At 71.6% G+C, this 55,478-nt stretch carries 57 protein-coding genes (1 of these 57 running past the window's edge); 25 read left to right on the top strand and 32 right to left on the bottom strand.

The features are described 5' to 3' along the window. Window positions 1-45, top strand: the final stretch of a protein-coding gene (locus AC6CKD_RS00285) for a MarR family winged helix-turn-helix transcriptional regulator (RefSeq protein ID WP_498324458.1). 453 nt of this gene lie to the left of the window's left edge; only the last 45 of its 498 coding nucleotides appear in the window; the start codon falls outside the window, past its left edge; its stop codon occupies window positions 43-45. A gap of 109 nt (window positions 46-154) precedes the next feature. Here AC6CKD_RS00285 and ccsB read toward each other — a convergent pair whose 3' ends face one another. The 7 genes from ccsB to hemL all read right to left on the bottom strand — a co-directional run bounded on the left by ccsB (window position 155) and on the right by hemL (window position 8,036). After that, window positions 155-1,246 carry a c-type cytochrome biogenesis protein CcsB gene (gene ccsB, locus AC6CKD_RS00280; protein ID WP_498325377.1) on the bottom strand — a complete coding sequence of 364 codons (1,092 nt, stop codon included), beginning with the start codon at window positions 1,244-1,246 and terminating at the stop codon, window positions 155-157. Then, window positions 1,246-3,039 (bottom strand): cytochrome c biogenesis protein ResB, encoded by a 1,794-nt coding sequence (resB, locus tag AC6CKD_RS00275; RefSeq protein WP_498324457.1) that lies wholly within the window; start codon window positions 3,037-3,039, stop codon window positions 1,246-1,248. Before resB ends, ccsB begins: the two co-directional genes overlap by 1 nt. 13 nt (window positions 3,040-3,052) lie before the next feature. Next, window positions 3,053-3,790: a cytochrome c biogenesis CcdA family protein gene (locus tag AC6CKD_RS00270; protein WP_498325375.1), complete on the bottom strand. Its 738-nt coding sequence runs from the start codon at window positions 3,788-3,790 to the stop codon at window positions 3,053-3,055. A gap of 82 nt (window positions 3,791-3,872) precedes the next feature. After that, the gene (locus tag AC6CKD_RS00265) at window positions 3,873-4,508 is read right to left on the bottom strand and encodes a TlpA family protein disulfide reductase (RefSeq protein WP_498324456.1); all 636 of its coding nucleotides are present in this window, start codon (window positions 4,506-4,508) and stop codon (window positions 3,873-3,875) included. Window positions 4,509-4,597: 89 nt separating this feature from the next. Beyond that, window positions 4,598-5,839: a polysaccharide deacetylase family protein gene (locus AC6CKD_RS00260; RefSeq protein ID WP_498325373.1), complete on the bottom strand. Its 1,242-nt coding sequence runs from the start codon at window positions 5,837-5,839 to the stop codon at window positions 4,598-4,600. A gap of 179 nt (window positions 5,840-6,018) precedes the next feature. Then, window positions 6,019-6,717: a histidine phosphatase family protein gene (locus AC6CKD_RS00255; RefSeq protein ID WP_498324455.1), complete on the bottom strand. Its 699-nt coding sequence runs from the start codon at window positions 6,715-6,717 to the stop codon at window positions 6,019-6,021. Next, window positions 6,714-8,036 (bottom strand): glutamate-1-semialdehyde 2,1-aminomutase, encoded by a 1,323-nt coding sequence (hemL, locus tag AC6CKD_RS00250; RefSeq protein ID WP_498324454.1) that lies wholly within the window; start codon window positions 8,034-8,036, stop codon window positions 6,714-6,716. Before hemL ends, AC6CKD_RS00255 begins: the two co-directional genes overlap by 4 nt. Before the next feature lie 292 nt (window positions 8,037-8,328). Here hemL and AC6CKD_RS00245 point away from each other — a divergent pair, with 292 nt between their 5' ends. Continuing rightward, a complete protein-coding gene (locus AC6CKD_RS00245) occupies window positions 8,329-8,766 on the top strand; it encodes a hypothetical protein (protein WP_008738524.1) in 438 nt (145 codons plus the stop codon). A 128-nt stretch (window positions 8,767-8,894) separates the two neighbouring features. Here the strand turns inward: AC6CKD_RS00245 and AC6CKD_RS00240 are convergent, their stop codons facing one another. Next, on the bottom strand, window positions 8,895-10,061 hold the full coding sequence (locus AC6CKD_RS00240; RefSeq protein WP_498324453.1) for a hypothetical protein: 1,167 nt from the start codon (window positions 10,059-10,061) through the stop codon (window positions 8,895-8,897). 231 nt (window positions 10,062-10,292) lie between these two features. Continuing rightward, window positions 10,293-11,189 (bottom strand): NADP-dependent oxidoreductase, encoded by an 897-nt coding sequence (locus tag AC6CKD_RS00235; RefSeq protein WP_498325372.1) that lies wholly within the window; start codon window positions 11,187-11,189, stop codon window positions 10,293-10,295. Window positions 11,190-11,343: 154 nt separating this feature from the next. On the opposite strand from AC6CKD_RS00235, the gene AC6CKD_RS00230 reads away from it, so the two are divergent. Next, the gene (locus AC6CKD_RS00230; protein ID WP_498324452.1) at window positions 11,344-11,784 is read left to right on the top strand and encodes a winged helix-turn-helix transcriptional regulator; all 441 of its coding nucleotides are present in this window, start codon (window positions 11,344-11,346) and stop codon (window positions 11,782-11,784) included. Window positions 11,785-11,886: 102 nt separating this feature from the next. Continuing rightward, window positions 11,887-12,636, top strand: a complete 750-nt coding sequence (locus AC6CKD_RS00225; RefSeq protein ID WP_498324451.1) for a Mut7-C RNAse domain-containing protein — start codon at window positions 11,887-11,889, stop codon at window positions 12,634-12,636. Window positions 12,637-12,681: 45 nt separating this feature from the next. On the opposite strand, the gene AC6CKD_RS00220 is transcribed toward AC6CKD_RS00225, so the two are convergent. Further along, window positions 12,682-13,188 carry a hypothetical protein gene (locus tag AC6CKD_RS00220; RefSeq protein WP_498324450.1) on the bottom strand — a complete coding sequence of 169 codons (507 nt, stop codon included), beginning with the start codon at window positions 13,186-13,188 and terminating at the stop codon, window positions 12,682-12,684. A 105-nt stretch (window positions 13,189-13,293) separates the two neighbouring features. Between AC6CKD_RS00220 and AC6CKD_RS00215 the strand changes: the two genes are divergently transcribed. Continuing rightward, entirely contained in the window at window positions 13,294-13,629 is a 336-nt protein-coding gene (locus AC6CKD_RS00215; RefSeq protein ID WP_478689482.1) for a YnfA family protein, read from the top strand. Between the two features lie 62 nt (window positions 13,630-13,691). Beyond that, entirely contained in the window at window positions 13,692-14,453 is a 762-nt protein-coding gene (locus tag AC6CKD_RS00210) for an SDR family NAD(P)-dependent oxidoreductase (RefSeq protein WP_498324449.1), read from the top strand. Window positions 14,454-14,466: 13 nt separating this feature from the next. Here AC6CKD_RS00210 and AC6CKD_RS00205 read toward each other — a convergent pair whose 3' ends face one another. Further along, entirely contained in the window at window positions 14,467-15,189 is a 723-nt protein-coding gene (locus AC6CKD_RS00205) for a polysaccharide deacetylase family protein (protein ID WP_498324448.1), read from the bottom strand. A 241-nt stretch (window positions 15,190-15,430) separates the two neighbouring features. Between AC6CKD_RS00205 and AC6CKD_RS00200 the strand changes: the two genes are divergently transcribed. Continuing rightward, complete coding sequence (locus AC6CKD_RS00200) at window positions 15,431-16,264, top strand: hypothetical protein (protein ID WP_498324447.1); 834 nt, start codon at window positions 15,431-15,433, stop codon at window positions 16,262-16,264. A gap of 48 nt (window positions 16,265-16,312) precedes the next feature. Here the strand turns inward: AC6CKD_RS00200 and AC6CKD_RS00195 are convergent, their stop codons facing one another. Beyond that, on the bottom strand, window positions 16,313-17,506 hold the full coding sequence (locus AC6CKD_RS00195; RefSeq protein WP_498324446.1) for an RtcB family protein: 1,194 nt from the start codon (window positions 17,504-17,506) through the stop codon (window positions 16,313-16,315). Window positions 17,507-17,677: 171 nt separating this feature from the next. On the opposite strand from AC6CKD_RS00195, the gene AC6CKD_RS00190 reads away from it, so the two are divergent. The 3 genes from AC6CKD_RS00190 (at window position 17,678) to AC6CKD_RS00180 (ending at window position 21,010) form a co-directional block, all read left to right on the top strand. After that, complete coding sequence (locus tag AC6CKD_RS00190; protein WP_498324445.1) at window positions 17,678-18,514, top strand: DUF3558 domain-containing protein; 837 nt, start codon at window positions 17,678-17,680, stop codon at window positions 18,512-18,514. Between the two features lie 147 nt (window positions 18,515-18,661). After that, window positions 18,662-19,447, top strand: coding sequence for a DUF3558 family protein (locus AC6CKD_RS00185; RefSeq protein WP_498324444.1), 786 nt, complete (start codon window positions 18,662-18,664; stop codon window positions 19,445-19,447). A 153-nt stretch (window positions 19,448-19,600) separates the two neighbouring features. Beyond that, a complete protein-coding gene (locus AC6CKD_RS00180; protein ID WP_498324443.1) occupies window positions 19,601-21,010 on the top strand; it encodes a DUF2637 domain-containing protein in 1,410 nt (469 codons plus the stop codon). A 98-nt stretch (window positions 21,011-21,108) separates the two neighbouring features. Here AC6CKD_RS00180 and lysS read toward each other — a convergent pair whose 3' ends face one another. Beyond that, complete coding sequence (gene lysS, locus AC6CKD_RS00175) at window positions 21,109-22,848, bottom strand: lysine--tRNA ligase (RefSeq protein WP_498324442.1); 1,740 nt, start codon at window positions 22,846-22,848, stop codon at window positions 21,109-21,111. A gap of 201 nt (window positions 22,849-23,049) precedes the next feature. On the opposite strand from lysS, the gene argS reads away from it, so the two are divergent. The 8 genes from argS (at window position 23,050) to AC6CKD_RS00135 (ending at window position 30,032) form a co-directional block, all read left to right on the top strand. Then, entirely contained in the window at window positions 23,050-24,834 is a 1,785-nt protein-coding gene (gene argS, locus AC6CKD_RS00170; RefSeq protein ID WP_498324441.1) for an arginine--tRNA ligase, read from the top strand. Window positions 24,835-24,936: 102 nt separating this feature from the next. Continuing rightward, window positions 24,937-25,239, top strand: coding sequence for a hypothetical protein (locus tag AC6CKD_RS00165; protein WP_498324440.1), 303 nt, complete (start codon window positions 24,937-24,939; stop codon window positions 25,237-25,239). Beyond that, a complete protein-coding gene (locus AC6CKD_RS00160; protein WP_498324439.1) occupies window positions 25,236-25,736 on the top strand; it encodes a hypothetical protein in 501 nt (166 codons plus the stop codon). The genes AC6CKD_RS00165 and AC6CKD_RS00160 overlap by 4 nt, the downstream gene beginning before the upstream one ends. 219 nt (window positions 25,737-25,955) lie before the next feature. Then, complete coding sequence (locus AC6CKD_RS00155; protein ID WP_498325370.1) at window positions 25,956-26,750, top strand: VOC family protein; 795 nt, start codon at window positions 25,956-25,958, stop codon at window positions 26,748-26,750. A 165-nt stretch (window positions 26,751-26,915) separates the two neighbouring features. After that, complete coding sequence (locus tag AC6CKD_RS00150; protein WP_498324438.1) at window positions 26,916-28,472, top strand: hypothetical protein; 1,557 nt, start codon at window positions 26,916-26,918, stop codon at window positions 28,470-28,472. Window positions 28,473-28,591: 119 nt separating this feature from the next. Continuing rightward, the gene (locus AC6CKD_RS00145) at window positions 28,592-29,023 is read left to right on the top strand and encodes a DUF3995 domain-containing protein (protein WP_498324437.1); all 432 of its coding nucleotides are present in this window, start codon (window positions 28,592-28,594) and stop codon (window positions 29,021-29,023) included. After that, window positions 29,020-29,562 carry an RNA polymerase sigma factor gene (locus tag AC6CKD_RS00140; RefSeq protein ID WP_498324436.1) on the top strand — a complete coding sequence of 181 codons (543 nt, stop codon included), beginning with the start codon at window positions 29,020-29,022 and terminating at the stop codon, window positions 29,560-29,562. Before AC6CKD_RS00145 ends, AC6CKD_RS00140 begins: the two co-directional genes overlap by 4 nt. Next, the gene (locus AC6CKD_RS00135; protein WP_498324435.1) at window positions 29,559-30,032 is read left to right on the top strand and encodes an SRPBCC family protein; all 474 of its coding nucleotides are present in this window, start codon (window positions 29,559-29,561) and stop codon (window positions 30,030-30,032) included. The genes AC6CKD_RS00140 and AC6CKD_RS00135 overlap by 4 nt, the downstream gene beginning before the upstream one ends. On the opposite strand, the gene AC6CKD_RS00130 is transcribed toward AC6CKD_RS00135, so the two are convergent. The 3 genes from AC6CKD_RS00130 to AC6CKD_RS00120 are packed head-to-tail and all read right to left on the bottom strand — an operon-like array spanning window position 30,010 to window position 33,272. Beyond that, complete coding sequence (locus AC6CKD_RS00130) at window positions 30,010-32,472, bottom strand: AAA family ATPase (RefSeq protein ID WP_498324434.1); 2,463 nt, start codon at window positions 32,470-32,472, stop codon at window positions 30,010-30,012. The genes AC6CKD_RS00135 and AC6CKD_RS00130 overlap by 23 nt on opposite strands. Beyond that, the gene (locus tag AC6CKD_RS00125) at window positions 32,469-32,840 is read right to left on the bottom strand and encodes a hypothetical protein (RefSeq protein WP_498324433.1); all 372 of its coding nucleotides are present in this window, start codon (window positions 32,838-32,840) and stop codon (window positions 32,469-32,471) included. The genes AC6CKD_RS00130 and AC6CKD_RS00125 overlap by 4 nt, the downstream gene beginning before the upstream one ends. Window positions 32,841-32,876: 36 nt before the next feature. Beyond that, window positions 32,877-33,272: an ATP-binding protein gene (locus AC6CKD_RS00120; RefSeq protein ID WP_498324432.1), complete on the bottom strand. Its 396-nt coding sequence runs from the start codon at window positions 33,270-33,272 to the stop codon at window positions 32,877-32,879. A gap of 152 nt (window positions 33,273-33,424) precedes the next feature. On the opposite strand from AC6CKD_RS00120, the gene AC6CKD_RS00115 reads away from it, so the two are divergent. Both AC6CKD_RS00115 and AC6CKD_RS00110 read left to right on the top strand, forming a co-directional pair. Beyond that, window positions 33,425-34,210 carry a helix-turn-helix domain-containing protein gene (locus AC6CKD_RS00115; RefSeq protein WP_498324431.1) on the top strand — a complete coding sequence of 262 codons (786 nt, stop codon included), beginning with the start codon at window positions 33,425-33,427 and terminating at the stop codon, window positions 34,208-34,210. Beyond that, entirely contained in the window at window positions 34,207-34,452 is a 246-nt protein-coding gene (locus AC6CKD_RS00110) for a DUF397 domain-containing protein (protein ID WP_498324430.1), read from the top strand. Before AC6CKD_RS00115 ends, AC6CKD_RS00110 begins: the two co-directional genes overlap by 4 nt. Here the strand turns inward: AC6CKD_RS00110 and AC6CKD_RS00105 are convergent. Next, entirely contained in the window at window positions 34,430-35,197 is a 768-nt protein-coding gene (locus AC6CKD_RS00105) for a TetR/AcrR family transcriptional regulator (protein ID WP_498324429.1), read from the bottom strand. The genes AC6CKD_RS00110 and AC6CKD_RS00105 overlap by 23 nt on opposite strands. Before the next feature lie 111 nt (window positions 35,198-35,308). On the opposite strand from AC6CKD_RS00105, the gene AC6CKD_RS00100 reads away from it, so the two are divergent. After that, window positions 35,309-36,268, top strand: a complete 960-nt coding sequence (locus AC6CKD_RS00100) for an ATP-binding cassette domain-containing protein (protein WP_498324428.1) — start codon at window positions 35,309-35,311, stop codon at window positions 36,266-36,268. A 32-nt stretch (window positions 36,269-36,300) separates the two neighbouring features. After that, window positions 36,301-37,086, top strand: coding sequence for an ABC transporter permease (locus AC6CKD_RS00095; RefSeq protein ID WP_498325368.1), 786 nt, complete (start codon window positions 36,301-36,303; stop codon window positions 37,084-37,086). A 64-nt stretch (window positions 37,087-37,150) separates the two neighbouring features. On the opposite strand, the gene AC6CKD_RS00090 is transcribed toward AC6CKD_RS00095, so the two are convergent. The 7 genes from AC6CKD_RS00090 to AC6CKD_RS00060 all read right to left on the bottom strand — a co-directional run bounded on the left by AC6CKD_RS00090 (window position 37,151) and on the right by AC6CKD_RS00060 (window position 44,460). Then, window positions 37,151-37,420, bottom strand: a complete 270-nt coding sequence (locus AC6CKD_RS00090) for a DUF1876 domain-containing protein (RefSeq protein ID WP_243340114.1) — start codon at window positions 37,418-37,420, stop codon at window positions 37,151-37,153. A gap of 126 nt (window positions 37,421-37,546) precedes the next feature. Continuing rightward, window positions 37,547-38,548 (bottom strand): porphobilinogen synthase, encoded by a 1,002-nt coding sequence (hemB, locus tag AC6CKD_RS00085; protein ID WP_498324427.1) that lies wholly within the window; start codon window positions 38,546-38,548, stop codon window positions 37,547-37,549. Window positions 38,549-38,658: 110 nt separating this feature from the next. Continuing rightward, entirely contained in the window at window positions 38,659-40,326 is a 1,668-nt protein-coding gene (locus AC6CKD_RS00080) for a bifunctional uroporphyrinogen-III C-methyltransferase/uroporphyrinogen-III synthase (RefSeq protein ID WP_478691270.1), read from the bottom strand. Continuing rightward, the gene (hemC, locus tag AC6CKD_RS00075) at window positions 40,323-41,291 is read right to left on the bottom strand and encodes a hydroxymethylbilane synthase (protein WP_498324426.1); all 969 of its coding nucleotides are present in this window, start codon (window positions 41,289-41,291) and stop codon (window positions 40,323-40,325) included. The genes AC6CKD_RS00080 and hemC overlap by 4 nt, the downstream gene beginning before the upstream one ends. Beyond that, entirely contained in the window at window positions 41,288-43,093 is a 1,806-nt protein-coding gene (locus AC6CKD_RS00070) for a glutamyl-tRNA reductase (RefSeq protein ID WP_498324425.1), read from the bottom strand. Before AC6CKD_RS00070 ends, hemC begins: the two co-directional genes overlap by 4 nt. Beyond that, complete coding sequence (locus tag AC6CKD_RS00065; RefSeq protein ID WP_498324424.1) at window positions 43,090-43,908, bottom strand: redox-sensing transcriptional repressor Rex; 819 nt, start codon at window positions 43,906-43,908, stop codon at window positions 43,090-43,092. Before AC6CKD_RS00065 ends, AC6CKD_RS00070 begins: the two co-directional genes overlap by 4 nt. A 273-nt stretch (window positions 43,909-44,181) precedes the next feature. Then, entirely contained in the window at window positions 44,182-44,460 is a 279-nt protein-coding gene (locus AC6CKD_RS00060; protein ID WP_250741030.1) for a glutaredoxin family protein, read from the bottom strand. A gap of 136 nt (window positions 44,461-44,596) precedes the next feature. Here AC6CKD_RS00060 and AC6CKD_RS00055 point away from each other — a divergent pair, with 136 nt between their 5' ends. From AC6CKD_RS00055 to AC6CKD_RS00045, 3 genes are all read left to right on the top strand, one after another. After that, window positions 44,597-45,598: an HAD family hydrolase gene (locus AC6CKD_RS00055; protein ID WP_498324423.1), complete on the top strand. Its 1,002-nt coding sequence runs from the start codon at window positions 44,597-44,599 to the stop codon at window positions 45,596-45,598. A gap of 361 nt (window positions 45,599-45,959) precedes the next feature. After that, complete coding sequence (locus tag AC6CKD_RS00050) at window positions 45,960-46,778, top strand: ECF subfamily RNA polymerase sigma factor, BldN family (protein ID WP_266905839.1); 819 nt, start codon at window positions 45,960-45,962, stop codon at window positions 46,776-46,778. Window positions 46,779-47,065: 287 nt separating this feature from the next. Further along, window positions 47,066-48,268, top strand: a complete 1,203-nt coding sequence (locus AC6CKD_RS00045) for a DUF5667 domain-containing protein (protein ID WP_498324422.1) — start codon at window positions 47,066-47,068, stop codon at window positions 48,266-48,268. 111 nt (window positions 48,269-48,379) lie between these two features. On the opposite strand, the gene AC6CKD_RS00040 is transcribed toward AC6CKD_RS00045, so the two are convergent. The 8 genes from AC6CKD_RS00040 to AC6CKD_RS00005 all read right to left on the bottom strand — a co-directional run bounded on the left by AC6CKD_RS00040 (window position 48,380) and on the right by AC6CKD_RS00005 (window position 55,288). Beyond that, the gene (locus AC6CKD_RS00040) at window positions 48,380-49,387 is read right to left on the bottom strand and encodes a lysophospholipid acyltransferase family protein (protein ID WP_498324421.1); all 1,008 of its coding nucleotides are present in this window, start codon (window positions 49,385-49,387) and stop codon (window positions 48,380-48,382) included. Continuing rightward, window positions 49,387-50,487 carry an NAD-dependent epimerase/dehydratase family protein gene (locus tag AC6CKD_RS00035; protein ID WP_498324420.1) on the bottom strand — a complete coding sequence of 367 codons (1,101 nt, stop codon included), beginning with the start codon at window positions 50,485-50,487 and terminating at the stop codon, window positions 49,387-49,389. Before AC6CKD_RS00035 ends, AC6CKD_RS00040 begins: the two co-directional genes overlap by 1 nt. Window positions 50,488-50,582: 95 nt before the next feature. After that, complete coding sequence (locus AC6CKD_RS00030; protein WP_003948845.1) at window positions 50,583-50,681, bottom strand: 30S ribosomal protein bS22; 99 nt, start codon at window positions 50,679-50,681, stop codon at window positions 50,583-50,585. 143 nt (window positions 50,682-50,824) lie between these two features. Next, window positions 50,825-51,034, bottom strand: a complete 210-nt coding sequence (locus AC6CKD_RS00025) for a helix-turn-helix domain-containing protein (RefSeq protein WP_162688852.1) — start codon at window positions 51,032-51,034, stop codon at window positions 50,825-50,827. 114 nt (window positions 51,035-51,148) lie between these two features. Continuing rightward, the gene (locus AC6CKD_RS00020; protein ID WP_498324419.1) at window positions 51,149-51,979 is read right to left on the bottom strand and encodes a phosphatase; all 831 of its coding nucleotides are present in this window, start codon (window positions 51,977-51,979) and stop codon (window positions 51,149-51,151) included. Between the two features lie 201 nt (window positions 51,980-52,180). Beyond that, window positions 52,181-53,332, bottom strand: coding sequence for an acetoin utilization protein AcuC (locus AC6CKD_RS00015; protein WP_498325367.1), 1,152 nt, complete (start codon window positions 53,330-53,332; stop codon window positions 52,181-52,183). After that, window positions 53,304-54,530 (bottom strand): MFS transporter, encoded by a 1,227-nt coding sequence (locus AC6CKD_RS00010; protein ID WP_498324418.1) that lies wholly within the window; start codon window positions 54,528-54,530, stop codon window positions 53,304-53,306. Before AC6CKD_RS00010 ends, AC6CKD_RS00015 begins: the two co-directional genes overlap by 29 nt. A 59-nt stretch (window positions 54,531-54,589) precedes the next feature. Next, complete coding sequence (locus AC6CKD_RS00005) at window positions 54,590-55,288, bottom strand: HAD family hydrolase (RefSeq protein WP_498324417.1); 699 nt, start codon at window positions 55,286-55,288, stop codon at window positions 54,590-54,592. Window positions 55,289-55,478: the final 190 nt, after the last annotated feature.

The following is a 55,478-nucleotide window of genomic DNA, read 5'->3' as shown; positions in this document are numbered from 1 at the left end:
CTGAACGGGGACGGCCCCCTGCCGCCACTGCGCCCCGTCTGGTGACGGGGCGGCACCGGACCGAAAACGCCGGAGGGGCCGGGCTGCCTTTCGGCTGCCCGGCCCCTCCTGTGTTCCGTCCGACTGTCCGTCCGGCTGTTCCGTCCGACCGGGGTCAGACGCCCGCGTACGAGTGCTTGCCGCTGAGCAGGATGTTCACGCCGTAGTAGTTCCAGATCCAGCAGGCGAACGCGAAGAGCGCGAGGTACGCGGCCTTGCGGCCCTTCCAGCCGGCCGTGGCGCGGGCGTGCAGGTAGCAGGCGTACGCCACCCAGGTCACGAAGGACCAGACCTCCTTGGGGTCCCAGCCCCAGTAGCGGCCCCACGCGTCGCCGGCCCAGATCGCGCCCGCGATGATCGTGAAGGTCCACAGCGGGAAGACGGCCGCGTTGATGCGGTACGAGAACTTGTCGAGCGAGGCCGCCGACGGGAAGCGCTCCCAGACCGAGGTGGCGAACTTGCCCGGCTTTCCGCCGCGCGCGAGCTTCGCCTCGTAGCCGTCGCGGAAGAGGTACATGACCGCGCCGGCCGCGCCGATGTAGAAGACCGCACCGCAGATGATCGCGGTGGAGACGTGGATCAGCAGCCAGTACGACTTCAGCGCGGGGACCAGCTGGTCGCTGTCGGTGTAGAGCACCGTGGTGGCGATGCCCAGGTCGAGCAGGACGGTGGTGACGAGGAACAGGCCGAGCCAGCGGACGTTCTTCTTCAGCGCCAGGAGGAGCAGGTACGTGCCGACGGCCACCGTGGAGAAGGTGATCGAGAACTCGTACATGTTGCCCCAGGGGGCCCGCTCCACGGACATCGCGCGGGCGACGACGCCGGCCGCCGCGAGGAGGAAGCCGAGGGCGGTCAGCGAGATCGCGATGCGCCCGTACAGGTCGCCCTGGACGGTGCCGCCTGCCGCGCCGGGGCCGTCCGGCACGTCACGGCTGCCGGCGGCGCTGCGCGTGACCACCGCGGGCTTGTCGAGGACGGCGGTGCCGGCCTTGCCCCGCACCTGGACGGCGGGGGCGGCGGCCTTGGCTTCGGCCGCGGCCCCGGAGCGGGTGAGCGCGGCGGCCGTACGGGCCACCTTGCTGCGGCTGCCGAAGATCCACTCGGCGATGTGGGCGAAGAAGGCGAGGGTGTAGACCGCCATGGACGCGTAGATCAGGTTGTTGCTGAGGTGAGCCAGACTCTCGTTGGCTGCGGCCGCGAGCTGCATCACGCGCGCTCCCCTTCGACTTCTTCGGCTTCTTCGGCAGGTTCGGCAGGTTCGGGTTCGGTATCGGCGGCGGGCGGCGCCGGCGCCGCCGTGGGCGCCCGCTCGTGGAGCGCGCCGGCCAGGACCGCCAGCTCCTCCGGGAGCTTGGCGGACTCGCTGCGGCCGAGGCCCGCCATCTCGACGACGGTCACGCCGTCCTTGCCGCGGACCGCGCGCACCCAGATCCGGCGGCGCTGGATGAAGAGGGAGCCCGCGAGTCCCGCGATGGCGGCGACGGCGCCCGCGAGGGCGAGGCCGCTGCCGGGCTGGTGGGTGATCGAGAAGGTCGCCCAGCGCTCGATGGACTCGAACTTCACGGTGCCCTGGCCGCCGGGCAGTTCCATGGTCTCCCCGGGCAGCATCCGCTTCGCGAGCGGCCGGCCGTCCTCGGTTTTGAACTGCTCCATCTTGGAGGTGTCCAGCTGGTACACGTTCTGCGGCAGGCCCGAGTCCACCCCGAGGCTGCCGTGCCACGCGTTCAGCGCGAGCGCCGGGAAGTCCAGCTCCGGGAACTGCGAGAACATCGTGCCCTGGCCGGCGCCCGCGAAGGTCGGCACGAACATGGCCGCGAAGCCGAGCTGCGTCGCCTTCCCGTCCTTGTCCTTGTAGCCGTCGGTGACCTTGATGGCGCCGGTCGAGGTGAGGTTGCCGTCCTGCGGCAGCATCGGCACGGCGTCCTTGTAGACCACCTTGCCGGTGGAGTCGGTCACCGAGATGACCGGCGCGTAGCCGTGGCCGAGCAGGTAGACCTTGGAGCCGTCCACCTCCATCGGCTTGTTGACCTGGATCTCGCGCTTCTCCGGCTTGCCGTGCGCGCCGTTGCTGAAGGTGACGTACGCCTTGAAGTCGCGCGGGGTGCCCTTCTGCGGGCCCGTGCGCTCGAACGTCGCGTCGAACTTGTCCAGGGTGAACGAGAAGGGCGGCAGGTCCGCGGAGTCGAAGAGGCCGCCGGCCTTGAAGTCGTCGTACTGGGTGAGCGTGTTCGAGAAGCCCTTGCCGCGCAGGACGAGCTTGCCGCCCTCGGACTTGAAGTACTGGCCCCAGGCGAAGGCGATCAGCATGACGATCAGCGCCACGTGGAAGATCAGGTTCCCGGCCTCGCGCAGATAGCCCTTCTCGGCCGAGACCGATACCGCGGCGGCCTCCGTACGGAAGCGGCGGCGGCCGAGCAGGCCGCGGGCGGAGGCGAGCACCTCGTCCGGGGGGGTGTCCGTGCGCCAGGTCGCGTACGCGGGCATCCGGTCGAGCCGCTTGGGCGCGGCCGGCGGCCGGCCGGTGAGCTGGCCGACGAACTGCCAGGAGCGCGGCAGGATGCAGCCGATCAGCGAGATGAACAGGAGCAGGTAGATCGCGGAGAACCACACCGAGCTGTAGACGTCGAACAGCTGGAGCTTCTCGGCGACGCCCACCCAGGAGGCGTGCTCCTTCTTCCAGGCGGCGACCTTCATCAGGTCGACCTGGTTCTGCGGGACCAGCGAGCCCGGGATGGACGCCAGCGACAGCATGAAGAGCAGGATCAGCGCCACCCGCATCGAGGTGAGCTGCCGCCAGAACCAGCGGGCCCAGCCGAGCACCCCGATGCCCACGGGGCCGCCGGGGGCGTCTTCCAGGGGGGCGGTGGACAGCTGAGCGCCGGCGGCCGCCTCGGCCGAAGCCTCGGCGGTGGCTTCGGCGGACGCTTCGGCGGAAGCGGAATCCTCGGACTCCGGGGCATCGTGCGGCGCCTCGGTGGGCGCCTTGTCGGTCGTACTCATGTCCGTGTAGTCCTCAGATCCCCACCGTGAAGCCTTGGGTCCAGCTCTGCATGTCGCTGACGATGCTGCTCCACAATCCTGTGACGAGCAGCAGACCGGTCAGGATCAGCATGCCGCCGCCGATGCGCATCACCCACGCGTAGTGCTTCTTCACCCAGCCGAACGCGCCGAGCGCCTTGCGGAAGGCGAGGGCGGTGGCGATGAACGGCAGCCCCAGTCCCAGGCAGAAGACCACGGTCAGCAGCGCGCCGCGGCCGGCGGTGGCCTGGTCGAGGGAGAGGGTGCCGACGGCCGCGAGGGTCGGGCCCATGCAGGGGGTCCAGCCGAGGCCGAAGAGCACGCCGAGCAGGGGTGCGCCGATCAGGCCGACGGTCGGCTTCTTGTGGAAGCGGAACTCGCGCATCGTCAGACCGGGGATCGCGCCCATGAAGAACAGGCCGAGCAGGATCACCAGGCCGCCGAGGACCCGGGAGATGACTTCCTTGTTCGCGTCGAGGGTCTGCCCGAAGTAGCCGAACAGCGCGCCGGTCGAGACGAACACGGCCGTGAACCCGAGGACGAACAGGCTCGCGCCGCCCAGCATCCGGCCGCGGCGGGCCTCGGCGAGGTCGGCGCCGCCGACGCCGGTCACGTAGGAGAGGTAGCCGGGGACCAGGGGCAGCACGCAGGGCGAGAAGAAGGAGACCAGCCCGGCGAGCAGGGCGATCGGCAGGGCCAGCAGCAGGGCGCCGTTGAGGACGGTCGTGTTCACGCCGGTCGCTTCGGCGGCGAGGACGGTCTCGGAGAGCGGCGCGGAGAGCCCGGCGAGTCCGGAGAGTGCGGTGACCACGAGGTCACTTCTCCGCGAGGAGCGGGTCGATCATGGAGCGCAGCTTCTCCTCGCTGACCGCGGCCAGGGTGCGGGAGGCGATCTTCCCGTCCTTGTCGAGGACGAGCGTGGAGGGGATGGCGTTCGGGTTGAGGGTGCCCTTGGGGAACCGGAGCATCAGCTTGCCGTCCGGGTCGAAGAGGCTCGGGTAGGTGATCCCGTAGGTCTCTTCGAAGGAGGCCGCGTTCTGCTTGGTGTTGTCGCGGGTGTTGATGCCGACGAAGGCGACGGGCTGCCCGGCCGCCTCCAGTTCCTTGGCGACCTTCGCGAAGGACGGGGCCTCGGCCCGGCACGGCGGGCACCAGGAGCCCCAGACGTTGAGGACGACGACCTTGCCCTTGAGGGTGGTGGTGTCCAGCGTCTTGCCGTCCACGGTCTCCCCGTCGAGCTTGGGGGCCTCGGTGCGGTCGGCCTTGGCGACGGTGGAGATGCCGCTGGAGCCCGTCACGTAGTTGCCGCCGGCGGAACCGGAGGATTTGCTGCCGCCGTCCGCATCGCTGCACGCCGTCAGGGTCAGGGCGCTCGCGAGGGTCACCGCGGTCAGCAGGGTGGCGCGGCCGCTGGTCGAGCGGCTGCGGCGGGGGGCGCGGCTAAGGCTCATGTGAAAAGTTTCGCATGTGCGGTTCGCGGATCTTCCGCGCCCCCCGGGGGGCCTGTTAAGCCGCTGGTCAGGTGCTGACGCGGGGCGGGTCAGGCGGCCGCGAGATACGTGCCCCAACCACCGGTCGGCGCCTGGCCGGGCCCGAGCGTGCGCAGCTTGGCCAGCACCTTGGGGTCCTGGACGTCCAGCCAGTCGGTGAACTGCCGGAAGGATACGAGGCGTACGTCCCTTTTGTCCGCCATGCCCTTGAGGGACTCCTCGACGGCGTCCATGTAGATGCCGCCGTTCCACTCCTCGAAGTGGTTGCCGATGAAGAGGGGCGCGCGGTTGCCCTCGTAGGCCCGCTTGAAGCCGCCCAGGTAGGCGCCGGTGGCCTGGGTGCGCCAGGCCGGGTAGTTGGACGGGACGCCCTTGGTGGTGTTCTTGGACTGGTTCGCGAGGATGTTGTAGTCCATCGACAGCACTTCGAAGGAGTGCCCGGGGAAGGGGAGCGACTGCAGCGGCAGGTCCCACAGGCCGCCGCGCTTGACCGGCCACTGCTGGAGGCCGCCGGGCGAGCTGGAGTCGTAGCGCCAGCCCATCTCCTGGGCGGTGGGCAGCAGGTTGTCCTGGCCGAGCAGGCAGGGGGTGCGGGCGCCGACGAGCTCCTTGCGGTAGTCGAAGGGCAGCGGTTCGAGGTCGGTCCAGCCGGTGTTGGTGCGCCAGTTGGTGACGAAGGACACGGCCTGGTCTATCTCGCTGCGCCAGTCCTCCGGGGTCCACTTGCCGACCGAGCCGGAGCCGCCGCAGAAGTGCCCGTTGAAGTGGGTGCCTATCTCGTGGCCGTCGAGCCAGGCCTCGCGCACGTACCCGAGGGTGTTGCGGACGTTCTCGTCCTTGAGGTAGCCGATGTCGGAGGCGCCGACGGGGTTCTTCGGCGGGCGGTAAAGGTGCTTCTTCGACTCGGGCAGGAGGTAGATCCCGGACAGGAAGAAGGTCATCGCCGCGCCGTGGTCCTTGGCGAGCTTGAGGAAGCGCGGGAAGAGGCCGTTGCCGATCTCTCCCGCGCCGTCCCAGCTGAACACCACGAACTGGGGCGGGGTCTCGCCCGGCTGGAGGGGGACGGGGGCGGCCGGCTGGTGCGGCTGCGGCCCGGTGTCGGCGGTGGATCCGTCGCCGATGGGCTTGACCACCGGGCCGGGCGGGGCGGTGGGCGTCGTGGCGCCCGACGGGTTGACCGGTCCGGGGTTGCCCGCTCCGGACGGGCCGCCGACGCTGCAGCCGGCGATGCCGGCCGCCGCGGCGGCTCCAAGTCCGAGCCCGAGTACTCCTCTTCGGCTGAAGCCGCGCATATCGCTCATGAAATTCATACAAACGGACATTTCGGCGATGTCGAGAGGTGACACGGCCTCGTCCGGCAACTTGTATGAAATTAGGTGCAGTCTTGACCAAACGGGCACGGTCCGAGGGGTTGCGCTCCGGGCCCGTCCCCAGCGAGGGGGACGGGCCCGGTCGTCCGTACCGTCCGGCGCTAGGCGCCGAACGCCTTGGACTTGCCCTTCACCGGCTTCGCCCCCGCGAGGAGGTGCGCCGGGACCAGGTCCCGGGCCGGCTCGCTGTAGCCCACCGACACCAGCCGGTCGCCCTGGTACGTGAACGAGGTCAGCGAGGCCAGCGTGCACTGGCGGCGGCGCGGGTCGTGCCACAGCCGCCGCTTCTCCGCGAAGCTCCGTACGATCCAGATCGGGAGCTGGTGGCTGACCGCCACCGCCTCGTGGCCGCGGGCCGCGTCACGGGCGGACTCGATCGCGCTCATCATCCGCACGACCTGCTCGACGTACGGCTCGCCCCAGGACGGCTTGAACGGGTTCGTCAGGTGCTTCCAGTTCTCGGGCCTGCGCAGCGCGCCGTCGCCGACCCCGAAGGTCTTGCCCTCGAAGACGTTGCCCGCCTCCAGGAGGCGGCCGTCCGTCGCCAGGTCCAGCCCGTGCGACTTGGCGATCGGCGCCGCCGTCTCCTGGGCCCGCTCCAGCGGGGAGGCCACGACGTACGTCACGTCCCGGTTCTCCAGGTGCTCCGCGACCCGGTCCGCCATCTTGCGGCCCAGCTCGGAGAGGTGGTAGCCGGAGCGGCGGCCGTAGAGCACACCGTCCGGGTTGTGCACCTCGCCGTGGCGGACCACGTGGACGACGGTGACCTCGTTGCCCGCGACCGGGGCTCCGGCGCTCACGCGGCGGCCTCCGCGGCGGCCCGGGCGGCGGCCGGCAGGGCGGCCGCGATGCGCTCGATCGCCTGGTCGTCGTGGGAGGTGGACACGAACCACGACTCGAACGCCGACGGCGGCAGGTAGACGCCCTGCGCCAGCATCGAGTGGAAGAAGCCGTTGAAGCGGAACGCCTCCTGCTTCTTCGCGTCGTCGTAGTTGCGGACCTCGTCCTCGGTGAAGAACACCGAGAACATGTTGGAGGCGGTCTGCAGCCGGTGCGCGACGCCCTCCTTGGTGAGCGCCTCGGTGACCAGCCGCTGGATCTGGCTCGACACCGCGTCGACCTTCTCGTACGCCGCCCCGTCCAGCAGCCGCAGTTGCGCGAGACCGGCGGCCGTCGCGACCGGGTTGCCCGACAGCGTGCCCGCCTGGTAGACGGGGCCCGCGGGCGCGAGGTGGCCCATGACGTCCGCCCGGCCGCCGAACGCCGCGGCCGGGAAGCCGCCGCCCATGACCTTGCCGAAGGTCATCAGGTCGGGCTTGACCCCGTCCACGCCGTACCAGCCGGCGCGCGAGGTACGGAAACCCGTCATGACCTCGTCGGAGATGTACAGGGCGCCGTTCGCCCGGCACAGGTCGGCGAGCCCCTGGTTGAAGCCCTCCCCCGGGGTCACGACGCCCATGTTGCCGGGCGCGGCCTCGGTGATCACACAGGCGATCTCGCCGGGGTGCGCGGCGAAGGCCGCCCGGACCGATTCCAGATCGTTGTAGGGGAGCACGATCGTGTCCCCGGCCTGCGCGCCCGTCACCCCGGGGGTGTCCGGCAGCGCGAAGGTCGCGAGCCCGGAGCCGGCGGCGGCCAGCAGCGAGTCCACGTGCCCGTGGTAGCAGCCGGCGAACTTCACGATCTTGGCCCGGCCGGTGAACCCGCGGGCGAGGCGGATCGCGGACATGGTCGCCTCGGTCCCGGAGGACACCAGGCGGACCTGCTCCACGGGCTCGATCCGCGCGACGATCTCCTCGGCGAGCGCGACCTCCCCCTCGCCGGGGGTACCGAAGGAGGTGCCGCGGACGACGGCGGCCTGGATGGCCTCCACCACGGCCGGGTGGGCGTGGCCGAGGATCATCGGCCCCCACGAGCAGACGAGGTCGACGTACTCGCGCCCGTCGGCATCGGTCAGGTACGGACCGGTACCGGACACCATGAACCTGGGCGTTCCGCCCACGGCGCGGAAGGCGCGCACGGGAGAGTTCACGCCGCCAGGCGTCACGAGGGACGCGCGGTCAAAGAGAGTCTGCGAGACTTTGGCTTCATACGGGTACGGGTAGCTCACACCAGCCATGGTCTCAGAGGCCGCGACTGACTTGCGGACGGGCGTTTCACCGCGCCGCCCCGGGGGAGGTCACTGCCATGATGATCAGGCTGCGTGGCGGGGGTCACGGGGCCGGGGCAGGCAAGACCAGTCGGGTGGAGATATGCAACGCGGTGGTGGACCGGGCGAGGGCACGGACGGCCTGGACCCGCAGCGCGCCCGGGAACGTCGCCGCGGCAAGCACCGCCGCCGTGCCACGGACGCGGCAGAACCCGTACCGGGCCCCACGCAGGATCCCGACGGCCTCCCCAGGGGCCGCGGCATGGGCGTGACGTACAAGTACTTCGGCGCACCCGACGGAGCCACGGCCGCGCGCGTCCCGGTGACGATGCGGCCGGAGGAGCTGGGCGGCGACGAGCTCGGCATGGGCGGCATGTTCACCAAGATCAAGCCGGAAACGGTCGCGGCGATGGTCCTGACCGGCATCGAGGGCATACCCCTGCACAAGGTCCCCCCGCTGGAGCTGGTCGTCCTCCACCCGGACTACGCCGTCGTGAAGCTCCCGATGACCGTCGTCGACCCGCTGCGCGGCATCGGCGAGGAATCGGTCGGCGCCGCCGCCTTCATCTGGTCCACGGTCCCCGACCGCGGCGGCCCCCGCGACGCCTTCAACGTCTACCAGCTGCTCCACGAGTGGCAGGATTTCAGCCATCGCCTCCACGAGGCGGGGCACCAGCCGTACTGCCTGGTCTGGCCCTGACCGGTCCGGCCCCTAAGTGTGTGGCCCCGACCGGTGTGGCCCCGACCGGTTCACGAGTACCGCGGGCCCGCCCCGGCCGACGTCGCGTCTGAGGGGCAGGCCCCGCGGGCCGGGGAGCGAGCCGTTCGCTACGGGCAGCTCAGGCGGGTGTCGCCCGCGTCGGTGGTGCACGTGTCGGCGCCGAGGCCGCCGTCCACGTTGTCGTTGCCGGGACCTGCGTGGACGGTGTCGTTGCCGTAGCCGGCCCGGACGATGTCGTTGCCGCTGAGGGCGCAGATCACATCGTTGAAGTAGCCCCCGGTCAGGGTGTCCGCGCCGCTGGTGCCGATGATCGTGCAGCCCCGCGCGTTGTTGACCGTGCTGGTCGCCGTCGCCGTGTTGTCGGCGGGCACCGGGTCGGTCTGCGCGGCACTGGCGGTGGCCCTGTCGGAGAGGGTGCCCGTGGCCCGGGGTTCGGCGAGCACCGTCACCGTCGCCCGGGCGCCCGGGGCGAGGGAACCCAGAGCGCAGGTGGCGCTGGTGGACGTGGTGGTGCAGGTGCCCTGGCCGGGCGTGGCGGACAGCAGGGAGCCGGGTCCGGTGAGGGTGTCGGCCAGCGTGACGCCGGTGGCCGCCGTCGTGGTGCTCGTGTTCGTCACCGTCACGGTGTAGGTGGCCTGGTCGCCGATGGAGACGGTGGCGGGTCCGGCCTTGGTGACGGACAGGTTCACTCCGGGCGGGGGCGGCGGTGTCGCGGCGACCTGGTAGCGGACCAGTCCGCGGTCGTCTCCGGTGTTGCCGGCGACGACGATCTTGCCGTCGGACTGCAGCGCCACCGCACTGGCCGTGTCGAAGAAGCCGGAGTACACGTCGGTGGCCACCTTGCCGCCGGTTCCGAAGCCGCCGTCGAGGGAGCCGTCGGGGTTGTAGCGGACCACCGTGAACGCGTACCCGCCGCTCACGGGATCCACGCTGCGGCCGGCCACGACGATCTTGCCGTCCGGCTGCAGCGCCACCCCGTTGGCCACGTCCTCGAACTCGCCGCCGCCGCTCACGTCGCTCACGACCAGGCCCTGGTCGCCGAAGCCGGTGTCGAGGCTTCCGTCGGGGTTGTGCCGGGCGAGCGCGAAGTCGGCCGCGCCGCCCTGCGGAGGCTCGCCGAGACCGACGGTGACGACCTTGCCGTCCGGCTGCACCACCATGTCGCGGCTCTCGTCGTAGCCGCCGAAGTCGGTGACGACCTTGCCGTCGCCGTCGAAGGCCGGATCGAGGTCGCCCGGCGCGGCGAGAGCGGCTCCCGGCAGGGTCAGGACCAACGCGAGTCCGGTGGCGGCCGCGACCCCGGTCCGCTCCAGCGTTCTTCTCAGACCAGCGGTGAATGTGGGATGGAGGCCTTTCGTCTGCTCGCCGCCGGCGTCCGGCGGTTCGCCGCCTTCAGTGACAGGCCACAGCCTGTTGGCACCTTCGCGGCCAAGCGGCTACGGCTGGCCCCCCTGCGCCCACTGGCTGCCTCGATCCACCCCCACGGGTGAGGCCACCGCCCGGCCTCAGGCCGTCAGCACGATGCGGCCCCGGGTGCCCGGGTCGGCGAGGTGGGCGTGGGCCTCGGGGGCCTCCGCCAGCGGGAAGGTCCGCGCCACCCTGAGGGCCAGCTCCCCCGCGTCGACCAGCGACACCAGCCGGGCCAGGTGTGCACCGTCCGCCGCGACCTCCTGTTCCACCACGCGGACGCCCCGCTCCGCCGCCGGGGCCGCGCCGGGGATCAGGCCGACGTAGGCGCCGCCGTCGCGGACGAAGGCCAGGGCCGGCCCGCCGAGGACCGCCGTGTCCACGACGCCGTCCACGGCGGCGGCCGGAGCCGAGCCGCGCGGGACGAAGCGGGCCGCGCCCAGGGACCGTACGAGCTCCTCGTCACCGGCCCCCGCCAGAGCCGTCACCACGTAGCCCGCCCGCGCCGCCAGTTGGACCGCCAGCCCGCCGACCGCCCCCGCCGCGCCCGTGACCAGGACCGAAGACCCCGGGGCCAGTTCCAGCAGGTCCACCGCGCGGGCGGCGGTCAGTCCGCTCAGCGGCAGCGCGGCCGCCGTCACCCGGTCGACCGAGGCCGGGGCCGGAGCGAGCGCCGACGCGTCGAGCACCGCGTACTCCGCGTGCGTACCGAGCGGCTTGACCGTGCCGTAGTGCAGGCCCACCACCCGGTCGGCGACCGCCCAGCCGTCCACGTCCGCGCCCAGCTCGTCGATCTCGCCCGCCACGTCCCACCCGAAGCCCAGCCGCTCCCCCGCGCCGCCGAAGACCCCGGCCCGAACCGCACCGTCGACCGGGTTCAGGCCGGCCGCCCGGACCCGTACCCGGACCTGCCCGGCGGCCGGCCGCGGGACCGGCACCCGTACGACCTCGACCCGCTCGGGCCCGCCGAAACCTTCGGCCACGGCCGCCAGCATCGTCGTCTGATGGGTCTCGCTCATCGTCATCGCCTCTTCCGCGGGCTCGATCTCCGGTTCCGGTGTTCCCGGTGAGAACTAACCTAAGGAGAGTTACTATGGAATCGTAAGTACGCACCTGCGAGTGCGTACCCGACCCGGAAGTGGGGCACCCATGGCCACCCGTACCGCCGAGGCCCGCCGCGAAGAGGCCCGCGAGGCCTACGACGCCTTCCTCAAGGAGTGCCCCACCAGCCAGCTCCTGGCCCGCATCAGCGACAAGTGGGTCGGCCTCATCGTCAGCGCGCTCTCCCAGGCCGAGGGCCGGACCATGCGCTACAGCGAGCTCGGCCGCAGGATCCCCGGCGTCAGCCAGAAGATGCTGACCCAGACCCTGCGCTCCCTCGAGCGCGACGGCCTCGTCGTCCGCACCGTCACGCCCACCGTCCCGGTCCGCGTCGACTACCGGCTCACCGAACTCGGCGGCAACCTCGGCTGCCTGCTCAGCTCCGTGAAGGAATGGGCCGAGAACCACTTCGACGAGGTCAACGCCCATCGCGAACGGCACGACGCGGCGGTCGCGGCGGACGCGGCGGACGCGGCGGCGGACGCGTAGGTCGCGCGGCCGTACGGGCCGGGGGCCGGGGCCGTACGGCCCCGCACGCGCGGCCCCGTAAATCCGCCGCCGACCCCCGCCCGTCGGTGGCATGCTGAGCCCGTGAACGGACCCGGCATTCAGCTCACCCTCGCCCCCGAACTGCACGTGTTCGCCGCGCCCGCGCGCCGCGGCATCCGCGTACCGACCACCACCGACGGCGCCTCCAGCCTCGGCCACGTCGTCGAATCGGCCGGCGTCCCCCTCACCGAAGTCGGCCGGATCCTCGTCGACGGCGCCGAGACGCCCCTCGCCCACGTGCCCCGGGCGGGCGAATCCGTCGAGGTCTTCGGCGTCGACCGCCCCCAGCACCTCCCCGGCGTCCCCGAGACCACGCCGCTGCGCTTCCTGCTCGACGTCCACCTCGGCACCCTCGCCCGCCGCCTGCGGCTGCTGGGCGTGGACGCGGCGTACGAGAACGAGGACATCGGCGACCCGGCCCTGGCCACCCGCTCCGCCGCCGAGCAGCGCGTCCTGCTCTCCCGCGACCGCGGACTGCTGCGCCGCCGCGAGCTGTTCGCCGGCGCGTACGTCTACAGCGACAACCCCGACGAACAGGTCCGCGACATCCTCGGCCGGTTCGCCCCGCCCCTCGCACCGTGGACCCGCTGCACCGCGTGCAACGGCACCCTGCGCGCGGCCGACAAGGACAGCGTCGGCGACCGGCTGGAGAGCGGCACGCAGCGCACGTACGAGGTCTTCGCCCAGTGCGCCGACTGCGAGCGCGTCTACTGGCGCGGCGCCCACCACGCCCGGCTGGAGCGGATCGTCGACGAGGCCGTCGCCGAATTCGGCGGCGTCGGCACCCCGTAGCAGCACCCGCGCCGGGGTCCGCGCCGGCCCGGCCCCGCGGCCGGCTCAGAACGCGTACATGTCCCCCGTGTCCAGGGCCAGCACCACGTGCTCGTTGTTGGCGTGGTTCCGGTCCGTCGCGCCGCCGTTCCACCACGTGTCGACCCGCACCACCACCTCCGTGACCGGCTCCTTCAGCCGCAGCACCAGCCCGATGTGCCGCCCGCGACCGCGCAGCGGCAGCTCCCCGGTCTCGCACACCACCTCGCGCAGCCCGGCCCGCGCGCAGCCCTCCGCCAGTTCCTGCCGGTCCGCGAGGTCCGCCGACAGGCGCAGCCGTACGGTCGCGTTCGGCAGGGCGGACGGACCCTCGTTCTCCGGAACCAGCAGGATCCGCAGCCGGCCCCCGGTCAGGGCCACCCGCCCGTGATAGGCCACATCGGCCTCGGTCTCGGGCCCGGCCCCGGCGGCGCGGGCGTTCCCCACACCGCTCCCCGTCCCTCCGAGCAGCACCAGCAGCCCGGCCATCACCACACTCCGTACGGCACCTCGGCGCACCGCGACCACCTCCACGCGCGGACGCTAGCCCTCCCGCCCACCCGATGGTCGGACCATCACACGAACGTGGGCGCGCCCTCCTCCCCCGCTCGCTCATTCGCTCCGCATAGGGTTCCGGCCATGCTCATCGCCCGCTCCGCCGCCCTCTTCGCCCTCGCCGCACTCCTGGAGATCGGCGGCGCCTGGCTCGTCTGGCAAGGCGTCCGCGAGCACCGGGGCTGGGCCTGGATCGGCGTCGGAGTCATCGCCCTCGGCCTCTACGGGTTCGTCGCCACCCTCCAGCCCACGGGCGACTTCGCCCGCGTCCTGGCCGCCTACGGCGGGGTCTTCGTCGCCGGATCCCTCCTCTGGGGGGTGGTCGCCGACGGCTACCGGCCCGACCGGTGGGACATCGCGGGCGCCCTCGTCTGCCTCGCCGGCATGGCGGTGATCATGTACGCCCCGCGCGGCCGGTGACCTGCGCGGCGACCCGCCTATGCTGGCCCGTACTCACCCGTACGAACGCACGAGGAGCCAGCATGAGCACGGCCACCCGAACCGCCGTAGTCACCGGCGCGAGCAGCGGCATCGGCGCGGCCACCGCCCGGCAGCTCGCCGCGGCCGGCTACCACGTCGTCCTCACCGCCCGCCGCAAGGACCGCATCGAGGCCCTCGCCGCCGAGATCACGGCGGCCGGCCACTCCGCGGCCGCCCACGCCCTCGACGTCACCGACCGCGCCGCCGTGGACGCCTTCGCCGCCTCCCTCGACCGCTGCGACGTACTCGTCAACAACGCCGGCGGCGCCATCGGAGCCGACCCCGTCGCCACCGGCGACCCCGCCGACTGGCGCACGATGTACGAGGTCAACGTCATCGGCACGCTCAACGTCACCCAGGCCCTGCTCCCGGCCCTGACCGCCTCGGGCGACGGCACCGTGGTCGTGCTCTCCTCCACCGCCGGCCACGCCACCTACGAGGGCGGCGCCGGCTACGTCGCCGCCAAGAACGGCGCCCGCGTCCTCGCCGAGACCCTCCGCCTGGAGATCGTCGGCCAGCCCGTCCGCGTCATCGAGATCGCCCCGGGCCTGGTCAAGACCGAGGAGTTCGCGAAGACCCGGTTCCGCGGCGACGCGGAGCGGGCGGAGAAGGTCTACGCCGGCGTGGCCGAGCCCCTCTCCGCCGACGACGTGGCCGACACCGTCACCTGGGCGGTGACCCGTCCCAGCCACGTCAACATCGACCTCCTGGTGGTCCGCCCCCGCGCCCAGGCCTCGAACACGAAGCTCCACCGCGAGCTGTAGCCCGTAGAGCCGGCTACTTCACCAGCCCGGCACTCTTCAAGTGCGGCATCAGGGCCGCCGGCCTCAGCCCGGCGGCCTTCGCCGCGTCCAGGGCCCGCTTCAGGTCCGCGCCGAGCGTCGGCGTGAAGTGCAGCAGCACGATGTCCCCGGCCCGCAACTGCGGCGTGGCCGGCGTCTCGCCCCACGTCGTGAAGTCGTGCGTCCACGTGATCAGCGCCTTGACCCCGCACGCCTTCGCGGCCAGCCGCACGTCGTCGTTGACGGCCCCGTACGGCGGCCGCAGCAGCTTCGGCTCCCGCCCGAAGGCCGCGGCGAGCTGCTCCCCGGCCCCGCACACCTCGGCATCCTTGCCGGCGGCGTCGAGCGTCGTCAGATCGGGGTGATTGACGGTGTGGTTCTCCACGCTCACCGCCCGCCCCTGCTCGACCAGCCCGGTGAAGTACTGGCTGTCGTACGAGAAGGCCCCCGGCAGCAGGAACAACGAGGCGGGCACCCGCTGATCGACGAGCGTCTGCGCGACGGCGGGATCGTGCGCCCACCCGTCGTCAATGGTGATGAAGACGACCTTCTCATCGGTCGGCACGTGCGACACGACGGGCGGCAGCCCGACAGTCCGCGACCCCGCGGCCGCGGCCGGAGCGGCGGCCTCGGATCCGACGGCACCGGCGGCCTGAGCTCCGCCAACGGTGAGCGACAACGACGCGAACGCGGCAAGCACCGCACGGGATCTCCACATGCGCCACACCTTGGTCTAGACCAACTTTCCCCGTCAATCCCCTGGTTGACACTTTCTCGCCGGAACTCAAGGGTCCGGTCCGCACGGGAATGTGACACCCCACCATGCGTTCGAGTGAAGCCGCCACAAAGGCTCCCAGACGACCCGATTCCACACCTAGGTTCGGCCGCAACAGAAGCGGCCCCCGCCCGGGATGGCAGTCCCGACCGAGGGCCTCACCGACAAGGAAGAGGCCTTCCTCATGGCTGACCAGGACCCTAGCGCCCCCGTGCGCTTCATGGACCTCGAAGTCCCCCGCTACGCCTACATGTTCGGCTTCCTCCAAGCCGACGGACACTTGGCGCAGGGCAGGGGACAAAAGGGCAGACCGACCGTCGAGATCAACGCGCGAGACGTTCACGTTCTCCGCGATCTCCAGCAGCTCACGCCCTACTACAGCTCCATCACCGAGCGAGTCCGGAGCACGAATTTCTCCGAACGCCACCACTCGGCGACCTGGGCCGTCTGCTCGCTCGAAGTCCGCACCATCGTCAACGAGCTCGGCATCCCGTACGGCAAGAAGTCTCTGACGATCAAGCCCCCCGCACAGACTTCTCGCGCCCGGACTACCTCCGCGGAATCATTGACGCGGACGGATCCCTCGGCTGGACCGCACAGGGCTTCCCGTTTCCTTTCCCTGACCTCGGCCAGCACGGCGATCGCCGCCTACCTGTGCCACTACGGCAAGAAGGTCACGGGAACGGAGCGCACCATCTCGCGCAACACACGAGACGGCGTCTACAACGTCTGCTACTACAAGGAGACGGCACAGCAGCTCGCCGCGCACTTGTACTACGACGGCTGCCTCGCCCTCGCCCACAAGAAGGCGAACGCGGAATCGATCCAAGGCTGGGTCCGCCCCGCGGACATGAGGATCGCCCCACCACGACGCCGCTGGACCGTGCGGGACGACCAGGAACTGGTCCGCCTCAACGACCCGGCCGCAGCGGCCGGCGTACTGGACCGGACCGAACAGAGCTGCGCGATGCGCCTCTGGCGGATCCGCAGCGGACGCGTCGTCGCCACACCGCAATAGACGCGGCAACGCGGGAGGGCCACCGCACGTGCGGTGCCCCTCCCGCGTTCAGCCCTTGATGCAGACGACCTGCCGGAGCTTGGCAACGACCTCCACGAGGTCTCGCTGCTGCTCCATGACCTGCTCGATCGGCTTGTACGCCGCCGGAATCTCGTCCACGACGCCCGAGTCCTTACGGCACTCCACACCCTTGGTCTGGTCTGCCAGATCCTGCGCCGTGTACCGCTTCTTGGCTGCGGTGCGGCTCATCCGCCGGCCTGCTCCGTGCGAGGCCGAGTTGAAGGCGGCCTTGTTGCCGAGGCCCTTCACGATGTACGTGCCGGTGGCCATCGAGCCCGGGATGATCCCGTACTCGCCGCTTCCGGCGCGGATCGCGCCCTTACGGGTGACCAGCAGGTCCACGCCGTCGTACCGCTCCTCCGCCACATAGTTGTGGTGGCAGCTGATCTCCTGCTCGAAGGAGACCTTCGCCTTCCGGAAATGCTTGCGCAGGACCTCCTTGAACAGGCTCATCATCACGGCACGGTTGTACTTGGCGTACTCCTGCGCCCAGTAGAGGTCGTGGCGGTAAGCAGCCATCTCCGGGGTCGCGGCGAGGAACACGGCGAGGTCTCGGTCGATGAGCCCCTGGTTGTGCGAGAGCCCCCGTGCGATGCCGATGTGATGGTCGGCCAGCTGGTTGCCGATGCCGCGTGATCCGGAATGCAAGGTCAGCCACACTGTGCCCTGATTGTCCAAATTGAGCTCAATATGGTGATTGCCGGCTCCAAGGCTTCCCATCTGTCGCAGCGCCCGCTCCCGCCGGAACTTCACCGCGTCCGCGACATAGTCGAACCGCTCCCACAGATCCCCGAACCCCCGGTCCGAGAACCCGTACAACCGCCCCGGATCCACCGCCTCCCGGTGCATCCCCGCCCCCACCGGGATCGCCTTCTCGATCTGCGAGCGCAGTCCCGACAGGTCCCCCGGGAGGTCGTTCGCGGTCAGCGAGGTCTTCACGGCGGACATGCCGCAGCCGATGTCCACGCCCACCGCCGCCGGACAGACCGCGTCCTTCATGGCGATGACCGAGCCGACCGTCGCACCCTTGCCGTAGTGCACGTCCGGCATGACGGCGAGGCCCTTGATCCAGGGAAGGCCGGCGGTGTTCTGGAGCTGGCGCATCGCGCTGTCCTCGACCGAAGCCGGGTCGGTCCACATCCGGATCGGGACCTTCGCCCCGGGCACCTCTACATACGACATTGTGACCTCAACACCCCGTTAACCGCAGAAAAGTCTCCATACGCAAAAAGCCTCGCTCATGGCCTCAAATACGACATGAGACCGGCGCCGGCACCAGCGTGTGCGATAGACATTGTGTCCATCCGCGCCCCAGCCGCGGCAACGCATTTTCCCGAAGGGAGCCGGTGGAACGTGCAGCGCAAGACGGTACGAGTTCGTGGAGTCCTGCCAGCCATCGCGATGCTCGCCGCCCTCACGGCCGGCCTCACCGCCTGCACCGACGGCGGCGGGTCCGGAACCACCATCGACGCGAAGGCCGGCACGAACGCCGGTACGAACACCCAGCCCGGCAAGTACCGCAGCCTGCCCATGCCCTGCAAGGCCGCCGACGCCAAGAGGGTCAAGGCGATGCTCCCGGCCGCCGAGGGGCTCGCCCCCGAGGCCCTCGAAGCGCTCTACGCCGGGGTCGCGGACGCCTCGTACGACGCCGACCGGCGCGTCGGCTGCCGCTGGACCGCGCAGACGCCGACCGAGACCCGGCTGCTGTCGGTGGGCTTCGAGCGCGTGGTCTCGTACGACCGGGCCGCCACGAGCGACGACGACAAGGCGCGGCAGGTCTACGGCCGCCAGCTCACCGCCGCCAACCTGCCCGCCCCGGTGCCGTCCGGGTCCGGCGCCCCCGCCGCGACGCCGAGCCCCGCGCCGACGCCGAGCACGGGTGCGAGTACGGACCCGGGCGCGAGCGGCAGCCCCGGTGCGAGCGGCAGCCCCTCCGCCCCGGCCGAGCTCGGCTCGCGCACGCTCGAAGGGCTCGGCGACGAGGCCTTCCTCGACGACAAGCTCGCCGCGGCCGGCGCCACCGCCGCCCAGGCGCGGACCGTCCGCATTGTGTTCCGTACCTCGAATGTCATCGTCACCGTCGAGTACAGCGTCCAGCCCGCGCTCCCCGGAACGGTCCCGCCCAGCGGTGAAACCCAGGACAGGGCACGGCAGTTGGCGCAGGCCCTGGTGGAGCGGTTCAACGAGTAGCCGGGCCCGGCGGCAGGGGGCGCAGGGGCCGATCGTGACGGCGCGCACAGCATCCGGGCGCCGGGTCGGGCTACCGTTGCTCGGGTCCCGCGCCCGCAAGAGGGCCCAAACGAGCCCGCACGAAGACCCACAACGTCTGAAGGAATCATGCACCGATCAGCCTCGCGCCTCACCCGCGTCCTCGCCTGCGCAGCCGTCCCGGTGATCCTCACGGTCGCCGGCTGCTCGTCCGACTCGGGCGAGAAGTCGGGCGCCGACAGCGGCAAGAAGTCCGAAGCGTCCTCGTCCGCCCAGCCGAGCTCCAAGTCCTCCAAGGAGGCGCTGGAGAAGGCCGTGTACTCCACGCTGCCGGAGCCGTGCAAGGTGGTCAGCGCGAAGACCATCGAGACGATCGTCCCGAAGGCGAAGGACACCAACGGCACCGCCGCCAAGTCGAACGACCTCAGCAGCCGCGCCACCTGCACCTGGAACGGTCTGGACGAGGCCGGCCTGAAGGGCTCGCAGTACCGCTGGCTCTCGATCTCCCTCGTCCGCTACGACTCCCTCGCCTCGGTCGGCACCGGCAGCAAGCGCGCCGAGGACGAGTACGCCAAGCAGGTCGAGAAGGCGAAGGCCGTCGAGGGCGCGGAGAACGTGAAGCCGGAGGAGGCGGGCGGCATCGGCGACCAGGCCACCACCGTCACCTTCACCACCAAGAAGGACGGCGACTTCTTCAACACGTCGGTCATCGCCCGCACGCACAACGTCGTCATCACCCTCGACTACAACGGCACGGCCTACGAGGGCGCGGCCGCCCCGGACCAGGCCAAGCTGCTCCAGGACGCCATCGCGGCGACCAAGGAGACCGTGGCCTCGGTCGGTGCGAGCAACCAGGCCGCGCAGCCGCAGCAGTCCGTCCAGCCGGAGCAGCAGCCCTCTCCGTCGAACTCGTAGCACGCGCCGCGTCGAACTCCCAGGACGCGCCGCGCCGTCGGCGGCCGGTGCCCGGAGCCCCCGGGTCCGGACCGCCGACGTCCCCTTCCCCGTACGCGCGTACGCTGTGCCCTGCCGTAGCTCGACAAGGGGAGGGGATCGCGGGTGGCCGCGATGCAGCTGACTCGTACGCACCGGATATTGATCGGTGTGGTGGTCGCCGGAGCCGTCGTCATCGCGGGGATCGGATTCGCGGGTTCGTACTCCGCCGTGCGCGCCCTCGCCCTGCAGAAGGGCTTCGGCTCCTTCTCGCTGGTCTTCCCGATCGGCATCGACATGGGCATCTGCGTCCTGCTCGCGCTGGACCTGCTCCTGACGTGGATCCGGATCCCGTTCCCGCTGCTGCGCCAGACGGCGTGGCTGCTGACGGCGGCCACGATCGCCTTCAACGGCGCGGCCGCCTGGCCCGACCCCCTCGGGGTCGGCATGCACGCGGTGATCCCGATCCTCTTCGTGGTCACCGTGGAGGCCGCCCGCCACGCGGTGGGCCGGATCGCGGACATCACCGCCGACCGGCACATGGAGGGCGTCCGCATCACGCGCTGGATCCTCTCCCCCGTCCCCACCTTCAAGCTGTGGCGCCGGATGAAGCTGTGGGAGCTGCGCTCCTACGAGCAGGCCGTCGGCATGGAGCAGGACCGGCTGATCTACCAGGCCCGCCTGCAGGCCCGCTACGGCCGCGCCTGGCGCCGCAAGGCCCCCGTCGGGGCGCTGATGCCGCTGCGCCTGGCCCGCATCGGCGTCCCCCTCTCGCAGACCGCCCCCGAAGGCCTGGCGGCGGCCGGCATCGACCCCCTCCTCATCCCCCCGGCCCCCGCCCCAGCCCCGGCCCCGGGCCCGGACCAGGCGGCTCCGGCCCTCCCGGCGGGCGCCGAGGCCGCGCAGCAGCCGGCGGCGGGGACGGCCCTGGCCGTACCCGCGCCCGCCGACGCCGCGCAGCCCCACCAGCTCGCCGGGCCCGGGCACCCGTACGCGCAGGGGCCGGGCGGGGCGCAGGGCCCGCAGGGCCATCCCGACGCCGCGCCCTTCGTGGTGGACCCGACGGCGATGCCGGCCGCGCACAACAGCGCGTGGTTCGCGGCCCCCCGCGCGCCGCAGGCCGCGTACGAGGGCGGCTACAACCCGCAGTACGTCGAGGGCCTGGAGCCGACCCCGGTCATGCCCCCGACCGGCCCGGAGCAGCAGGCGGAGCCCGCGCGGGAACAGCAGGAGCTGCCGATACCGGGTCCCCGCCAGGAGGCGGCCCCCCAGGGGGCCGGGGCCCAGGCCCACGCCGCCGGTGTCGAAGCCGAAGTTGAAGCCGAGCCGACCATCGACGACGTGAAGTTCGCGGAGGCCGCGTACGAGGTCTTCCGCGCCTACATCGACGAGTTCTCCGGCTTCCCGACGCCGGAGCAGGTGGACATACACCTCTCGGACCGCCACGGAATCGTGCACCCGCGCAGCGCGTCGATGATCCGCCGTCTGATGCCGGACCTGAAGCAGCGCTACCAGCGCGACCTGGAGAGCGAGCACATCGCCTAACCCGTACGCGTGCTCGTGCTCGTCCGCGTACGGGAACCAGAAGGGCCCGCGCCCCCAGGGGGTGCGGGCCCTTCTCATCTCCGCGCGGACGCGGAACCTCAGGCGGCGAGCAGCTTGCGCACCCGCTCCGCCCCGACCGCGAGCAGCAACGTGGGCAGGCGCGGCCCGGTCTCGCGGGTCACGAGCAGCCGGTACAGCAGGGCGAAGAACGTCCGCTGCGCGACCTTGAGCTCCGGCGTCGGCTTGGCGTCCGGCTCCAGGCCGGCCATCACCTTCGGCACGCCGTAGACGAGCGTGGTGAGGCCGTCGAGGGACCAGTGCGAGTCGAGCCCGTCCACGAGCCGGCGCAGCGACTCGCGCCCCTCGTCGTCGAGGGAGGACAGGAGCTCCACGTCGGGCTCCTCGCGCACCAGCGTTCGCTGGTCGGCGGGGACCTGGGTGGTGATCCAGTTCTCGGCGCGGTCCAGGCGCGGGCGGACCTCGTCGAGCGAGGTCAGCGGCCGCTCCGGTTCCAGGTCGCTGAGGATGCGCAGGGTCTGCTCGTCGTGTCCGCCGGTGATGTCCACCACCGAGGCGAGCGTCCGGTACGCCATCGGGCGCGGGGTGCGCGGCAGCTCGTGCGAGGCGACGCGGACGGCGCGGGCGTGGGCGGCGGCGTCGGCGGGCAGCACAGAGCCGTCGGTGACCTTGGCCTCCAGCTTGTCCCACTCGTCGTAGAGCCGCTGGATCTCCTGGTCGAAGGCGATCTTGAAGGACTGGTTGGGCTTGCGGCGGGCGTAGAGCCAGCGCAGCAGCTGCGGCTCCATGATCTTCAGCGCGTCGGCCGGGATCGGGACCCCGCCCTTGCTGGAGGACATCTTGGCCATGCCGCTGATGCCGACGAAGGCGTACATCGGTCCGATCGGCTGCTCGCCGCCGAAGATGCCGACGATCTGCCCGCCGACCTGGAAGGAGGAGCCGGGCGAGGAGTGGTCGACGCCGGAGGGCTCGAAGATCACGCCCTCGTAGGCCCAGCGCATGGGCCAGTCGACCTTCCAGACCAGCTTGCCGCGGTTGAACTCGCTGAGCTTGACCGTCTCGGTGAACTCGTCCTCGGTGCAGACGTAGGTCAGCTCGGTGGTCTCGTCGTCGTAGGACGTCACCTTGGTGAAGTCCTTGCCGCACTCGGCGCAGTAGGGCTTGTACGGGAAGTACCCGCCCTCGCCGACGCTGCCGTCGTCCTCGGCGGCCGCGCCCGAGCCCTCGGCGGCTTCGAGCTCGGCCTCGTCGACCTGCTTCTGCTGGGGCTTCTTGCCGCCCGGCTTCTGCTTGGTGCGGTACTGGTCGAGGATCGCGTCGATGTCCCCGCGGTGCTTCATCGCGAACAGCACCTGCTCGCGGTAGGTACCGGCGGTGTACTGCTCGGTCTGGCTGATCGGGTCGTACTCGACGCCCAGTTCGTCCAGCGCCTCGACCATGGCGGCCTTGAAGTGCTCGGCCCAGTTCGGGTACGCGGAGCCTTCGGGGGCGGGCACGGCGGTCAGCGGGCGGCCGATGTGCTGGGCGTGCGACTCCTCGGTGACGCCGGGGATGCCCTTGGGGACCTTGCGGTACCGGTCGTAGTCGTCCCAGGAGATCAGGTGGCGGACCTCGTGGCCGCGGCGGCGGATCTCGTCCGCGACCAGGTGCGGGGTCATGACCTCACGGAGGTTGCCCAGGTGGATCGGGCCGGAGGGGGAGAGGCCGGACGCGACGACGACGGCTTTGCCCGGGGCTCGGCGCTCCGCCTCGGCGATGACCTCGTCCGCGAAACGGGAGACCCAGTCGGTCTCGGTGCTGCTCTGCGCGCTCTGAGCCACGACACGTCCTTCTATCTCGAATGCTGGCTTCTCGCCATTCTCCCAGACGGAAGGGAGCGCTCCGCAGTTTGTCGGCGGGTTATCGGCGCCGCCCGGCACCCCGTATATCCCGGGATGTGGACAGCCCCCGCGTGGGATACTCGGTCCTTGTCGGAAACCCCAAGTGCAAGCTCAAGCACGACCTCACAGGAACGGCAGCTCATGGCCTCGGTCCCTTCCCTCGCTTCCTCCGTCAACCAGCGCGTCGCCGACGCACTCGCCTCCGCCCTGCCGGACGCCGGTGCGAGCGACCCGCTGCTGCGACGAAGCGACCGGGCCGACTTCCAGGCCAACGGCATCCTGGCGCTCGCGAAGAAGGCCAAGGCCAACCCTCGTGAGCTGGCGACGACCGTGGTCGAGGGCATCGACACCGCCGGCCTGATCCAGGAGATCGAGGTCTCGGGCCCCGGGTTCCTGAACATCACCATCACGGACAGGGCGATCGTCGAGACGCTGGCGGCCCGCGCCGCCGACGACCGTCTGGGCGTGCCGCTCGCCGCGAACCCCGGCACGACGGTGATCGACTACGCGCAGCCGAACGTGGCCAAGGAGATGCACGTCGGCCACCTGCGCTCGGCGGTCATCGGCGCGGCGATGGTGGAGATCCTCGAATTCACCGGTGAGAAGGTGGTCCGGCGCCACCACATCGGCGACTGGGGCACCCAGTTCGGCATGCTCATCCAGTACCTGCTGGAGCACCCGCACGAGCTGGACCACAAGACCGCGGATGGCGGGGAGGTCTCCGGCGAGGAGGCCATGTCCAACCTGAACCGCCTCTACAAGGCCTCGCGCACGCTCTTCGACTCCGACGAGGAGTTCAAGACGCGGGCCAGGGCGCGGGTGGTGGACCTCCAGGCCGGCGAGCCGGAGACGCTGGCGCTGTGGCAGCGGTTCGTGGACGAGTCGAAGATCTACTTCTACTCCGTCTTCAACAAGCTGGACATGGACATCCAGGACCCCGACGTCATCGGCGAGTCCGGCTACAACGACATGCTGGTGGAGACCTGCAAGCTGCTGGAGGACTCGGGCGTGGCCGTCCGTTCCAACGGCGCGCTCTGCGTGTTCTTCGACGACGTCAAGGGCCCGGACGGCAACCCGACCCCACTGATCGTCCAGAAGTCCGACGGCGGCTTCGGCTACGCCGCGACCGACCTCTCGGCGATCCGCGACCGGGTGGGCACGCTGGGCGCGACCGAGCTGATCTACGTGGTGGACGCGCGGCAGTCCCTGCACTTCAAGATGGTCTTCGAGACGGCCCGTCGCGCCGGCTGGCTGAACGAGGACACCAAGGCCGTGCAGCTGGCCTTCGGCACCGTGCTGGGCAAGGACGGCAAGCCGTTCAAGACCCGTGAGGGCGAGACCGTACGGCTGGTGGACCTGCTGGACGAGGCCGTCGAGCGGGCGACCGCCGTGGTCCGCGAGAAGGCGGAGAAGATCGGCCTGACCGAGGCGGAGATCGTCGAGAACGGCCAGTACGTGGGCATCGGCGCCGTGAAGTACGCGGACCTGTCGACCTCGGCCGCGCGCGACTACAAGTTCGACCTGGACCAGATGGTCTCGCTGACCGGTGACACGTCCGTGTACCTCCAGTACGCGTACGCCCGGATCAAGTCGATCCTGCGCAAGGCGGGCGAGGCGGGCGACCGCAAGCCGGTCGCGCACCCGGAGCTGGAGCTGGCGCCGGCCGAGCGCGCGCTGGGCCTGCACCTGGACCACTTCGGCGAGCTCATCGCCGAGGCCGCCGCGGAGCACGCCCCGCACAAGGTGGCGGCGTACCTCTACCAGCTGTCCTCGCTGTTCGCGACGTTCTACGAGCAGTGCCCGGTCGTGAAGCCCGAGCCCGAGCTCGTCGTCGGCGAGAACCGCCTGTTCCTGTGCGACCTGACCGCCCGCACCCTCAGCAAGGGCATGTCCCTGCTGGGCATCCGGACGCCCGAGAAGCTCTGACACCGGGCACTGATCAGATCTTCGGCCCCCGTCTCCCATTGGAAGACGGGGGCCGACCCCATTCCCCCCGCTCCCCGTAACACGCCGTGCTACGCTCACTCCATGGCCACCAAGGAGCGGTTCAGCATCAGCATGGACGCGGCGCTGCGCACGAGAGTGAAGGAGCACGCCGACGCGATGGGAATCGACGTCTCCTCGTACGTCACGGCGGCCGTGCTGAGGCAGATCGACCAGGACGTTCTCGTCGCCCGCCGCTTCGCGGACATCGACGCGGACATCGCGGCGACCGAGGCGATGTCTCCGCCGCAGGGCCAGGACGAGGAGTTCGACGAGGCCGATATGGCCGCCGTACGGGCGGGCATCGCCCGGGCCCTCGCGCCCGAGGCACGGGACTCCGCCGCGTGAGCAATCCCGTCTTCGTGTACGACACCGGCATGCTGGTCGCGCTGGACCGTGGAGAACAGCACGCCAGACGCCTCCACCAGTACCTGACCGAACAGGACCACCCGCCGGTCGTACCGCTGCCGGTGCTGGCCCAGGCATGGCGACCGGGCCAGTGGACCCCCCTGACCCGCGCCGTCCCCCAGTGCACGGTGTTCGGCGTACGTTCCTCCGCACCGCTGTCGTGCGGTGTGTGCCTGGCCGGTCAGGTGGAGGACGACGCCAAGCGGGCCGGCCGGATCCTCGCCTCAGCCGCGATCCCGGCCGAAAAGCGGCCCGACGCCGTGGACGCGCTCGCCGTGGTCATCGCGGCCAGGCATCCGCATGCCGTCATCGTCACCTCCGACCCCCGTGACCTTTCCGCCTACCGGGATGCCCTTCCGGGCGCCTCCGAGGACATCCGGGTACTCGGCGTGACCGACCTCGCCGCGTTCATCGCGGGCAAGCGCGTCCTGCGCTGAAGTCGTCTGGGCCAGGTCCTCCGGCAAGGTCCGCACATGGGCCTCCAGCGACTGGCCATTGCGGGCGGCTCGTACCTTCGGGTCGGCGAGCACTTCTGGCGACGGATACCGCGTCGCCCACCCCCGCTTCACCCAGACGGTCCGATTCCGGCCACCCCGGCCGGGTAGGGGACGGCCCGTCCATCCCCTACCACCCCGACGGAGGGCCCCGTGCCCGACATGAACGGCCCCTACAAGCCCGGCACCCCCTGCTGGATCGACCTGATGGCACCCGACCAGCAGGCGGCCATCGACTTCTACGCCGACCTCTTCGGCTGGCAGGGCGAGATCGGCCCGCCCGAGACCGGCGGGTACTCCGTCTGCACCCTCAAGGGCAAGCCGGTCGCCGGGATCATGAAGGCGATGAACCCGGACGGCACCGTCCCCGACCCGATGCCCCCGACCGTGTGGACCTCCTACCTGGCCACGGACGCCATCGACGCCACTCTCAAGTCCGTCACCGACGCGGGCGGCACGGTCGTGATGGGACCGATGGACGTCATGGACCTCGGGCGGATGGCCGTCATCGCCGACCCGACCGGCGCCGTCATCGGCCTGTGGCAGGCGGGCACCTTCGACGGAGCGGGCATCGTCAACGAGCACGGCGCGCTCATCTGGAACGAGCTGAGCACCGGTGACGTCCCCGCCGCGAGAGCGTTCTACGGCGCCGTCCTCCCCGTCACCACGGCCACGTCCGAGATGCCGGGGGCCGGGGGGTACACGGAGTTCCAGGTCGACGGCCGCGCGGTGGCCGGAATGATGGACCTGAAGGACCTCCCGCCGGGGACCCCGCCGAACTGGATCCCGTACTTCAGCGCCGACGACGTCGACGAGATCCAGGCCGCCGCGACGCGCGCCGGAGCCTCGGTCATGGCCCCGGCCTTCGACATGGCGGCCGGCCGCATGGCCGTCCTGGCCGATCCCCAGGGCGCGGTCTTCGCGGTCATCAAGGCGAAGCCGGAGATCGTCGACTGACGGACCCACCACCCCCCTGTGAGGGGGCTCACAGGGCACTTCCGCCTGCGATCCCCCTCCCCGAGGTGCTCCGCGGATCTCGCCGGTCCCCTGATCGATTTGCGTACCGGAATCCCTCCCACCCCACGTAATCTGGCCACGTTCAAAAGGGGAGGGAACCCAAGCATGAAATTCAAGCGCATAGCCACCGTGGCCGCCGCGGCGGTCGTCGGCCCGATGGTCCTCATGACCACGCCCGCGATGGCGGACGAACAGCAGCAGCCGGCGGTGTCCGTACCGGACGCCGCGCCGAAGGACGACGCGGCGCCGGGGGGCGAGCCGACGCCTGAGGCCAAGCCGGAGACCGAGCCGGAGACCGGTCAGACCACTCCGGTGACCGGGCCCGCGCCCGCGCCCGAGACGGCCCCGGTCGCTCCGCCCGCGACTCCGCCCGTGACTCCGCCCGCGGCGACGCCCGAAACCCCGGCGCCCGCGCCGGTCAACCCGCCCGCGACGGGCGGGGAGGCGGGGCACACCAAGGACATCCCGCCGGACTCTCCGTTCGCGGGCCCGGCCGTCACCCTGGCCGGCATCCCGGAAGAGGGCTTCAAGCCCGACGGCAGTTGGACCCCGCTGACCCTGACGGTCGACAACTCGGCGAACCCCGAGATCACCGACTACACCCCGCGGATCCAGTTCTGGCACCACCTGGACCAGTTGAGCCCCACGAAGGTCAACCTCGAGTACCGCGTCACCGACGCGGCGGGGAACTCGTCCTGGGTACCCGGCGAGTGGGTCTCCCTCTCCGGCAACGAGGTCTACGCGTACAACCTCGGCACGAAGGCATCCGTCGCGGCCGGATCGGTCCACACCGTCGACGTACGGCTCAGCTTCGACGTCGGCACGGCCGTGACCACCTTCAGGATGTCCTCCGAAGGCACGATCATCCGTGAAGACGGTGGCACCGCCTTTTCCCCGCCGACCACCTACAGGACGAAGATCTTCGGCGCGTCTCCCGACAAGCCCGTGGAAGTCACGGGTCCGTACCTTTCACTGGACCGCGTGCCCGAAGGCTTCAAGGCGGGGGGCGACTGGCAGGAGGTCCGCATCGAGGCCAACAACGCCACCCACATACTGGACTTGAAGAAGTTCAATCTGGGCCTCGCGGTGGAACGACTGGACTCCTCCCCGCTGAACCCCGAGCACGTACAGCTCGAGTTCTACGGCAAGAACGGCTGGGAGCCGGTAAAGCACTCCTCCGCGGACCCCGGGAGCGTGTCCTTCAGCCTCTGGAGCGGCCCGATCGGCAGCGAGATCCTCGACTTCAAGGTGCGCGCCCGCTTCACCAAGGACGCTCCGGGCGGCCAGATCAGACTGCGGGCGATCGGTGGTGCGGACGACCACTTCGGTACGGAATTGGACCCCGCGAAGGTCGTAAGCCCCTCGACGCCCGAGCTGTCGAAGATCATCGCGGCCGACCCGAACCCCGTCGACCCGAACCCGGCCGACCCTGACCCCGTCGACCCGGGGAACAACCCGGGACCCGACGGCGGCGGCACGCCGATCGACACCACCGGCCCGGGTACGGGTACCGGCACCGGCACGCCCCCCGGCGGCCACCTCGCCGAGACCGGCAGCAGCCCGGCCTCGACCTGGGCCCTCGGCGGAGCCGGCGTGGCCCTGGCCATGGGCGCCGCCCTGGTCGCCGGCACCGGCCGCCACCGCCGCCGCACCACCACCTGAGTCGGCGGTAGCGGGACTCACACCCCGACCCCCTCGCGTGACGGGGCTCACAGGGAACGTTTCCCCTGTGGGCCCCCTCCTCGGTGTGCCGGAGCGTTTCACCACCGAGGGGGCACACCATGAAGGACACGACGCGCAGGCGCACCGGTTGGGCGCTCGCCGCGCTGCTCGCCGCCGACGGGCTGATCCACCTGTACTGGGCCACGGGCCTGACCTGGCCCGCTCCCGACGAGCGGACCCTGTCGCTGGCCGTGCTCGGCTCCGAGGTGTCCTTCGGCCCGCCCGTCGTCCTGCCGCTCGCCGCGCTCACCCTGACCGGGGCCGCCGCCGTGCTCGCGCACGCGCACGGCCGGGGCGGGCGGCCCGCCCGCCTGGTGACGGCCGCCGTCGCCGCCGGGCTGGCCGTACGGGGCCTCGCGGGCCTGGGCTGGGCCGCCGGTCTCCTCGACAGCCCGGCGGACGGCCCCTTCCGCGCCCTCAACCTCGCGCTGTACACCCCCGCCTGCCTCGGCTTCGGCTGGGCCGCGGCCGGGCTGGCCCGGGCCCGGTGAGCGCGCCCGGCGGCCCCGCCGCGGGGCCCCTCACCCCCGCCGCCCGCGACCGCGGAGTCGCCCTCGCCCGCGCGGCCCGGGGCGGAGACACCCTCGCGCTGCACGACCTCCTCGACCACCTGACCCCGTACGTCGCCCGGATCTGCCACCCGATCGCCCTCGCGGACGGCCCGGACGCCACGCAGGAGGCCCTGCTCTCGGTCTTCCGGTCCCTGCGCTCCCTCCGCGACCCGGAGACCCTGTACGGCTGGGTCCGGTCCATCGCCGTCCGCGAGGCCGTCCGCACCGCCCGGCGCGCGGGCCGCGACCGCCCTGCCGAACTGTCCGACGTACCCGCCCGGGACGACCCGCAGCTCGCCACCGACATCGAGGACGTCCTGGCCCGCCTCTCGCCCGCACACCGGGCCGTCCTCGTACTCCGTGACGTCGAAGGCCTCGACGAGGAGTCCGCCGCCGCCCTGCTCGGCGTCCCGCCGGGCACCGCCAAGTCCCGGCTGCACCGGGCCCGTACGAGCTTCCGTAAGGCGTGGTCCTCATGACGAACGCGAACACGATGTACCCCGTCGACGCCGTCGCCCGCCTGCGCGTCATGGCGGCCGGCGTCCCCGGGGCCCGGGTCGTCGAGCAGGTCCTCCCCGCCCCCCTGGAGGCCGTCTGGGCGGTGATGTCGGACCTGGAGGGCGAGTTCGGCCGCTTCCAGCCCGACATGCGCACCGTGCGCGTGCTCCGCGTCACGGGCGACCGCGTGGAGGCCCTGGCCCGGAGCAAGTACGGCCTGCGGGCCCACTTCCACGGCGTCCTGCGCCCGGGCTGGTGCTGGCTCCAGAGCCGCTTCCTGATCATCGGCATGGCCGCCGCCCCGACCCCCGAAGGCGGCACCCGCGTGGCCCTGACGGGCGGCGTACGCGTCCCGGGCCGCGCGGCGATCGTCCCCCTGGGCGCGGAACGCGAACTCCGGGCCGCGATGACCCGCCTGGCGGCCCGGGTCAGCGGGAGCGGGGCAACCTGAGGCGATCCCACCAGCGCCGGGGCGTGGTGCCGGGGTCGGCGGGTGCGGTTCCCGGCATCCGGCGGAGCTGCCCGGCCTTCGTTCGGGTTACCGCTTCTCTTTGCGCGTCGCCCAAAGCTCCGAACCGCGCAGCCGCCCGCTCGAAGGCCTCGGCGGATTCGGCCGCACGGTGCAGCCCTTCCAGCGCGATCCCCATGCCCATGGCCGCCATCGCCGCATTGCGCCTGTCGTCCGTACCGGAGAGCAGTGTGTCCGCCCTTTCGCACGCGACCAGCGCATCCGCGAACCGACCTTCCCTCAGGTCGATCACCCCCAGCGCGCCGAGCGTTGCTCCTTCATTACGGAGGTCCCCCGCATCCACGAAAAGGGCGAGCGCCCTCCCATAATCCGTCCGTGCGTCCGACAGCTCGCCGTCCTCCACCTGTCCTTCGGCGAGCCCGGCGAGAGCATGGGCCACGCCCTTCTTCCGGCCGAGGCCGCGCAGCATCACGATGACCTTCTCCCGTACGGCCCGCGACTCCTCCTTTCGCCCTGCCCGGCGGAGCAGCACCGCGAGGAGGTGGAGTCCCGTCACCTCCCGGTGCAGGTCTCCGGTCTCCCGCATGCGCTCCACTGCCTCGCTACATACGTCGACGGCCTCGCCCACCTCTCCCAGCTCGTCCAGAGCGCTTGCGAGATGGATCAGGGCCAGCCCCTCGCCCCGTCGGTTCTGCAGCTCCCGGTACAACGCCAGAGCCTCTTCGCTGCTCGTTCTGGCCTCTTCGAACCGCCCCGCCCTCAGGAAGGCAGAGGCCAGCAGGTCCAGGGAGTCGGCCTCCCCTCCCTTGAGAGCGAGCTCGCGGAAGAGGACGAGCCCCTCCGTCAGCGACCCGAACGCCTCCTCGGTTTGCCACGCGTCGTTGAGCGCGCTGCCGAGATTGTTCAGAGCGGTACCGACCGCGGGGAGATCACCCGTCGCCCGTGCGACGGCCAGCGTTTTCCGCGCGACGATCACGCCGTCCGGCGCGTATCCGTAGAGCAGGAGGTACGGCCCCAACGCGTCGGACAGTTGAAAGGCGGCGTTGGGGCGACCGATCTCCGCAGCCCACCCAACGGCCGCAACGAGCACCGCACGCTCCGATTCCAGCCAGTGCAGTGCGGCAGCGAAGGAGGGCGACGTCTCGCCGCCGGTCTCCGACATGGCGGTACCCAAGGAGCGTGCTGCCATCTCGGTATTGCGGAGGAGAGTACCGACGAGACGGACGAGGATCTCCTCCCGACCGTCCTCCAGCGCGGACTCCTCCGCTCGGCCCTGCGCGTACAGCCGTACCAGGTCGTGCATGCGCCACCGGCCCGATCCCACCGGCTGCTCGGACAGCAGACTGGCCGCCGCAAGGGCGGCCAGGGAAGGCCTCAGGGCTGCACGGTCTTCGGCGGAGATCACACCCGCGTTCTGCACGAGCACACAGGCGAGGGCTGTGGAGCAGTCGGGTCCCGGCACCAGGGACAACAGCCGGAAGATCCGCGCCTGGTCCGCCGGAAGCCTCGCGTACGAGAGGTCGAAAGCGGCCCGGACCCCGACCGGCACGTCACCGTCGACGTGCAGCTTCCGCAGCCGGCTCCGCGCCTCCGCCAGCTCCCGCGCCAACTCCCCCGCCGCCAGCCCCGGATCCCCCGCCAGCAGCGCCCCCGCCACCGTCAGGGCCAGGGGCAGCCGCCCGCAGTGTTCCGCGATCCGCGCCAGCGCCTCCGGCTCCCGCGCCGGCCGCGGATCCTCCGGCCAGGTCCGCAGCAGCACACCGGCGATCAGTTCCGCCGCGGGCTCCACCGCCAGCTCGTCCAGCCCGACCACCCGCGCGGCGAAGCCCGGCGCGACCAGCCGGTGCCGCGAGGTCACCAGTAACCGGTGCGTGCCGTCGGGCGGTACGAGGTCCTGCACCTGGGACACCGCCCCGGCGTCGTCCGCGACGATCAGCACCCGTTGCCCGGCCCGGGCCAGCGAGGCCAGCCGCGCCCGGTACAGCGCCACCTGCCCGTCCGGCGACGGCGGCACGTCCGCGTCCCCGACGCCGAGGTACCGGAGCATCTCCCGCACCGCCTGCGGTCCGCTCACCGCGCCGTTCGGGGCGTAACCGTGCAGTGGGAGGTAGAACACCCGCTCCTCGAACCACCCGTACTCCAGCGCCCGGTGGGCCGTCGCATCCGCCAGTGCGCTCTTGCCGACCCCCGGGAGCCCGGCCACGACCGTCACCGGAGACCCGCCCTCGTCGAGCAGGTCCGTGAGCGCCTTGACCGAGCCGTCCCGTCCCACGAGCGCGGCGGGCGGCGCGGGCAGGCCGGGTGCGGCCGGGGGCAGGGGTACGGGACCTGCTCCGGGCGGGTGGGCGACGTAGTCCCCCGCCACCGTCACCTGCGTGATCCGCGCCTGCCCCTCGGCCCGCGCCCGCTGCTCGGCGTTCACGGGGCGGGGTCCGGATCCGGCTGCTCACCGCCGCCGGCGGCCGTCTGCTGTACGCGGGAGTCCCCGTCGGCGCGCGCCCGCTGGTCCACCGGGCCGGAGCCGCCGCCACCGGTCTGCGTGACCCGGCTGGTACCGGAGGCCCGGGCCCGCTGCCGCAGGGGGCTCTCCCCGCCGCCGCCGGCCCACCACCCGCCGACCAGCGCGCACACCGCGGCCATGGCCCCGCCGAACCCGGCTGCGGCCGACACCCGGTCCGAGTCCTTCTCCGGCAGCCAGCCGAAGGGGTCCCACACCCCCAGCCGGAACCCGACCAGGAAGGCGATCCCCGTCCCCCCGACGACCACAACCCACCGCAGCGGACCCGACATTGACCCCCCTCAGCCGAACTGCCCAGGGAGCCGAAGCTAGCAGCCGAGCCCCCGGAATTCGCACCAGACGACCTTCCCGGGCGCCCGGGGCAGCACGCCCCACGCATCGGCCAGCGCCCCGACCAGGACCAGCCCCCGCCCGGCCGGACTCTCCCCGATCCGCGACAGCCCGGGCCCGCTGTCGTGCACCTCGACGCGGACGGTCCCGTCGTACGTGAGCAGCCGCAGCACGTAGCCGCGCCCGCGCGGGACCCCGTACCGCAGCGCGTTGGTCGCCAGCTCGCTCACGCAGAGCAACAGGTCGTCCCGCCGGGAGGCCCTGCCCCAGGCGTCCAAGGTGTCACGTGTGAAGTGGCGTGCGGCGCAGACGGTTTGGGGTGAGCGCAGGTAGAGGCGCTCCTGCACCAGAGCGGGTTGAGTATGAAGGTTCACCCGCCGATCGTCGCGTTACGTGATTAGCGTGGAGCAGTGCGCCAACCCGTACTCAGTGATGAGTACGGGTTGGCGCGGGGTAGTGCAGCCGCAAGGGTGGGGAGTTCATCGTCATGCCACCGAGGAAACGCGCACGGCCGAACGCGACGACCATGAAGATGGTCGGGAAGATGGTGGCCGCGGCCCGGCTCGCCAAGAACCTGACGCAGACACAGCTCGGCGAGCTGGTCCGCCTGGACACCGAGACCATCGCCTCCATCGAGCAGGGGCGACGGGCGCTGATGCCGAACGTCGCGGAGCTGATGGACCACCATCTGGGGTTGCCGGGCACGCTGACCGTGGCGGCCGAAGAGATGCCCGCCGTGGACGCGACGCCGCCCTGGGCCGAGGAGTACATGGACCTGGAGTACAGCGCGATCGCCCTCTCCTGGTTCGACAACCAGGTCGTCCCGGGCCTGCTCCAGACCGAGACCTACGCCCGGGCCGTCTTCACCTGCCGCGTCCCGGCCCACCCGGAGGCGGAGATCGCCTCGCTGACCGCCTCGCGCATCGGGCGCCAGCAGATCCTGCACCGCGCCAGTCCGCCGACGCTGAGCTTCGTCGTCTGGGAGGCGGTCCTACGGGACCGGCTGGGCGGGGACGAAGTGCACGCGGAGCAGCTGCGCCACTTGCGCGCATGCGCGGACCTTCCGGACCTGAGCCTCCAGGCGATGCCACTGGGACGCACGTCGCACGCCGCACTTGACGGCCCGTTCACGCTCCTGGAGACGCATGACCATCAGTACCTCGGCTACGCCGAAAGCCAACGCGGCAGCCACCTCATCTCGGACCCGAATGAGGTCAGCATCCTGGCACGCAGGTATGCAATGCTGCGGACTCAGGCCCTCAACACCGAGCAGACGCGGGGCCTGTTGGACCGCCTGCTAGGAGAGACATGAGCGCCACCACCGCACTGAAGTGGTTCAAGTCCAGCTACAGCGGCAGCGATGGCGGCCAGTGCCTGGAGGTGGCCGTCGCCTGGCGCAAGTCCAGCTACAGCAGCGACGAGGGTGACGCCTGCGTAGAGGTCGCCACCTGCGCGACCCAGGTCCACGTCCGCGACTCGAAGGTCCCGCACGGCCCCGTGCTCGACCTGGCCCCCGCCGCCTGGGCCGCCCTTACGGAGTGGACCGCTCGCTGATCAGCTCGGCCAGCCCGTCCAGCAGGCGCCCCAAGCCGAAGCGGAACTGGAAGTCCGGCTCGTCGGAGCCGGTGAACGCGTCGGACTCCAGCAGCCGGGTCACCGCCGGATGGGTGTCCGGGCCGGTGAGCAGCCGCAGCGTGCGTACGTACTGGCCGACGACCTTGTCCGGTGAGACCCCGGACTTCACGATGGCGTCCATCATGTCCGCGGCCATCGTCGCCTCGTTCCGTACGAGGCCGCCGACGAGGATGATCGTCGAGAGCTTCTCGCTCTCCCGCAGGCCGGTCCCGGCCATGGAGGCGAGTCCGCGGTCCATCCAGGCGAGCTGGTTCGGGGTGGCCGGCGGAGCCGTGATCGGGATGCGCAGGATCCACGGCTTGGTCATGAGGAGCGTGCGCTGCGCGTACGCCCAGTGCGACAGGAGCTCCCGCCAGTCCCAGCCGTCCGCGTCCGGCGGGAGCGGCGGCGGGGTGCCGACTCCGGCGTCGGACATCAGGATGTAGAGCTCTTCCTTCGCCGTGACGTACCGGTAGAGGGACATCGTCGAGACGCCCAGCTCCTTGGCCACCCGGCCCATGGAGACGGCGTCCATCCCCTCCGTGGCGGCCAGCGCCACCGCCGCGCCCACGATCCGCTGGAGGGTCAGGGTGGGGCGGGGGCCCTTGCCGGGGCGTTCGCGCAGGCCCCAGGCCATCGCCAGGCTCGCCGGAAGCCCGGTCCCGTCGTCTTCTTCTTCCGCCATCGCCGCCCCCTCCCCTCGTCGTGAGTCGTTGACGCACATCCTAGTTCTGTGTATTACTTACACAGTAGCGCGTAGCCCATACGCAGAACCGGAATACGAACGGAGTCCGGCATGGACGACTTCGGCATCCACGCCACTGCCCTGACCAAGTCCTACGGCGCCCTGCGCGTCCTCGACGGCATCGACCTCGCCGTCCCGCGCGGCAGCGTCCTCGCACTCCTCGGCCCCAACGGCGCCGGGAAGACCACCACCGTCCGGATCCTCGCCACCCTCACCGAGCCCGACTCCGGCACCGCGCGGGTCGCGGGCCACGACATCGCGTCCGAGCGGGCCCTCGTACGCCGCCGCATCAGCCTCACCGGGCAGTCCGCGGCCGTCGACGACCTCCAGACCGGCGCCGAGACCCTCCGCATGATGGGCCGGCTCCACGGAATGCGGCCGCGCGCCGCCCGGGCCCGCGCCGACGAACTCCTCGACCGCTTCGGGCTCACCGGGGCCGCCGGGCGCACGGCGAAGAGCTACTCGGGCGGCATGCGCCGACGCCTCGACCTCGCCGCGAGCCTGGTCGCCCGGCCCGAGGTGATCTTCCTGGACGAGCCGACCTCCGGACTCGACCCGCGCAGCCGCCAGGACCTGTGGGAACTCGTACGGGAACTGCGCGCCGACGGCACGAGCGTGCTGCTCACCACCCAGTACCTGGAGGAGGCCGACCGGCTCGCCGACCGCGTGGCCGTCCTGGCCGGCGGGCGGATCTCCGCCGAGGGCACCCCGGCGGAGCTCAAGTCCCGCGTGGCGGGCCACCGCCTCGACCTGACCCTCGCCAGCCGGGCCGCCTACGACGCTCTGACCCCGCGCGCGGCCCGCCTCACGGCGCAGGACAGCACCTCCTCGGAGGGGCTCACCCTCGCGCCGGAGGACCTCGGCCTCAGCCTGCCCACCGACGGCAGCGCCGCCCACGTCCGGTCCCTGCTCGATGAACTCGACCCGGACCGCACGGCCGTGGACCGCTTCTCGGTCCGCGGCGCCACCCTCGACGACGTGTTCCTCACCCTGACGGGAGCCGCTCCGTGACCACCTCCGCACCCACCGCCGCCGCACCGACCATCGCGGCCGGCCCCACGGCTCCCCCGACCCGCCCCGGCGTCTTCGGGGCGGCCCACGCCCTCACCGGGCGCAGCCTGCGCATCAGCAGCCGCCAACCGGACGTGCTGATCACGGCGTTGATGCTGCCGGTCATGCTGATGCTGATCTTCGTCTACTTCTTCGGCGGAGCCATCGACACCGGAACGGCCTACGTGACCTACGTGGTCCCGGGAGCGATGCTGCTCTGCGCGGGCTTCGGCGCGGCGAGCACCGCCGTCAGCGTCGCCACCGACATGAAGGAAGGCGTGATCGACCGCTTCCGGTCCCTGGACATCGGCGGCGTCCCGATCCTGGCCGGGCACGTCGCGGCCTCCGTCCTGCGCAACCTCGTATCCACCGGCCTGGTCCTGGCCGTCGCCCTCGCCATCGGGTTCCGCCCCCAGGCCTCGCCGTCCGGCTACCTGGCCGCCGCCGCGCTGCTGGTCGCGTACATCACCGCGATCTCGTGGCTGGCCGCGACGCTCGGGCTGCTCGCCAGCACACCGGAGGCGGCGGGCGGCTTCACCTTTCTGATGATGTTCCTGCCGTACCCGTCCAGCGCCTTCGTCCCCATCGACACCATGCCCGGCTGGCTCCACGGCTTCGCCGACCACCAGCCGCTGACCCCGGTGATCGAGTCCCTCCGCGCCCTGCTCCTGGCCCAGCCGGCGGGCGACGCCCCCTGGGTGGCCCTGGCGTGGTGCGCGGCCATCGGCGTGGTGTCCGTGGCCCTCGCCGCCTTCGTCTTCGAACGGCGGACGCGGTAGCCGCCGGCAGGCGCGGGCAGGCGCGGTGCGCCAACACAGCGCACCGCGCCCGGATCTCGACGCTTCAGTGCAGAGGGTACGAGTGCCGACCCGTCGCCTCGTCGATCTCCGAATGCGCCTTCTGCAACATCTGGGACGCGATGTCCATGAGCGCGCGAGCGCCCGCGATCTCTTCCCCGACCCTCAGTTGCTCCGGGTCGGAGGGGTGACGCATGGCGTAGCCGTGCGCCCGTATCTCGGAGCCGTCCCCGAGTCTGACCAGGGCCGCCGCACTGGTGCGGTGGCCCTCCTCGGTGAATTCGAGCTCCACATGCCACCCGACGAGCGTGGACATGATCCATCACCTCCAGGGGGTCACCCTGCTTCCAGGGTGCGCCTGCCCGGGACACGATGCGAGTCGGTACGGCCCGGCCCGGCCCGTGCCGACCGCCGTCCGGCTCAGCCGGTCACGCGGGTACCCCTATCGATCAGCCCGCAGCCAGCCCGCGACCTCCGTCGCCCAGTACGTCAGGATCGTGTCCGCGCCCGCCCGCTTGATGCCGAGCAGGGTCTCCAGGATCGCCCGGTCGCGCTCGATCCAGCCCTTCTCCGCCGCCGCCTCGATCATCGCGAACTCGCCGCTGATCTGGTACGCCGCCACCGGCACGTCCACCGACTGCGCGACCCGGTAGAGGATGTCCAGGTAGGGCCCGGCCGGCTTGACCATCACCATGTCGGCGCCCTCCTCCAGGTCGAGGGCCAGCTCGCGCAGCGACTCCCGGGCGTTCGCCGGGTCCTGCTGGTAGGTCTTGCGGTCGCCCTGGAGCGAGGAGGCGACGGCCTCGCGGAAGGGACCGTAGAAGGCGGAGGAGTACTTCGCCGTGTACGCGAGGATCGAGACGTCCTCGTGGCCCGTCTCGTCCAGCGCGTCGCGGACGACGCCGACCTGGCCGTCCATCATCCCGCTCGGGCCCACCACGTGGACGCCCGCGTCGGCCTGGACCTGCGCCATCTCCGCGTAGCGCTCCAGCGTCGCGTCGTTGTCGACCCGCCCGCGCTCGTCCAGGACCCCGCAGTGGCCGTGGTCGGTGTACTCGTCCAGGCACAGGTCGGACATGATCACCAGATCGTCCCCCACCTCCGCCTTCACGTCGCGGATCGCGACCTGGAGGATCCCGTCCGGCTCCGTGCCCGCCGTGCCCCGCGCGTCCTTGTTCTCGTCGGCCGGGACGCCGAAGAGCATGATCCCCGCGACTCCGGCCTCGACCGCCTCCACGGCTGCCTTCCGCAGCGTGTCCCGGGTGTGCTGGACGACGCCCGGCATCGCCGAGATGGCGAGCGGCTCGCTGATGCCCTCCCGGACGAACGCCGGGAGGATCAGGTCCGAGGGGTGCAGCCGGGTCTCCGCGACCATCCGCCGCATCGCCGGGGTGGTGCGCAGCCGACGGGGCCGCGAGCCGGGGAAGGATCCGTACGCGCTCATCTTCAGGTCGCCTCTTCGAGCATCGATCGGTGGGGAACAGTCCGGACAAGGGTAGGGCCCGGGTGCACGCGCACCCGGGCCCCACCAAGCAAGACGGCCTAAGCCGCACATCAGGTCGTACGACGCCTGCGCGCCCCCGGCCGCCGCTCGCTCGGCCGGTACACGCTCTCGCCGGCCTCCTTCGCGGCCTCGCGGCGCGCGGCCCCGTACTCCGCCAGGGCCTCCGCCAGCTTGCCCACGCTCGGCTCCGGCGACAGCACGTCGACCCGGAGCCCGTGCTCCTCGGCCGTCTTGGCCGTGGCCGGGCCGATGCACGCGATGACGGTGACGTTGTGCGGCTTGCCGGCGATGCCGACCAGGTTGCGCACGGTGCTCGACGACGTGAAGAGCACGGCGTCGAAGCCGCCGCCCTTGATCGCCTCGCGCGTGTCCTGCGGAGGCGGCGAGGCGCGCACGGTCCGGTAGGCGGTGACGTCGTCGACCTCCCACCCGAGCTCGATCAGCCCGGCGACCAGGGTCTCGGTGGCGATGTCGGCGCGCGGCAGGAAGACGCGGTCGATCGGGTCGAAGACCGGGTCGTACGGCGGCCAGTCCTCCAGCAGTCCGGCGGCGGACTGCTCGCCGCTGGGCACGAGGTCGGGCTTGACGCCGAACTCCACCAGCGCGGCGGCGGTCTGCTCGCCGACGGCGGCGACCTTGATGCCGGCGAAGGCACGGGCGTCGAGCCCGTACTCCTCGAACTTCTCGCGCACGGCCTTGACCGCGTTCACCGAGGTGAAGGCGATCCACTCGTAACGTCCCGTCACGAGCCCCTTGACCGCCCGCTCCATCTGCTGCGGGGTGCGCGGCGGCTCCACGGCGATGGTCGGCACCTCGTGGGGCACCGCGCCGTACGAGCGGAGCTGGTCGGAGAGAGAGGCGGCCTGCTCCTTGGTCCGCGGGACGAGCACGCGCCAGCCGAACAGCGGCTTCGACTCGAACCAGGACAGTTCCTCGCGGCGCGCGACGGCGCCGTGCTCCCCGACCACGGCTATGACGGAGCGCGCGCCCTCGGGCGAGGGAAGGATCTTGCCCTGCTTGAAGACCTGGGCGATGGTGCCCAGGGTCGCGCTCCAGGTGCGCTGGCGCGTCGTCGTACCGGCCACGGTCACGGTGAGCGGGGTGTCGGGCTTGCGCCCGGCGCCGATCAGCTCGGCCGCGGCCGCCGAGACGGTCTCCAGCGTCGCGGAGACGACGAGGATGCCGTCGCTGGCGCCCACCTCGCTCCAGCAGCGCGCGGAGGCGGTCCGCGCGTTCACGAACCTCACGTCCGCACCCTGCTTGCCGGCCAGCGGAACACCCGCGTACGCGGGCACGCCGACGGCGGTCGCGACGCCGGGGACGACCTCGAAGGGGATGCCGCCGGTGGCGCAGGCGAGCATCTCCTCGGCCGCGTTCCCGTCGAGCCCGGGGTCGCCGGTGACGGCACGGACGACCCGCCTGCCGGAGCGCGCGGCCTCCATGACAAGATTGGCGGCATCTCGGATGACCGGGACACCGGCGGCTGCTGACTTCTCGTCAGCAACCGTCAGCTGTGGCGTGTCCACCCCCGCGCGCGCATGCGTACGTACGACCTCGAGCACCTCGGGCTCCGCGATCAGTACGTCCGCGGCGGCCAGCGCCTCCACGGCGCGAAGCGTCAGCAGTCCCGGGTCGCCCGGGCCGGCACCGAGGAAGGTGACGTGCCCCTGGACGGCGACGGACGGAAACGCGGAGGTGGTTGGGCTTGTGGGGTTCAAAGCGACCGCTCCCCCATCAGACCGGCCGCGCCCTTGGCCAGCATCTCGTCCGCGAGTTCGCGGCCGAGCGCCATGGCCTCGTCGTACGACTGGGGCACGGGACCGGTGGTGGACAGCTGCACCAGCGTGGAACCGTCGAGGGTTCCCACGACTCCCCGCAGGCGCATCTCATTGACAGTCTGCCCGTCGGCCAACAGGTCGGCGAGCGCGCCCACGGGGGCGCTGCAGCCGGCCTCCAGGGCGCCGAGCAGGGCGCGTTCGGCGGTCACGGCGGCCCGGGTGTACGGGTCGTCGAGCTCGGCGAGCGCGGAGATCAGGTCCGTTTCGGACGCCAGGCACTCCACGGCCAGGGCGCCCTGGCCGGGCGCGGGCAGCATGTTGTCCACGGAGATCAGGTCGGTTGCCTCGTCGCCGCGGCCGATCCGGTTGAGCCCGGCGGCGGCCAGCACGACCGCGTCGAGCTCACCGCTGCGCACGAAGCCGATCCGGGTGTCGACGTTGCCGCGGATGGCGACGGTCTCGATGACCTTGCCCAGCGACTTGGCGTAGGCGTGCAGCTGCGACCTGCGCCGCGGCGAACCGGTGCCGATGCGCGCACCGTCGGGCAGCTGCTCGAAGGTCAGGCCGTCGCGGGCGACGAGCGCGTCGCGCGGGTCCTCGCGCTGCGGCATGGCCGCGATGACGAGCTCGGCGGGCTGCGTGGTGGGCAGGTCCTTCAGCGAGTGCACGGCGAAGTCGACTTCGCCGCGCACGAGGGCCTCGCGCAGGGCGGTGACGAAGACGCCGGTGCCGCCGATCTGCGAGAGGCTCTCGCGGGACACGTCACCGTAGGTCGTGATCTCCACGAGCTCGACGGGTCGGCCGGTGATCGCCCGTACCGCCTCGGCGACATGCCCGGACTGGGACATGGCCAGCTTGCTGCGCCGCGTGCCGAGCCTCAGTGGCTGGTCGAGACGTGGATTCATGATGCCCGTCCTGAGTCGTGGTTCTTGTCAGCCTCGTCGGCCCGGCTGACGGAGGCCACCGTCTGCGGGTCGAGATCGAAGAGTTCGCGCAGCGCCTCGGCGTACCCGGCGCCGCCGGGCTCGCTCGCGAGCTGCTTGACGCGCACGGTCGGCGCGTGGAGGAGCTTGTCTACGACGCGCCGCACGGTCTGAGTCACTTCAGCCCGCTGCCGCTCGTCGAGATCGGGTACCCGTCCGTCGAGCCGCGCCACTTCCATGGCGACGACCTCGGCGGCCATGGCGCGCAGGGCGACCACGGTGGGCGTGATGTGCGCGGCCCGCTGGGCGGCCCCGAAGGCGGCCACTTCCGCGGCCACTATCGCGCGCACGGCGTCGACGTCGGCGGCCATGGGCGCATCGGCGCTCGCCTCGGCCAGCGACTCGATGTCCACCAGCCGCACTCCGGGGATCCGGTGCACGGCGGCGTCGATGTCGCGCGGCATGGCCAGGTCGAGCAGCGCGAGCCCTACGGGCGCGCCGTCCTGGCTCCGTACGCTCCTGCGCGGCTGCTGCCGCTGCGCGGCCGCCTCGCCCTGGTCGGCCCAGGTCCCGTGCAGCTCCAGCGAGCCGGCGTCCACCCCGGCCAGCGCGGCCCGCCCGTCGGCGGTCCGCCCCGGATCGGAAGCCGGCGCCTCGAGCCCGACGGGACACCCGTCCCGCTCCTCGACGACGACCTTGCTCCGCACGGCCCCGGCATCGGCGATCCTGCGCCCCCCGGCCGCCAGCACGGCCAGCCGCGCGACGAGCGCGGCGTCGGCCCCGGCCAAATCCAGCCCCGCCGGCGTTTGAGGCGCAGGGGTCCGGGGACTGGTCCCCGGCAACGGCGCCGCACCCGCATCGGGTCCGGGGCGAAGCTCCGGCTGGGGGCCCCCCCGGCCGGAGGCTGGGGGATGAGGGAAGGGCGGGTAGGGGACAGCCCCCGCAGGGCGCTCCCCCATGGCCGCGGCCACGTCGTCCCCGGTCAGCACCAAGCCAGTGGCACCCGTACAGGACACGACGACATCGACCCGAGCCAGCTCATAGGCGACACCGGACATCGCAATGGCCGAAGCCGTAACCCCGGTGCCCGAGGCAACCAGAATTTCGGCCAACCGCTCCGCCCGCTCGGCGGTCCGGTTGGCGACCACGACCTCGGCGACGCCGACCCGCGCCAGCGTCGCCGCCGCCAGCGAGGACATCGACCCGGCTCCGATGACGAGCGCCCGCTTCCCCGCGGCCCACTCCTCCACCGGCACCCGCACGGCGAGCTGCTCCAGCCCGAAGGTCACCAGCGACTGCCCCGCCCGGTCGATCCCGGTCTCGGAGTGCGCCCGCTTGCCGACGCGCAGCGCCTGCTGGAAGAGGTCGTTGATCAGCCGCCCGGCCGTGTGGAGCTCCTGCCCCAGCGCCAGCGCGTCCTTGATCTGCCCGAGGATCTGTCCCTCGCCGACCACCATCGAGTCCAGCCCGCACGCCACCGAGAAGAGATGGTGGACGGCCCGGTCCTCGTAGTGCACGTACAGATAAGGAGTGAGCTCCTCCAGAGCCACCCCGCTGTGCTGCGCCAGCAGCGTCGACAGCTCGGCGACGCCGGCGTGGAACTTGTCCACGTCCGCGTACAGCTCGATCCGGTTGCAGGTGGCGAGCACCGCCGCCTCCACAGCCGGCTCCGCGGCCAACGTGTCGTGCAGCAGTTTGACCTTGGCATCGGCGGCCAGCGAAGCGCGCTCCAGCACGCTCACGGGCGCGCTGCGATGGCTCAGCCCTACGACGAGCAGACTCATGCCGGCATCACCGCCGGGACGTCCCCGTCGGGTCCGCCCTTGCGCGCGACGGCGGCGGCCCGTCCGGCGGGCGGCACGACGGCTGCGGCCGGAGCCGCACCGGTGCCGGTGCCCGCGGCGGAACCACCGGCGGCAGCGGCGGCGGCCGCTTCCTCACCGGCCTTGCGCTGCTCGTGGAAGGCCAGGATCTGGAGCTCGATCGACAGGTCGACCTTGCGCACGTCGACGCCCTCGGGCACGGAGAGCACGGTCGGCGCGAAGTTCAGGATGGACGTGACCCCGGCGGCGATGAGCCGCTCGCTGACCTGCTGGGCGGCCCCCGCCGGGGTCGCGATGACCCCGATCGAGACGCCGTTCTCCTCGATGATCCGCTCCAGGTCGTCGGTGTGCTGTACGGGCATGCCGGCGACGGGCTTGCCGGCCATGGCCGGGTCGGCGTCGATGAGCGCCGCCACGCGGAAACCGCGCGAGGCGAAACCGCCGTAGTTGGCCAGCGCGGCGCCGAGGTTGCCGATGCCGACGATGACGACCGGCCAGTCCTGGGTCAGCCCGAGTTCGCGGGAGATCTGGTAGACGAGGTACTCCACGTCGTACCCGACCCCGCGGGTCCCGTAGGAACCGAGGTAGGAGAAGTCCTTGCGGAGCTTCGCGGAGTTGACTCCGGCGGCCGCGGCCAGCTCCTCGGAGGACACCGTGGGCACCGATCGCTCGGAGAGCGCGGTGAGGGCACGCAAGTACAGCGGAAGCCGGGCGACAGTGGCCTCGGGAATACCTCGGCTGCGGGTCGCCGGTCGGTGAGTTCGGCCAGTTGCCACGATGCTCCTGCGGGATGAGCGGGGCTGCAGGTGGCCACTTGTCCCAGGACCACCCCGTCGAATGCAGGCTATGTCTTTGTGAACGCGTGCACAAAGATTGTGTCCGCTTTGTCCGAGCAAAGTGACCGGGGTCACGCGCCTTGGGCGTACGGGCCGGGAACGGATCACACGCCGAACCCGTTCAATTCCCGAAGGGGGCAAAACGGAACACACTCCTCACCAATACGCCCCCGAGACCCCATAAATCGCCCATGATGGTAACCGCCCGACGGCTCAAGCCTGCAATGCCCGTCGGAGCCGGTCAGGGTTCACCCTCCAGAAGGTGTGCTGCTCTCCGTCCACCAGCACGACCGGAATCTGCTCCCAGTGCAGGCGGTACAACTCCTCGTCCTGCGAAATGTCCTTCTTCTCCCACTGTGCACCCGTCTCGGCGCAGACCTTCTCGACGACTTCCTGGGCGTCATCACAGAGATGGCACCCCGGCTTCCCGATGAGCGTGACCAACCGCTCCTCCGGACGCTTCTTTTCGGCACGGCGCAGCAAGGGACTCATGCACCCATTCTCCCGCGCCCGCGCGCCTACGGGCCCGAGCCCGCGCCTTTTCGGTTCGGGCCGGCGGACCGAAGAGTTCACACCGCCGATTCCCATCGGTTCGGGAACTCCCGAACACAGTGGCTATGCTCGCGTCATGGCCGCTCTGGGATGGCTCACCCCCCGTAGGCGCTCCGCCACCGCGCGGAGCGTGCTGGCAGGCGAGGCCTCGGCCGAGGCCGCCCGCAAGACCGCGCTGGCCGACGAACCGCTGGACGGCCGGGGCCTCCCCGGAACGACGGAAGCGGAACGCACGGCGGAACGCGCGGCGGAAGCGGAGCCGGAAGCCCCGCAGGAGCCCGCCGAACCCGAGTTCCCCGTCGCCGGCGACGACCTCGCCGCCGCCTTCTTCGACCTCGACAACACCGTCATGCAGGGCGCCGCGATCTTCCACTTCGGCCGCGGCCTCTACAAGCGGGAGTTCTTCCGCCGCCGCGAGCTCGCCCGCTTCGCCTGGCAGCAGGCCTGGTTCCGGCTCGCCGGGGTCGAGGACCCCGAGCACATGCAGGACGCCCGCGACAGCGCGCTGTCCATCGTCAAGGGACACCGGGTCTCCGAGCTGATGTCCATCGGCGAGGAGATCTACGACGAATACATGGCGGTGCGGATCTGGCCGGGCACCCGCGCCCTGGCCCAGGCCCACCTCGACGCCGGCCAGAAGGTCTGGCTCGTCACGGCCGCCCCCGTCGAGACCGCCACGATCATCGCCCGCCGGCTCGGCCTGACCGGAGCCCTCGGCACCGTCGCCGAGTCCGTGGACGGCGTCTACACCGGCCGGCTGGTCGGCGAGCCGCTGCACGGCCCCGCCAAGGCGGAGGCGGTCCGCGCCCTGGCGGCCGCCGAGGGGCTCGACCTCGCGCGCTGCGCCGCGTACAGCGATTCGCACAACGACATTCCGATGCTGTCGCTGGTCGGACATCCGTACGCGATCAATCCCGACACAAAACTGCGCAAGCATGCCCGCGCCAAGGACTGGCGCCTGCGCGACTATCGGACCGGCCGCAAGGCCGTGAAGATCGGCGTCCCGGCCGCCGCGGGCGTCGGCGCGATCGCGGGCGGCACGGCCGCCGCGCTCGCCCTGCACCGCCGCCGCAAGTAGCGGCTACGGGGCCCTGCCCGGCCTCCCGCCCCACCAGGCCCGGCACCCTCCCCCGCCCGGGGCATTCGCTCACCTCTACCCGCACCTCCGGTGCGGCACTCCGCCCTGCCCTACTCGGTCGCGAGCCACCGTGGAAGCAGGCATTCCGCGCATCCAAGTGATCAAGAATCGATCACCATCTGTGCCTGAATATGCCCTCGACACGCAACAGAAGTGTCGTAACCGGTGATTTGAGCAACTGGGTGTAGCGCTGCCTGTACGAAGCGTTATTCTCCTCAAACGCATGCCACCGCCATCTGTCGCCACGACGGGTGAACGGTCCCGCACTGCACGTGATGGAAGCTCTGCCTCTGGGAGTCCCGTGTACCCACCTGTCGGGGTTGACGCCTCGGGCCTGGCTACGCTGCGCGCAACGGTCCTCGACCAGCTGCGCGGCTTCGTCCCCACCGCGTACACCGCCCCCGCATTCGCCACCGCGGTCCCCGCCGGACTCGGCCCGGCCGGTCCTTGCTATGCCCTGACCGACGGCGGAGCAACGGTGGGCAGACGCGGTCGCGCCGGCGGCTCGTCCGCCGGGGGCGCAGCCGCCGGGACCACCGCGCCCGCCGCCCGCCGCCCCACCGCGGACAGTGACCAGGCCCGCATGATGGACCTGGTCGAACGCGCCCAGGCCGGCGAGGCCGACGCCTTCGGTCGCCTGTACGACCAGTACAGCGACACCGTCTACCGCTACATCTACTACCGCGTCGGCGGCAAGGCGACCGCGGAGGATCTCACCAGCGAGACCTTCCTGCGCGCGCTGCGCCGCATCTCCACCTTCACCTGGCAGGGCCGCGACTTCGGCGCCTGGCTCGTGACGATCGCCCGCAACCTGGTCGCCGACCACTTCAAGTCGAGCCGCTTCCGCCTGGAAGTCACCACCGGTGAAATGCTCGACGCCAACGAGGTGGAACGGTCCCCCGAGGACTCCGTCCTGGAGTCCCTCTCCAACGCGGCCCTGCTGGAAGCCGTACGGAAACTCAATCCGCAGCAGCAGGAGTGCGTGACCCTGCGCTTCCTGCAGGGCCTCTCGGTCGCCGAGACGGCCAGGGTGATGGGAAAGAACGAGGGTGCCATCAAGACCCTCCAGTACCGGGCGGTCCGCACCCTGGCCCGCCTGCTCCCCGACGACGCCCGCTGACGCCGCCCTCCTCTCACATTCCGGTACCCCTCCCTGATGACCTTGATGACACCGACACCCCCGACGGCACCGATGCCACCGATGCCACCGTCGAATCCAACGACGCTGTGGTCCGATCATCCTTCGTCCGTAACCCAAGTGCCGCGCCGCTCGTTGTGGGGAATGCAGGCTCCCTGTGGACAAGCCCTGCCCGAAGCCGCTCACTCGAAAGTGTGGACGTGCTCAAGGAAGGCAACCTTCCGGACACCTTGGGGAGTCGATCGTCATGACGAGAGGAGGTGCCGCCAGTGATCGCGAACGTGACTCCGCACCGGCGGGCGAACGCCTTCGCCCAGGCCCTGGAGGAGCGGACCCCGTCCGACCTTTCGGAACCGGACCCGGCGGCCGAGCAGTCCGAGGCACCTGCCGAACCTGCCGACCACGACCGGTTGTTGGCCCTGGCGAGCGTGCTCGGCGAAAGAATGCCGCGCCCGGTGCTGGACCCCGAGGTCAAAGTGGTGCAACGAGCCCAGCTCATTGCCGCCATGGAAGCCAAGGTGATGGAAGAGAGGGCCGGGGGCGGCGTGGCCGCCGACCCTCAAGTGCCCGAACAGCGGACCGGCCGCGGCGCCCACCGGGCGACCTCGCTCCGGAAATTGCGGCCCCGCTCCCGCTGGTCCAAGGGCATCGCGGCGGGCGGTCTCACCGTAGGTGTGGCCGCGGGGGCCTTCAGCGGAGTGGCCGCTGCCAGCACGGACGCCCTGCCGGGTGACCACCTGTACCCCGTGAAGCGGGGCATGGAGGACATCCGGCTCGGGATGGCCGACGACGATTCGGACCGGGGCGAGCTCTATCTCGACCAGGCCTCGAACCGCCTGTCGGAGGCCCGCCGGCTCATGGAGCGCGGCCGTCTCGGCGCACTCGACCACGAGTCGCTCGGCGCGATCCGCCGAGCCCTCGCGGGCATGAAGCACGATGCCTCGGAGGGCCACCGGCTGCTCCAGGCCGCCTACGAACGGGACGGCTCGCTCGGCCCGATCCAGGCGCTGTCCTCGTTCTCCCGTTCACACCGGGACGCGTGGGCCAAGCTCCGGGGCAACCTCCCGGCGCAGCTCACCGACGTGGGCGGTGAGGTGGAGTCGGTCTTCCAGGCCATAGACCAAGACGTGGCGCCGCTCCAGAGTCTGCTTCCGAAGCCTCCGGAACAGACCCGCGGCTCCGGCCCTTCCACGAAGCCGAGCTCTCCGGCGGGCAAGCAGCAGGCGACGCCCCCCGCGGGCACCCCGTCCGCGGCCCCCGCACCGTCGGCCTCGGGTTCCGCGAAGACCCCGCCCCCGGACGGCGGCGGTCTCCTGGGCGGCACGGGCAACCTGCTCAATCCGCCCACGGGCCAGTCCACCCCGTCCGAGTCCGGCAGCGCCCCGCCCCCCGCCCGCCCGGACATCACCCTCCCGCCCCTCCTCCCAGGCCTCCTCCCAGGCCTGGGCATCAAGGCGGAAGACGCCGAGTAGCACCGCAGAGCGAAAACCCCCGGTGGGGCTGGATGCCATCCAGCCCCACCGGGGGTTTGCCGCGTCCAGCCCCAAGGGCGCGCACGAACGGCGCGTCAGAAGCCGTACGGGTCAGAAGAAGACGGACCTCCGCTGCACCAGCAGCTTGTACAGCGTGTGCTGGATCTGCTCCCGCACCTGATCCGTCAGGTTGAACATCAGCATCGGGTCCTCGGCCGCCTCCGCCGCGTAGCCGTCCGTCGGAATCGGCTCCCCGAACTGGATCGTCCACTTCGTCGGCAGTGGCACCGCGCCCAGCGGCCCCAGCAGCGGAAACGTCGGAGTGATCGGGAAGTACGGGATCCCCAGCAGCCGCGCCAGCGTCTTCGAGTTCCCGATCATGGGGTAGATCTCCTCCGCCCCCACGATCGAGCAGGGCACGATCGGCGTCCCCGCCCGCAGCGCGGTGGACACGAACCCGCCCCGCCCGAACCGCTGGAGCTTGTACCGCTCTCCGAACGGCTTCCCTATCCCCTTGAAGCCCTCGGGCATCACGCCCACCAGCTCCCCCGCCTCCAGCAGCCGCTGCGCGTCCTCGGCGCACGCCAGCGTGTGCCCGGCCTTCCGCGCGAGCTCGTTCACCACGGGCAGCATGAACACCAGGTCCGCCGCCAGCAGCCGCAGGTGCCGCTGCGCCGGGTGCTGGTCGTGCACGGCGACCTGGAGCATCAGGCCGTCGAGCGGCAGCGTCCCGGAGTGGTTCGCCACGATCAGCGCGCCGCCCTCCTTCGGGATGTTCTCGATGCCCTTGACCTCGACCCGGAAGTACTTGTCGTACAGCGGCCGCATCAGGGACATCAGGACCTGGTCCGTCAGCTCCTTGTCGTAGCCGAAGTCGTCGACCTCGTACTCCCCGGTGATCCGGCGCCGCAGGAACGCCAGCCCGCCGGCGATCCGCCGGTCCCAGCCGTCTCCCGCCACCACCGGTTCCGGTACGGCCTCCACCACCCGCTCCGGCCCGGCCGGCTCCGCCGCGACGGGCGCGAGCGGCGCCTCCGGCGCGACCCGTACCCGCCGGGCGGGCGAGGACCGCCGTCGCGGCCGGTCCTCGTCGAACGGAATGACCTTGGCGTCCGCCACTATCGCTTCGCTCCCTCAGCCACAGGCCCCGCACTCGCCTCTACGTCCACGCCGTTCACGTCCATGTGCACGTCCAGCAGCCCCGCCACCCGGTCCACGGCCCGCGCCACCCGCTCCGGCGGCAGCAGCCCGCCTCCCCGGCTCCGCGTGAAGTCGGCGAAGGTCTCGGCGGTCGTGTACATCGGCTCGAACCCCAGCACCTGCCGCATCTGCGTGGTCTCCACGACCCGCCCGTGCGTGAGGAGCCTTATCTGCTCGGGCGAGAAGTCCGTCGCCCCGACCGCCCGCAGCGCCGCGCCCACCCAGGTCACCGCGGGCAGCAGCAGCGGCACCGTCGGCCGCCCCAGCCGCCGCGCGCACTGCGACAGCAGCAGCACGCCGTCACCGGCGATGTTGAAGGTCCCGTTGAGCCCGCCGGGCCCGCTGGTCTGCGAGGCCAGCCTCAGCACGTCCAGTACGTCGTCCTCGTGCACGAACTGCAACCGCGGGTCGTAGCCCAGCACGGTCGGGATCAGCGGCATCGAGAAGTACTCGGCGAGCGCCGAGTCGGCGAAGGGCCCGAGGATGTTCGCGAACCGCAGCACGCACACCGCGACGTCGGGCCGCCTGCGCGCGAAGCCCCGTACGTACCCCTCGACCTCGACGGCGTCCTTGGCGAAGCCGGCGGCGGGCAGCGACTTCGGCTGCGTGGTCTCGGTGAAGACGGCCGGATCCCGCGAAGTGCCGCCGTACACACTGGTACTGGACTTCACCACGAGGCGCCGCACCGTCGGGGACTTCTGGCAGGCTCCCAGGAGCTGCATCGTCCCGATGACGTTGGTTTCCTTGACGGTGCTGTACGAGCCGGAGCCCGCGCCCGCCGCCGCTCCCCCGGTGACCGCGAGATGGACCACCGTGTCGACGGAGTTCTCGGCCAGCACCCGGGCGATGGCCGATTGTCTGATGTCCGCACGGACGAACTCGGCCGAGCCGAGCGTGTGCGGCGGGGTCACCGCGTCGACCGCGATGACCCGTTCCACCTCCGGGTCCCGCTGGATCCGCCGCACGAAGCGGCCCCCCAGCTGCCGGGCAGCCCCGGTGACCAGCACGACCTTCCCCACGAGCTCAGCGCCTCCCTCGAAGAAGTCCCCAGCATGCACCACAGCCCCCCCACCAGAATGGTGGAGGGGCTGCGGAAAACACGTACAGCTGCCGTTTACTTCTTGTTACGGCGCTGGACGCGGGTGCGCTTGAGCAGCTTGCGGTGCTTCTTCTTAGCCATCCGCTTGCGCCGCTTCTTAATAACAGAGCCCACGACTACCCTCGCTCACTTCTCTTCATTCGGTGCGGGGCGTCGGGGCCCACACGACCTACGTCGGCCTAGCCTACCCGCCCGAGCTCTGAGCCTGTAATCCGAGTGCCCCCGAGGGGTAATCACGGGCTCCCGACCCCTCGCTCTCAGGCCGATTCCACCCCCACGAAGGACTCGCGGAGGTACTCGTGCACCGCGTTTTCCGGGACCCGGAAGGACCGGCCCACCCGGATCGCGGGCAGATGTCCGTTGTGCACCAAGCGGTACACGGTCATCTTCGACACTCGCATCACCGAGGCGACCTCCGCCACGGTCAGGAACTGAACCTCACTGAGAGGCCTCTCGCCAGCAGCCATGACACACCTTGACCTTCCGCGCATGACGGGCACCGGCTTCCCCTCCGGTTACGCCCCGTCGTCGCACGCTCACTCCCCAGAGTAGGGGCGTGTGATACGAGTGGGGAAGAGGAGCTACGTCCACTCCTGCCGGCCCGACAGACTCGCCCGATTGAGTACATAGCGAGTGAGCGGTCGGTAGTAGTCCGCGCGCACCCCGTCATCAAGCGGAACGGCCACCGACACCTGCCCCTCGGCTTCCCCCACGAACAGCGCGGGATCATCCGTATCGGCCAGCCCGATCGCCTCCACACCGAGCTGACCTGCACCGCAGACCCAGCCGTGGTCCCCCACCACCAGCTCCGGCAACGGCCCGCCGGCCTCCGCCAGCGCCCCGAGCGCGATCCGAACCGGCAGCGGCGAATGGGAGTGCGCGCCGGTGTCACTCCGGTCCGGCCGCGCGCCGTCTTCCCGCACCAGTGCGACCCCTCGTACGTAATCGATGCGGTGCGTGCGTACGCCGAACCGGGTCTGCATGTCCACGGGTGCCCCCCGCGCCGGAGTGAGGACATCACATCCCGCCGCCGACAGCGCCCCCGCCAAGGTGGCGTAGAACCCCAGGAGCCGGTGCGGGTGGCCGGTCCCGAACAGCACCGGCGCCCGCGCCCCGGCCACCGCCCGCAGCCTCTCCGCGAAGGCCTCCAACCCCGCCACCGTCAGCTCGGGGTCGATCACGTCCGGCCCGCTGACGTGCGCCGGATCCGCCGAGACCCCGCACTTCTCCGCCATCAGCCTCAGCAGGTCACCCTCGCCCCAGCCCCACGCGGGGTCCAGCCCCAGCAGCACCCGCGGATCCCGAGCCGCGAACAGCCGGTAACTGCGCAGGCTCTCCTCCCGAGAGGTCGCGACGGGCCCGGCCAGGCGGGCGGCCAGCAGATGCGCACGCAACGCGCCGGTGCTCAACACCCTCCCGATGCTCCCGCACCGAACCTGACCCCTCACCAGTTCCGGCCATTCCCCCACCCGTTGGCCCAACGCCGCGCCACGTCCAGCCGACGCCGACCGCGTCCAGCCCCGCCGGCGTTTGAGGCACGGGGTCTGGGGCGGAGCCCCAGGGAACGGCGGAAGGGCGGGTAGGGGACAGCCCCGCAGGGCCCCCTCACCCCCCTAAGCCAGCAGCCCGCGCAGCGGGAACACCGCCCGCCGGGTGGCCAGTACGGCCTGGTCGATGCGATCCGCAGGGTCGTAACCACCCTCCCAGTCCCGCCACCCCGGCACCCGCCCGTCCGTCATCCGCCCAGGCGCCAACTCCCGCGTCCGCGCGTACACCGCATCCCGCCAAGACCCCGGCACCGCCGTCTCAGGATCGATCGGCCGATGCCCGGCAATCGCCACCAGGTGCGTCCAGGACCGCGGCACGACGTCCACGACGGCGTACCCGCCTCCACCGAGCGCCAGCCACCGGCCACCCTCCACCCACGCGTGCGCCAGCTCGTGGCACGCCTCCTGCACCGCCCGCTGCGCGTCCAACGACACCGCCAGATGCGCCAGCGGGTCCTCGACATGCGTATCGGCCCCGTGCTGCGTCACCAGCACCTGAGGTCTGAAGTCCGCCAGCAGCTCCGGCACCACCGCGTGGAAGGCCCGCAGCCACCCCTCGTCCCCGGTCCCCGCGGGCAGCGCGATGTTCACCGCCGACCCCTCCGCCGCCGGCCCGCCCGTCTCCTCGGGCCAGCCCGTCTGCGGGAACAGCGTCCGCGGATGCTCGTGCACCGAGATCGTCAGCACCCGCGGGTCGTCCCAGAACGCCGCCTGGACCCCGTCCCCGTGGTGCACGTCCACATCCACGTACGCGACCCGCTCGGCCCCCAGCTCCAGCAGCCGCGCGATGGCCAGCGCCGCGTCGTTGTAGATGCAGAACCCCGCCGCCCCGGCCGGCATCGCGTGGTGCAGGCCGCCGGCGAAGTTCACGGCGTGCTCGGCCTCCCCGCGCCAGATCGCCTCGGCCGCCGCCACCGACTGCCCGGCGATCAGCGCGGACGCCTCGTGCATCCCGTGGAACGCCGGGTCGTCGGCCGTCCCCAGCCCGTACGAACCGTCCGCGACCCCGGGGTCGGCGGAGACCTCGCGCACAGCCGCGACGTAGTCCTCGCGGTGGACCAGCCGCAGCGTCGACTCCCCGGCCGCCCGGCCCGCCCGTACCTCCAGCTCCCGGTCGAGCCCGAAGGCCCGTACCAGGCCCATGGTCAGCTCCAGGCGCACCGGGTCCATCGGATGGCCCGGCCCGAAGTCATACTTCGTTACCGCCTCGTCCCACATCAACAGCCCGGTCACCGGTTCGCCGCTCATGCCGGACACCGTATCGGGCGGGCTCCGGACCGAACGAGCGGGCATAGAAGAGAGTGACGAGGACCAGCACCATCGGCACGAGCATCGCCCCCCGGTAGCTCCAGGCGTCCCCGATCCCGCCCACGAGCGGCGCCCCGATCAGGAATCCGACGTAGTTGAAGATGTTCAGCCGCGCGATGGCGGTGTCGGAGGATCCCGGGAACAGCCGGCCCGCCGCGGCGAAGGTCTGCGGCACGATCACGCACAGCCCGATCCCCAGCAGCGTGAACCCGAGCATCCCCACCCACGGCCCGGGCGCCGCCGCGACCACGGCGAACCCGAGCGCGGCGACGACCGTCCCGATCCGTACGACGGCCACGGCCCCGAAGCGCCGCACCCCGAGGTCCCCGACGGCCCGGCCGAGCAGGGTGGTCACCATGTAGACGTTGTAGGGAACGGTGGCCACCTGCTCGGAGCTGCCCAGCACGTCCTGGAGGTACTTGGCGCTCCAGTTCGACACCGTCGAGTCCCCGATGTACGCGCACGCCATCACAAGGCACAGCGGCAGCAGCAGCTTGAACCCGCCGGGCCCGAGCCCCTTCGCCTCGGCGGAGCGGGGCTTGGCCTCCTGGTCCACGTAGAACCGGCTGGCGAGGAGCGCGAGCGGCAGCAGGACCACCACGGCGGGCAGGTACGAGCTGAACAGGGAGAGGTGCCAGTGCGCCCCCGCCCACGCGGCGGAAGCGCCGAGGATCCCGCCGAGGCTGTAGGAGGCGTGGAAGCCGAGCATGATGCTCCGCCCGTACGCGCCCTGCAGGCTCACCCCGAGCATGTTCATGGAGGCGTCGAGCGCCCCCACGAACAGCCCGAACGCCCCGAGCGCCAGCGCCACGTGCCACATCTCGCTGCCGGCGCCGACGCCGAGCAGGGCGAGCAGCACGAGCGGCTGCGACCACCGCAGTACGGTGCTGGGCGCGACCCGCTTCACCAGGTGCTCGGTGACCACGCTGGCCACGCCGGCGAGGATCGGCACGGCGGCCAGGAAGACGGGCAGCAGTGCGTTGGATATCCCGTACCGGTCCTGGATGGCCGGGATCCGCGTCACGAGCAGGGCGAAGGCCACGCCCTGCACGAAGAAGCTGAACCCCAACGCCCCGCGCCCGCGGCGCAGCCGCACGTCTGCTGTCATGGCGGGTCAGCGTATGCGCCGGTGCTACCGGTGGGTAGAGCGATCACATATCGATTGGGTCAGTGCGAGAACCCACCGCTGTGGCCGGTGTATCCGGACCCGGCGCCCTCCGCCAGGCCCAGCAGCCCGGCCAGTTGGTTCATGTCGCCGAAGTAGGCGGTGCAGCCGGGCAGCCGGTCGGCGGGCACCATCGCGGTGTAGCCGAGCACGTCCATCCCCGCGGCCAGCGCGGCCTGGACGCCCAGCGGGCTGTCCTCGACGACCACGCACCTGCCGGGCGCCACACCCATCTGATCGGCCGCGTGCAGGAACAGGTCCGGAGCGGGCTTCCCCTTCCCCACGTCCTCAGAGCTGAAGATCCACTCCTCCTCGAACCATTCGTCGAGCCCGGCCGCCCGGTGCCCGACCCGGATCCGCTCGTGGCTCCCGGAGGACGCGAGACAGTACGCGGTCCCGCTCTCGACCAGAGCCGCCAGCACCCCCTCGACCCCGGGCACGGGCTTGAGCTCCCGCTCGAAGGCCGCGAAGGTACGCGCGTGCAGCGTGCTGTCGAAGTCGGCCGGCAGGTCCTGCGCGGTCCGCTCCCGCACCAGGTCGTGGACCCGGTGGACCGCGGCCCCCATGTAGTCGCGGAGCGACTCCTCGTACGAGGTCGGGTGCCCCAGCTCGGTCAGGTACCCGGCGAGGATGCTGTTGGCGAGCGGCTCACTGTCCACCAGCACGCCGTCGTTGTCGAAGATGACGAGGTCGTAGCCCATGCGACAACCCTACGAGCCGTCAGTGCCAATCCATCCGGACCCCATGCCGGGCATCCGCAGGACATCCAAAGATCCTGCCCCCGCGCGGCGGGCCGCCGACGAGGTCCAGTACCTCCGAGGCCGCTCAGCTCCTGCCGGCGCCGGTCGGTGATTTTTGGCCCCAAACGCAGAAAAGCCCCGCACCAGTTTC

Source organism: Streptomyces sp. GQ60 (assembly GCF_059758875.1).
This window is presented reverse-complemented; position numbering and strand designations above follow the sequence as displayed.

Coding starts and splice junctions, on each gene's coding strand:
- AC6CKD_RS00165 (WP_498324440.1), top strand. CDS start 24,937: ATGGCCACCAAGGAGCGGTTCAGCATCAGCATGGACGCGGCGCTGCGC.
- AC6CKD_RS00185 (WP_498324444.1), top strand. CDS start 18,662: ATGCACCGATCAGCCTCGCGCCTCACCCGCGTCCTCGCCTGCGCAGCC.
- AC6CKD_RS00200 (WP_498324447.1), top strand. CDS start 15,431: ATGGCTGACCAGGACCCTAGCGCCCCCGTGCGCTTCATGGACCTCGAA.
- ccsB (WP_498325377.1), bottom strand. CDS start 1,246: ATGCAGCTCGCGGCCGCAGCCAACGAGAGTCTGGCTCACCTCAGCAAC.
- AC6CKD_RS00025 (WP_162688852.1), bottom strand. CDS start 51,034: ATGGCTGCTGGCGAGAGGCCTCTCAGTGAGGTTCAGTTCCTGACCGTG.
- AC6CKD_RS00150 (WP_498324438.1), top strand. CDS start 26,916: ATGAAATTCAAGCGCATAGCCACCGTGGCCGCCGCGGCGGTCGTCGGC.
- AC6CKD_RS00125 (WP_498324433.1), bottom strand. CDS start 32,840: ATGTCGGGTCCGCTGCGGTGGGTTGTGGTCGTCGGGGGGACGGGGATC.
- AC6CKD_RS00070 (WP_498324425.1), bottom strand. CDS start 43,093: ATGAGTCTGCTCGTCGTAGGGCTGAGCCATCGCAGCGCGCCCGTGAGC.
- hemL (WP_498324454.1), bottom strand. CDS start 8,036: ATGGCTGGTGTGAGCTACCCGTACCCGTATGAAGCCAAAGTCTCGCAG.
- AC6CKD_RS00210 (WP_498324449.1), top strand. CDS start 13,692: ATGAGCACGGCCACCCGAACCGCCGTAGTCACCGGCGCGAGCAGCGGC.
- AC6CKD_RS00265 (WP_498324456.1), bottom strand. CDS start 4,508: ATGAGCCTTAGCCGCGCCCCCCGCCGCAGCCGCTCGACCAGCGGCCGC.
- AC6CKD_RS00260 (WP_498325373.1), bottom strand. CDS start 5,839: ATGCGCGGCTTCAGCCGAAGAGGAGTACTCGGGCTCGGACTTGGAGCC.
- AC6CKD_RS00060 (WP_250741030.1), bottom strand. CDS start 44,460: ATGAGTCCCTTGCTGCGCCGTGCCGAAAAGAAGCGTCCGGAGGAGCGG.
- AC6CKD_RS00090 (WP_243340114.1), bottom strand. CDS start 37,420: ATGTCCACGCTCGTCGGGTGGCATGTGGAGCTCGAATTCACCGAGGAG.
- AC6CKD_RS00215 (WP_478689482.1), top strand. CDS start 13,294: ATGCTCATCGCCCGCTCCGCCGCCCTCTTCGCCCTCGCCGCACTCCTG.
- hemB (WP_498324427.1), bottom strand. CDS start 38,548: ATGAGCGCGTACGGATCCTTCCCCGGCTCGCGGCCCCGTCGGCTGCGC.
- AC6CKD_RS00115 (WP_498324431.1), top strand. CDS start 33,425: ATGAAGATGGTCGGGAAGATGGTGGCCGCGGCCCGGCTCGCCAAGAAC.
- AC6CKD_RS00100 (WP_498324428.1), top strand. CDS start 35,309: ATGGACGACTTCGGCATCCACGCCACTGCCCTGACCAAGTCCTACGGC.
- AC6CKD_RS00195 (WP_498324446.1), bottom strand. CDS start 17,506: ATGTCGTATGTAGAGGTGCCCGGGGCGAAGGTCCCGATCCGGATGTGG.
- AC6CKD_RS00055 (WP_498324423.1), top strand. CDS start 44,597: ATGGCCGCTCTGGGATGGCTCACCCCCCGTAGGCGCTCCGCCACCGCG.
- AC6CKD_RS00110 (WP_498324430.1), top strand. CDS start 34,207: ATGAGCGCCACCACCGCACTGAAGTGGTTCAAGTCCAGCTACAGCGGC.
- AC6CKD_RS00235 (WP_498325372.1), bottom strand. CDS start 11,189: ATGCTGGCGGCCGTGGCCGAAGGTTTCGGCGGGCCCGAGCGGGTCGAG.
- AC6CKD_RS00180 (WP_498324443.1), top strand. CDS start 19,601: ATGCAGCTGACTCGTACGCACCGGATATTGATCGGTGTGGTGGTCGCC.
- AC6CKD_RS00230 (WP_498324452.1), top strand. CDS start 11,344: ATGGCCACCCGTACCGCCGAGGCCCGCCGCGAAGAGGCCCGCGAGGCC.
- AC6CKD_RS00005 (WP_498324417.1), bottom strand. CDS start 55,288: ATGGGCTACGACCTCGTCATCTTCGACAACGACGGCGTGCTGGTGGAC.
- argS (WP_498324441.1), top strand. CDS start 23,050: ATGGCCTCGGTCCCTTCCCTCGCTTCCTCCGTCAACCAGCGCGTCGCC.
- AC6CKD_RS00145 (WP_498324437.1), top strand. CDS start 28,592: ATGAAGGACACGACGCGCAGGCGCACCGGTTGGGCGCTCGCCGCGCTG.
- AC6CKD_RS00010 (WP_498324418.1), bottom strand. CDS start 54,530: ATGACAGCAGACGTGCGGCTGCGCCGCGGGCGCGGGGCGTTGGGGTTC.
- AC6CKD_RS00155 (WP_498325370.1), top strand. CDS start 25,956: ATGAACGGCCCCTACAAGCCCGGCACCCCCTGCTGGATCGACCTGATG.
- AC6CKD_RS00015 (WP_498325367.1), bottom strand. CDS start 53,332: ATGTGGGACGAGGCGGTAACGAAGTATGACTTCGGGCCGGGCCATCCG.
- AC6CKD_RS00205 (WP_498324448.1), bottom strand. CDS start 15,189: ATGTGGAGATCCCGTGCGGTGCTTGCCGCGTTCGCGTCGTTGTCGCTC.
- AC6CKD_RS00135 (WP_498324435.1), top strand. CDS start 29,559: ATGACGAACGCGAACACGATGTACCCCGTCGACGCCGTCGCCCGCCTG.
- AC6CKD_RS00105 (WP_498324429.1), bottom strand. CDS start 35,197: ATGGCGGAAGAAGAAGACGACGGGACCGGGCTTCCGGCGAGCCTGGCG.
- resB (WP_498324457.1), bottom strand. CDS start 3,039: ATGAGTACGACCGACAAGGCGCCCACCGAGGCGCCGCACGATGCCCCG.
- AC6CKD_RS00245 (WP_008738524.1), top strand. CDS start 8,329: ATGGGCGTGACGTACAAGTACTTCGGCGCACCCGACGGAGCCACGGCC.
- hemC (WP_498324426.1), bottom strand. CDS start 41,291: ATGAATCCACGTCTCGACCAGCCACTGAGGCTCGGCACGCGGCGCAGC.